Annotated in this window: 57 protein-coding genes and 4 tRNA genes (2 of these 61 cut by a window edge); 23 read left to right on the plus strand and 38 right to left on the minus strand. The window is 72.1% G+C overall.

From position 1 onward, the window contains the following. From yajC to J3P36_RS02700, 12 genes are all read right to left on the minus strand, one after another. A protein-coding gene (gene yajC, locus J3P36_RS02650; protein ID WP_210505707.1) for a preprotein translocase subunit YajC crosses the window boundary here: on the minus strand, window positions 1-404 show its 5' portion. It extends 7 nt beyond the left edge of the window; the window shows 404 of its 411 coding nt (coding positions 1-404); the start codon lies at window positions 402-404; its stop codon lies beyond the left edge, outside the window. Between the two features lie 98 nt (window positions 405-502). After that, a complete protein-coding gene (gene ruvB, locus J3P36_RS02655) occupies window positions 503-1,537 on the minus strand; it encodes a Holliday junction branch migration DNA helicase RuvB (protein ID WP_210505708.1) in 1,035 nt (344 codons plus the stop codon). Continuing rightward, window positions 1,534-2,142: a Holliday junction branch migration protein RuvA gene (gene ruvA, locus J3P36_RS02660; protein ID WP_210505709.1), complete on the minus strand. Its 609-nt coding sequence runs from the start codon at window positions 2,140-2,142 to the stop codon at window positions 1,534-1,536. Before ruvA ends, ruvB begins: the two co-directional genes overlap by 4 nt. A gap of 277 nt (window positions 2,143-2,419) precedes the next feature. Continuing rightward, the gene (gene ruvC, locus J3P36_RS02665; protein WP_210506561.1) at window positions 2,420-2,971 is read right to left on the minus strand and encodes a crossover junction endodeoxyribonuclease RuvC; all 552 of its coding nucleotides are present in this window, start codon (window positions 2,969-2,971) and stop codon (window positions 2,420-2,422) included. Between the two features lie 12 nt (window positions 2,972-2,983). Beyond that, window positions 2,984-3,742, minus strand: a complete 759-nt coding sequence (locus tag J3P36_RS02670; RefSeq protein ID WP_210505710.1) for a YebC/PmpR family DNA-binding transcriptional regulator — start codon at window positions 3,740-3,742, stop codon at window positions 2,984-2,986. Window positions 3,743-3,894: 152 nt separating this feature from the next. Continuing rightward, the gene (locus tag J3P36_RS16710; RefSeq protein WP_307806921.1) at window positions 3,895-4,191 is read right to left on the minus strand and encodes a hypothetical protein; all 297 of its coding nucleotides are present in this window, start codon (window positions 4,189-4,191) and stop codon (window positions 3,895-3,897) included. A gap of 54 nt (window positions 4,192-4,245) precedes the next feature. After that, complete coding sequence (locus tag J3P36_RS16715) at window positions 4,246-4,611, minus strand: AAA family ATPase (protein WP_307806984.1); 366 nt, start codon at window positions 4,609-4,611, stop codon at window positions 4,246-4,248. A 132-nt stretch (window positions 4,612-4,743) separates the two neighbouring features. Further along, window positions 4,744-5,331: a pyridoxal 5'-phosphate synthase glutaminase subunit PdxT gene (pdxT, locus tag J3P36_RS02680; RefSeq protein ID WP_210506562.1), complete on the minus strand. Its 588-nt coding sequence runs from the start codon at window positions 5,329-5,331 to the stop codon at window positions 4,744-4,746. Continuing rightward, complete coding sequence (pdxS, locus tag J3P36_RS02685) at window positions 5,325-6,236, minus strand: pyridoxal 5'-phosphate synthase lyase subunit PdxS (protein WP_210505711.1); 912 nt, start codon at window positions 6,234-6,236, stop codon at window positions 5,325-5,327. The genes pdxT and pdxS overlap by 7 nt, the downstream gene beginning before the upstream one ends. A gap of 76 nt (window positions 6,237-6,312) precedes the next feature. Next, complete coding sequence (locus J3P36_RS02690) at window positions 6,313-6,882, minus strand: HIT domain-containing protein (RefSeq protein ID WP_210505712.1); 570 nt, start codon at window positions 6,880-6,882, stop codon at window positions 6,313-6,315. Further along, complete coding sequence (gene thrS / locus J3P36_RS02695) at window positions 6,879-8,807, minus strand: threonine--tRNA ligase (protein WP_210506564.1); 1,929 nt, start codon at window positions 8,805-8,807, stop codon at window positions 6,879-6,881. Before thrS ends, J3P36_RS02690 begins: the two co-directional genes overlap by 4 nt. A gap of 219 nt (window positions 8,808-9,026) precedes the next feature. Next, window positions 9,027-9,281, minus strand: coding sequence for a hypothetical protein (locus J3P36_RS02700; RefSeq protein ID WP_210505713.1), 255 nt, complete (start codon window positions 9,279-9,281; stop codon window positions 9,027-9,029). Window positions 9,282-9,419: 138 nt separating this feature from the next. Here J3P36_RS02700 and J3P36_RS02705 point away from each other — a divergent pair, with 138 nt between their 5' ends. Further along, window positions 9,420-10,196: an ABC transporter ATP-binding protein gene (locus J3P36_RS02705; protein WP_210505714.1), complete on the plus strand. Its 777-nt coding sequence runs from the start codon at window positions 9,420-9,422 to the stop codon at window positions 10,194-10,196. Then, window positions 10,193-11,569 (plus strand): ABC transporter permease, encoded by a 1,377-nt coding sequence (locus tag J3P36_RS02710; RefSeq protein ID WP_210505715.1) that lies wholly within the window; start codon window positions 10,193-10,195, stop codon window positions 11,567-11,569. The genes J3P36_RS02705 and J3P36_RS02710 overlap by 4 nt, the downstream gene beginning before the upstream one ends. 65 nt (window positions 11,570-11,634) lie before the next feature. On the opposite strand, the gene J3P36_RS02715 is transcribed toward J3P36_RS02710, so the two are convergent. Then, entirely contained in the window at window positions 11,635-11,949 is a 315-nt protein-coding gene (locus J3P36_RS02715; protein WP_210505716.1) for a TM2 domain-containing protein, read from the minus strand. A 273-nt stretch (window positions 11,950-12,222) separates the two neighbouring features. Further along, window positions 12,223-12,528, minus strand: coding sequence for a hypothetical protein (locus J3P36_RS02720; RefSeq protein WP_210505717.1), 306 nt, complete (start codon window positions 12,526-12,528; stop codon window positions 12,223-12,225). Window positions 12,529-12,787: 259 nt separating this feature from the next. Between J3P36_RS02720 and J3P36_RS02725 the strand changes: the two genes are divergently transcribed. Continuing rightward, the gene (locus tag J3P36_RS02725) at window positions 12,788-13,042 is read left to right on the plus strand and encodes a DUF6458 family protein (protein ID WP_210505718.1); all 255 of its coding nucleotides are present in this window, start codon (window positions 12,788-12,790) and stop codon (window positions 13,040-13,042) included. 89 nt (window positions 13,043-13,131) lie between these two features. On the opposite strand, the gene J3P36_RS02730 is transcribed toward J3P36_RS02725, so the two are convergent. The 3 genes from J3P36_RS02730 to J3P36_RS02740 form a co-directional block, all read right to left on the minus strand. After that, window positions 13,132-13,482, minus strand: coding sequence for a hypothetical protein (locus J3P36_RS02730; RefSeq protein ID WP_210505719.1), 351 nt, complete (start codon window positions 13,480-13,482; stop codon window positions 13,132-13,134). A gap of 50 nt (window positions 13,483-13,532) precedes the next feature. Further along, window positions 13,533-13,679: a hypothetical protein gene (locus J3P36_RS02735; protein ID WP_210505720.1), complete on the minus strand. Its 147-nt coding sequence runs from the start codon at window positions 13,677-13,679 to the stop codon at window positions 13,533-13,535. A 110-nt stretch (window positions 13,680-13,789) separates the two neighbouring features. Then, window positions 13,790-15,595, minus strand: coding sequence for a bifunctional UDP-sugar hydrolase/5'-nucleotidase (locus J3P36_RS02740; RefSeq protein ID WP_210505721.1), 1,806 nt, complete (start codon window positions 15,593-15,595; stop codon window positions 13,790-13,792). A gap of 172 nt (window positions 15,596-15,767) precedes the next feature. Between J3P36_RS02740 and J3P36_RS02745 the strand changes: the two genes are divergently transcribed. Continuing rightward, window positions 15,768-18,404 (plus strand): ExeM/NucH family extracellular endonuclease, encoded by a 2,637-nt coding sequence (locus J3P36_RS02745; RefSeq protein ID WP_210505722.1) that lies wholly within the window; start codon window positions 15,768-15,770, stop codon window positions 18,402-18,404. Between the two features lie 39 nt (window positions 18,405-18,443). Here the strand turns inward: J3P36_RS02745 and J3P36_RS02750 are convergent, their stop codons facing one another. After that, window positions 18,444-19,343, minus strand: a complete 900-nt coding sequence (locus tag J3P36_RS02750; RefSeq protein WP_246854118.1) for a PfkB family carbohydrate kinase — start codon at window positions 19,341-19,343, stop codon at window positions 18,444-18,446. Window positions 19,344-19,486: 143 nt separating this feature from the next. Between J3P36_RS02750 and J3P36_RS02755 the strand changes: the two genes are divergently transcribed. After that, a complete protein-coding gene (locus J3P36_RS02755) occupies window positions 19,487-20,059 on the plus strand; it encodes a hypothetical protein (RefSeq protein WP_210505723.1) in 573 nt (190 codons plus the stop codon). 36 nt (window positions 20,060-20,095) lie between these two features. On the opposite strand, the gene J3P36_RS02760 is transcribed toward J3P36_RS02755, so the two are convergent. Beyond that, the gene (locus J3P36_RS02760) at window positions 20,096-20,446 is read right to left on the minus strand and encodes a MazG-like family protein (protein ID WP_210505724.1); all 351 of its coding nucleotides are present in this window, start codon (window positions 20,444-20,446) and stop codon (window positions 20,096-20,098) included. Window positions 20,447-20,575: 129 nt separating this feature from the next. Here J3P36_RS02760 and J3P36_RS02765 point away from each other — a divergent pair, with 129 nt between their 5' ends. Next, window positions 20,576-21,382: a DUF4097 family beta strand repeat-containing protein gene (locus J3P36_RS02765; protein ID WP_210505725.1), complete on the plus strand. Its 807-nt coding sequence runs from the start codon at window positions 20,576-20,578 to the stop codon at window positions 21,380-21,382. A gap of 7 nt (window positions 21,383-21,389) precedes the next feature. Here J3P36_RS02765 and J3P36_RS02770 read toward each other — a convergent pair whose 3' ends face one another. After that, complete coding sequence (locus tag J3P36_RS02770; RefSeq protein WP_307806922.1) at window positions 21,390-23,045, minus strand: AarF/ABC1/UbiB kinase family protein; 1,656 nt, start codon at window positions 23,043-23,045, stop codon at window positions 21,390-21,392. Window positions 23,046-23,214: 169 nt separating this feature from the next. Between J3P36_RS02770 and J3P36_RS02775 the strand changes: the two genes are divergently transcribed. Together J3P36_RS02775 and J3P36_RS02780 are read left to right on the plus strand one after the other, a co-directional pair. Then, window positions 23,215-23,730, plus strand: a complete 516-nt coding sequence (locus J3P36_RS02775; protein WP_210505727.1) for an Hsp20/alpha crystallin family protein — start codon at window positions 23,215-23,217, stop codon at window positions 23,728-23,730. Window positions 23,731-23,822: 92 nt separating this feature from the next. Continuing rightward, window positions 23,823-25,244, plus strand: a complete 1,422-nt coding sequence (locus J3P36_RS02780) for a hypothetical protein (RefSeq protein WP_210505728.1) — start codon at window positions 23,823-23,825, stop codon at window positions 25,242-25,244. A 6-nt stretch (window positions 25,245-25,250) separates the two neighbouring features. Here the strand turns inward: J3P36_RS02780 and J3P36_RS02785 are convergent, their stop codons facing one another. Beyond that, window positions 25,251-26,168: a CPBP family intramembrane glutamic endopeptidase gene (locus tag J3P36_RS02785; RefSeq protein ID WP_210505729.1), complete on the minus strand. Its 918-nt coding sequence runs from the start codon at window positions 26,166-26,168 to the stop codon at window positions 25,251-25,253. 107 nt (window positions 26,169-26,275) lie between these two features. On the opposite strand from J3P36_RS02785, the gene J3P36_RS02790 reads away from it, so the two are divergent. Next, window positions 26,276-26,479: a DUF1653 domain-containing protein gene (locus J3P36_RS02790; RefSeq protein ID WP_210505730.1), complete on the plus strand. Its 204-nt coding sequence runs from the start codon at window positions 26,276-26,278 to the stop codon at window positions 26,477-26,479. Window positions 26,480-26,502: 23 nt separating this feature from the next. Here J3P36_RS02790 and J3P36_RS02795 read toward each other — a convergent pair whose 3' ends face one another. Next, complete coding sequence (locus J3P36_RS02795) at window positions 26,503-27,483, minus strand: hypothetical protein (protein ID WP_210505731.1); 981 nt, start codon at window positions 27,481-27,483, stop codon at window positions 26,503-26,505. 145 nt (window positions 27,484-27,628) lie between these two features. Between J3P36_RS02795 and J3P36_RS02800 the strand changes: the two genes are divergently transcribed. Both J3P36_RS02800 and J3P36_RS02805 read left to right on the plus strand, forming a co-directional pair. Next, entirely contained in the window at window positions 27,629-28,771 is a 1,143-nt protein-coding gene (locus tag J3P36_RS02800) for a hypothetical protein (protein WP_307806923.1), read from the plus strand. Between the two features lie 42 nt (window positions 28,772-28,813). Then, window positions 28,814-29,236: a pyridoxamine 5'-phosphate oxidase family protein gene (locus J3P36_RS02805; RefSeq protein WP_210505732.1), complete on the plus strand. Its 423-nt coding sequence runs from the start codon at window positions 28,814-28,816 to the stop codon at window positions 29,234-29,236. Between the two features lie 68 nt (window positions 29,237-29,304). Here the strand turns inward: J3P36_RS02805 and J3P36_RS02810 are convergent, their stop codons facing one another. Beyond that, window positions 29,305-29,724, minus strand: coding sequence for an ester cyclase (locus J3P36_RS02810; RefSeq protein ID WP_210505733.1), 420 nt, complete (start codon window positions 29,722-29,724; stop codon window positions 29,305-29,307). Between the two features lie 199 nt (window positions 29,725-29,923). On the opposite strand from J3P36_RS02810, the gene J3P36_RS02815 reads away from it, so the two are divergent. Further along, the gene (locus tag J3P36_RS02815; protein ID WP_210505734.1) at window positions 29,924-30,556 is read left to right on the plus strand and encodes a hypothetical protein; all 633 of its coding nucleotides are present in this window, start codon (window positions 29,924-29,926) and stop codon (window positions 30,554-30,556) included. Window positions 30,557-30,593: 37 nt separating this feature from the next. Here the strand turns inward: J3P36_RS02815 and J3P36_RS02820 are convergent, their stop codons facing one another. The 4 genes from J3P36_RS02820 to J3P36_RS02835 form a co-directional block, all read right to left on the minus strand. Further along, a complete protein-coding gene (locus tag J3P36_RS02820; RefSeq protein ID WP_210505735.1) occupies window positions 30,594-30,899 on the minus strand; it encodes an antibiotic biosynthesis monooxygenase in 306 nt (101 codons plus the stop codon). A gap of 244 nt (window positions 30,900-31,143) precedes the next feature. After that, window positions 31,144-31,218, minus strand: a tRNA-Val gene (locus tag J3P36_RS02825). Window positions 31,219-31,244: 26 nt separating this feature from the next. Further along, window positions 31,245-31,315 (minus strand) — tRNA-Cys (locus J3P36_RS02830). 29 nt (window positions 31,316-31,344) lie between these two features. Beyond that, window positions 31,345-31,416 (minus strand) — tRNA-Gly (locus tag J3P36_RS02835). A gap of 151 nt (window positions 31,417-31,567) precedes the next feature. Here J3P36_RS02835 and J3P36_RS02840 point away from each other — a divergent pair. Continuing rightward, a tRNA-Val gene (locus J3P36_RS02840) sits at window positions 31,568-31,643 on the plus strand. A gap of 59 nt (window positions 31,644-31,702) precedes the next feature. On the opposite strand, the gene J3P36_RS02845 is transcribed toward J3P36_RS02840, so the two are convergent. Beyond that, window positions 31,703-31,861 (minus strand): hypothetical protein, encoded by a 159-nt coding sequence (locus tag J3P36_RS02845; protein WP_210505736.1) that lies wholly within the window; start codon window positions 31,859-31,861, stop codon window positions 31,703-31,705. Between the two features lie 285 nt (window positions 31,862-32,146). Between J3P36_RS02845 and J3P36_RS02850 the strand changes: the two genes are divergently transcribed. Further along, complete coding sequence (locus J3P36_RS02850) at window positions 32,147-32,467, plus strand: hypothetical protein (protein ID WP_210505737.1); 321 nt, start codon at window positions 32,147-32,149, stop codon at window positions 32,465-32,467. 732 nt (window positions 32,468-33,199) lie between these two features. On the opposite strand, the gene J3P36_RS02855 is transcribed toward J3P36_RS02850, so the two are convergent. The 5 genes from J3P36_RS02855 to zapE all read right to left on the minus strand — a co-directional run bounded on the left by J3P36_RS02855 (window position 33,200) and on the right by zapE (window position 38,426). After that, on the minus strand, window positions 33,200-34,321 hold the full coding sequence (locus J3P36_RS02855; RefSeq protein WP_210505738.1) for an AI-2E family transporter: 1,122 nt from the start codon (window positions 34,319-34,321) through the stop codon (window positions 33,200-33,202). 114 nt (window positions 34,322-34,435) lie between these two features. Continuing rightward, window positions 34,436-34,627: a hypothetical protein gene (locus J3P36_RS02860; RefSeq protein WP_210505739.1), complete on the minus strand. Its 192-nt coding sequence runs from the start codon at window positions 34,625-34,627 to the stop codon at window positions 34,436-34,438. A 46-nt stretch (window positions 34,628-34,673) separates the two neighbouring features. After that, window positions 34,674-35,876 (minus strand): hypothetical protein, encoded by a 1,203-nt coding sequence (locus J3P36_RS02865; RefSeq protein ID WP_210505740.1) that lies wholly within the window; start codon window positions 35,874-35,876, stop codon window positions 34,674-34,676. A gap of 110 nt (window positions 35,877-35,986) precedes the next feature. Next, on the minus strand, window positions 35,987-37,273 hold the full coding sequence (locus tag J3P36_RS02870) for an ammonium transporter (RefSeq protein ID WP_210505741.1): 1,287 nt from the start codon (window positions 37,271-37,273) through the stop codon (window positions 35,987-35,989). Window positions 37,274-37,469: 196 nt separating this feature from the next. Beyond that, the gene (gene zapE / locus J3P36_RS02875; RefSeq protein ID WP_210505742.1) at window positions 37,470-38,426 is read right to left on the minus strand and encodes a cell division protein ZapE; all 957 of its coding nucleotides are present in this window, start codon (window positions 38,424-38,426) and stop codon (window positions 37,470-37,472) included. Window positions 38,427-38,652: 226 nt separating this feature from the next. Between zapE and J3P36_RS02880 the strand changes: the two genes are divergently transcribed. The 3 genes from J3P36_RS02880 to J3P36_RS02890 are packed head-to-tail and all read left to right on the plus strand — an operon-like array spanning window position 38,653 to window position 40,746. Next, the gene (locus J3P36_RS02880) at window positions 38,653-39,543 is read left to right on the plus strand and encodes a sulfurtransferase (RefSeq protein WP_210505743.1); all 891 of its coding nucleotides are present in this window, start codon (window positions 38,653-38,655) and stop codon (window positions 39,541-39,543) included. A gap of 47 nt (window positions 39,544-39,590) precedes the next feature. Further along, a complete protein-coding gene (locus tag J3P36_RS02885) occupies window positions 39,591-40,022 on the plus strand; it encodes a SufE family protein (RefSeq protein ID WP_210505744.1) in 432 nt (143 codons plus the stop codon). Window positions 40,023-40,032: 10 nt separating this feature from the next. Beyond that, window positions 40,033-40,746 carry a dihydrofolate reductase family protein gene (locus J3P36_RS02890; protein WP_307806924.1) on the plus strand — a complete coding sequence of 238 codons (714 nt, stop codon included), beginning with the start codon at window positions 40,033-40,035 and terminating at the stop codon, window positions 40,744-40,746. On the opposite strand, the gene J3P36_RS16720 is transcribed toward J3P36_RS02890, so the two are convergent. Continuing rightward, window positions 40,731-41,945, minus strand: a complete 1,215-nt coding sequence (locus J3P36_RS16720; protein WP_210505746.1) for an alpha/beta hydrolase — start codon at window positions 41,943-41,945, stop codon at window positions 40,731-40,733. The two genes, J3P36_RS02890 and J3P36_RS16720, sit on opposite strands and share 16 nt — an antisense overlap. A 127-nt stretch (window positions 41,946-42,072) precedes the next feature. Between J3P36_RS16720 and J3P36_RS02900 the strand changes: the two genes are divergently transcribed. The 6 genes from J3P36_RS02900 (at window position 42,073) to J3P36_RS02925 (ending at window position 49,838) form a co-directional block, all read left to right on the plus strand. Continuing rightward, entirely contained in the window at window positions 42,073-42,666 is a 594-nt protein-coding gene (locus J3P36_RS02900) for a DUF3000 domain-containing protein (protein WP_210505747.1), read from the plus strand. Window positions 42,667-42,784: 118 nt separating this feature from the next. After that, window positions 42,785-43,939: an HRDC domain-containing protein gene (locus tag J3P36_RS02905; protein ID WP_282595101.1), complete on the plus strand. Its 1,155-nt coding sequence runs from the start codon at window positions 42,785-42,787 to the stop codon at window positions 43,937-43,939. A 170-nt stretch (window positions 43,940-44,109) separates the two neighbouring features. After that, window positions 44,110-45,369 carry a thiolase family protein gene (locus J3P36_RS02910; protein WP_210505748.1) on the plus strand — a complete coding sequence of 420 codons (1,260 nt, stop codon included), beginning with the start codon at window positions 44,110-44,112 and terminating at the stop codon, window positions 45,367-45,369. Next, on the plus strand, window positions 45,366-47,606 hold the full coding sequence (locus J3P36_RS02915) for a 3-hydroxyacyl-CoA dehydrogenase NAD-binding domain-containing protein (RefSeq protein ID WP_210505749.1): 2,241 nt from the start codon (window positions 45,366-45,368) through the stop codon (window positions 47,604-47,606). The genes J3P36_RS02910 and J3P36_RS02915 overlap by 4 nt, the downstream gene beginning before the upstream one ends. 255 nt (window positions 47,607-47,861) lie before the next feature. Then, window positions 47,862-49,229 carry an NADP-specific glutamate dehydrogenase gene (gdhA, locus tag J3P36_RS02920; protein WP_210506572.1) on the plus strand — a complete coding sequence of 456 codons (1,368 nt, stop codon included), beginning with the start codon at window positions 47,862-47,864 and terminating at the stop codon, window positions 49,227-49,229. 69 nt (window positions 49,230-49,298) lie between these two features. Continuing rightward, a complete protein-coding gene (locus tag J3P36_RS02925; protein ID WP_210505750.1) occupies window positions 49,299-49,838 on the plus strand; it encodes a dihydrofolate reductase family protein in 540 nt (179 codons plus the stop codon). A gap of 95 nt (window positions 49,839-49,933) precedes the next feature. Here the strand turns inward: J3P36_RS02925 and J3P36_RS02930 are convergent, their stop codons facing one another. The 4 genes from J3P36_RS02930 to J3P36_RS02945 form a co-directional block, all read right to left on the minus strand. Continuing rightward, a complete protein-coding gene (locus J3P36_RS02930; RefSeq protein WP_210505751.1) occupies window positions 49,934-50,905 on the minus strand; it encodes an aldo/keto reductase in 972 nt (323 codons plus the stop codon). Continuing rightward, window positions 50,902-51,279, minus strand: coding sequence for a MerR family transcriptional regulator (locus J3P36_RS02935; RefSeq protein WP_210505752.1), 378 nt, complete (start codon window positions 51,277-51,279; stop codon window positions 50,902-50,904). The genes J3P36_RS02930 and J3P36_RS02935 overlap by 4 nt, the downstream gene beginning before the upstream one ends. Window positions 51,280-51,350: 71 nt before the next feature. Then, the gene (dxs, locus tag J3P36_RS02940; protein WP_210505753.1) at window positions 51,351-53,315 is read right to left on the minus strand and encodes a 1-deoxy-D-xylulose-5-phosphate synthase; all 1,965 of its coding nucleotides are present in this window, start codon (window positions 53,313-53,315) and stop codon (window positions 51,351-51,353) included. 64 nt (window positions 53,316-53,379) lie between these two features. Further along, a protein-coding gene (locus J3P36_RS02945) for an aconitate hydratase (protein ID WP_210505754.1) crosses the window boundary here: on the minus strand, window positions 53,380-54,946 show its 3' portion. It continues 1,286 nt past the right edge of the window; only the last 1,567 of its 2,853 coding nucleotides appear in the window; its start codon lies beyond the right edge, outside the window; it ends in the stop codon at window positions 53,380-53,382.

Genomic DNA, 54,946 nt, shown 5'->3' on the forward strand with positions numbered 1-54,946 from the left:
TCGATGTTCTTGCGGGCGCGCGGGGCGGCGTTCGTGTCGCCGGCCTCGTCCGCGAGCCGCTCGCCGTAGGTCGGCGCGGCGGGCTGGCCGGGGTCGACCTCGCCCTCCTCGACGGCCTCGGCCTCGTCGTCGGAGACGACCTCGCCGCCGTCGATGATCTTCGCGATCGTCTGGCGGTGCACGGTGAGCACGACGCCGGGGCTCGTCTCGAGCTGGACCTGGTTCTCCTCATCGTCGATCGAGACGATGGTGCCGAAGAGGCCGAAGTTGGTCATCACCCGGGCGCCCGGACGGGTCTTGTCCGCCATCTCGGCGAGGTCGCGCTGCCGCTTGCGGCTGTTGCGGAACATGAAGAAGATCAGCAGTGCGAGCACTGCGAGCATGATGAGGGTGATCGGATCCATCAGGAGGCCTTCCAGGAAGAGTCCGCGTCAGTGTAATGACGGGGACTGGGAGCGCGGTGGCAGAGCAGCAGAGGGCCGCACGCAGCGCCGGTCCTCGATCATAGCCCGTCGCCGAACAGCGCCGCCGGAACCGACGCCTGCGGGCGCGCCATGCCGAAGTGCTGCCAGGCGGCCGCGGTCGCCACGCGTCCGCGCGGCGTGCGGGTGATCAGGCCGGTGCGGACAAGGAACGGCTCGACGACCGACTCGATCGTCTCCGCCTCCTCGCCGACCGAGACCGCGAGGGTGTTGAGGCCCACCGGTCCCCCGTCGAAGCGGGTCAGTATGCCCTGCATGACGGCCCGGTCGAGCCGGTCGAGGCCCAGCGGGTCCACGTCGTACAGCTCGAGGGCTGCGTTCACCGCATCACGACCGGCGGCGGTGCGGTGCACGAGCGCGTAGTCGCGGACCCGGCGCAGCAGCCGGTTCGCGATGCGGGGGGTGCCGCGGCTGCGCGCCGCGATCTCGCGCAGGGCGACGGGATCGATCTCGAGCTCGAGCAGTCCGGCGGCTCGGGCGAGCACGCTCTCGAGCTCGTCGGTCTCGTAGAACTCGAGGTGCGCCGTGAACCCGAAGCGGTCGCGCAGCGGGTTCGGCAGCAGGCCGGAGCGGGTGGTGGCGCCGACGAGCGTGAAGGGGGCGAGGTCGAGCGGGATGCTCGTGGCGCCCGCCCCCTTGCCCACCATGATGTCGATGCGGAAGTCCTCCATCGCGAGGTACAGCATCTCCTCGGCGGAGCGGGCCATCCGGTGGATCTCGTCGATGAAGAGGACCTCGCCCGGGACGAGCGCCGACAGCACGGCGGCGAGGTCGCCCGCGTGCTGGATGGCGGGACCGCTCGACATCCGCAGCGGCCGCCCGCTCTCGTGGGCGACGATCATCGCGAGCGTCGTCTTGCCGAGACCGGGAGGGCCGGCGAGGAGGATGTGGTCGGGCGTCCGGTTCTGGAGGTTCGCCGCCTGCAGCAGCAGCTGGAGCTGCCCGCGCACCTTGGTCTGCCCGACGAACTCGCCGAGCGACTTGGGGCGGAGTGCGCCCTCGAAGGCGAGCTCCGCCTCCGACTCGGACTCGGGCCGGATGACGTCGTCGCTCACGAGTGCGAGCCGCTCAGCTGGCGGGGCCCGAGCAGGGCGAGGGCCGAGCGCAGGAGGACGGCGGTGCTCCGCTCCCCCGGCGCGTCCCGCAGCACGTCGTCCACGGTCTGCTGCGCGAGCCGCTCGGGCCAGCCGAGGCCGACGAGGGCCACGACGACCTCGTTGCCGGGGGCGGTCGTCGGCGCCACCGCGGCCACGGCGCGGGGCGCGACCAGCTTGCCGGCGAGGGACACGACGATCAGCTTCGCGGTCTTCGGACCGATGCCCGACACCTTCCGGAACGCGGAGTCGTCCTCCGAGGACACCGCCACCGCGACCTGGTCGGGTGTCATCGCCGCGAGGACGCCGATCGCCGACTTGGGGCCGACGCCCGTGACGCCGCGGAGCAGGTCGAAGACGCGCAGCGCGTCGAGGTCCGCGAAGCCGAACAGGGACAGGTCGTCCTCGCGCACGACGAGCGCCGTGTGCAGGAGCACCTCCTGGCCGGTGCGCAGACTGAGCGCGTGCTGGGGCGTGACGGTGACGGAGTAGCCGATGCCGCCGACCTCGACGACGACGGAGGCTCCCGACAGGGCGAGGACGGTCCCGCGCAGGGAGGAGATCATGCCGTCAGGCTAGGCATCGCTCCCCGCCCCGCCCGGTCACTGGGGCGGCGAGTCGAAGAAGTGTTCGACCGCGGTGGCCTCCGTCCGGTCGGAACATACTCCGACCTGCGCCGGTCGCGAGATCTTCCTACTCGCGCGGATCAGGAGATTTCACGAGGATCAGGCTGACCGGCGGATATTGCACGCCGTTCAGGACGACACGCCATCTCACAGGGCGGATGTCCTGATCCGCGCAGAGGTGGCCTCCTTCTCCTGATCCGCGGAAGGAGCAGAAGCCTCAGCGGCGGCGGGAGGCCTTCTCCGCCTCGGCCCACGCGCGCTGGGCCGGGGTGAGGCCGCCGAGCGCGGCGGAGGGGGCCGCGGCGGGCTGGCGCCAGGCGTGGCAGATGGCCAGCGCGAGGGCGTCGGACGCGTCGGCGGGGGTCGGCGGGGAGTCGAGTCCCAGCACGCGGGCGACCATGGTGGCCACCTGCTTCTTGTCCGCCGAGCCGTAGCCGGTGACCGCCGCCTTCACCTCGGACGGGGTGTGCAGGCCCACCGACAGCCCGCGCTGCGCGGCGACGAGCATCGCGACCCCGGAGGCCTGGGCGGTGCCCATCACGGTGCGGACGTTGTGCTGAGCGAACACGCGCTCCAGCGCGACCGCCGCCGGCCGGTGCTCGTCGAGCAGGGCGGCGATGCCCTGCCCGATGCGGAGGACGCGCTCCTCGAGCGCCATCTCGGGCGGCGTGCGCACGACGCTGACGTGCACGAGAACCGCCCGCCGGTCCGGCGAGACGTCGACGACGCCGACACCGCAGCGGGTGAGGCCGGGGTCGACGCCGAGCACCCGCACGGCGGGTCAGTCGTTCTCGAGCTCGGCGAGCACCTCGGCGGACACGTCGACGTTCGTAAAGACGTTCTGCACGTCGTCGAGGTCCTCGAGCGCGTCGATGAGCTTGAACACCTTGCGCGCCGTGTCGGCCTCGGCCTCGACCTGCACGCCGGGCACGAACTCCGCCTCGGCCGACTCGTAGTCGATGCCCGCGTCCTGCAGCGCGGTGCGGGCCGCGACGAGGTCGCTCGGCTCGGTCACGATCTCGAAGCTGTCGCCCTCGTCGTTGACGTCCTCGACGCCGGCCTCGAGCACGGCGACCAGGATGTCGTCCTCGGTGAGGCCGTCCGTCTTCTCGACGCGGATGACGCCCTTGCGGCTGAAGTTGTAGGCGACGCTGCCCGGGTCGGCCATGGTGCCGCCGTTGCGGCTCATCGCGGTGCGGACCTCGGCGGCGGCGCGGTTGCGGTTGTCGGTGAGGCACTCGATGAGGAGCGCGACGCCGTTCGGGCCGTAGCCCTCGTACATGATCGTCTGGTAGTCGATCGACTCACCGGTGAGCCCCGCGCCGCGCTTGATGGCGCGGTCGATGTTGTCGTTCGGGACGGAGGTCTTCTTCGCCTTCTGCACGGCGTCGACGAGCGTCGGGTTGCCGGAGAGGTCGGCGCCGCCGATCTTCGCGGCGACCTCGATGTTCTTGATCAGCTTCGCGAACGACTTCGCGCGCCGGGCGTCGATGACCGCCTTCTTGTGCTTGGTGGTCGCCCACTTGGAATGCCCTGACATGCGGATCCGCCTCCTCGAAGTGCCCATCCAGTGTAGAGCGCCCTAGGCCCGCCTCCGTCGGCGCGGGCGAAACGTCGTCGCAGCGGGCGATACAACACCCGCGGGGAGGACGTTTCCGGCGCGGCGAGCCGGATCGCGTGCCGGCGGCGGCCTCAGCCGCGGAGGTGGCGGAGGTAGCGCTCGGGAGCGTCGAGGAAGGAGCGCCAGCTGCGGACGAGGTCCAGGTCCTCCCAGGCGCAGCGGCGGTACCCGTCTGCGGTCAACTCGAGGATGACCGCACCGTCGATCGCGGCGAGCACCGGCGAGTGGGTCGACAGCACGACCTGGGATCCGCCCGCTGCGACAAGGTCGTTGAGCGCGACGAGCAGGGCGAGGCTGCTCGAGAAGGAGAGGGCGGCCTCGGGCTCGTCGAGCAGCCACAGGCCGCGGTCTCGGAAGCGGGTGTTCACGAGTTCGAGGAAAGACTCCCCGTGCGAGAGCGAGTGCAGCCCGGAGTCGCCGCCCTAGACTCCGTCGAGGTAGGTGTACAGCCCGTGCATGGTCTCGGCGCGGAGGAAGAAGCCCCGCCTGCTCGCCCCGGCACCGCGGACCAGCTGCAGAGACTCATGGAGGGGCGACTCCGAGGCCCGGGTGGTGTGCCGCGCGGCGGTCGATCCGCCCTCGCCGGACAGTCCGAACGCCATGGCGATCGCCTCGACGATCGTCGACTTGCCTGTGCCGTTCTCCCCGACGAGCACCGTGACAGGCCCCAGCTCGAGCCCCTCGTCGAGCAGCTGCCGCACGGCGGGCACGGTCGCCGGCCAGGAGCCCCGGTCGAGCGGCGCCAGCCGGTGCTCCTCGACGCGGCGCACCGGCAGCGCGGACGACATCACGCGCTCAGGCTAGCGAGGGGACGCCTCCTCCCGAGTTCTGCCCGGCGGGCGTCCGACGGGCCGGTTCGGCGGTTCCGGGCCTCCTAGGCGGCCCAGAAGTGCCGAACCGGCCCGGAACCCGCGGCGGCGTCAGCCCAGCTTGGACAGGAAGTAGCGGTGGAAGCGGTCGTCGCCCGTGACCTCGGGGTGGAACGAGGTGCCGAGCAGGTTGCCCTGCTCGACCGCGACGACCCGGCCGTCCTCGAGCTCGGCGAGAGCGCGCGCCTTGGCGCCGATCTCCTCGACGATGGGCGCGCGGATGAACACCGCGTGCACCGGGTCCTCCCCCAGCTCCGGGATGTCGAGGTCCGTCTCGAACGAGTCCAGCTGGGTGCCGAAGGCGTTCCGGCGGACGACCACGTCGAGGCCGCCGAAGCTCTGCTGGCCCTCGATCCGGTCGCGGACCGTGTCGGCGAGCATGATGAGGCCCGCGCACGTGCCGTAGACGGGCATGCCTTCCGCGATCGCGGCCTTCACCGGCTCGGCGACGCCGAACGCTCGCGACAGCTTGTCCATCACCGTGGACTCGCCGCCCGGGATCACGAGACCGTCGATGTCCTGCAGCTCCTCGGCGCGCCGGACGGGGCGCGCCTCGGCGCCGAGGCCGCGGAGCACCGCGAGGTGCTCACGGAAGTCGCCCTGCAGGGCGAGGACACCGACGCGCGGCGCCGTCACCAGCCCCGGGTCGCGAGGCGGTGCGGGGCGGGCACGTCGGCGACGTTGATGCCGACCATGGCCTCACCGAGTCCACGCGACGCGTCCGCGATGGCCGCCGGGTCGTCGTAGAAGGTGGTGGCGCGCACGATGGCGGCCGCCCGCTTCGCCGGGTCGCCCGACTTGAAGATGCCGGAGCCGACGAAGACGCCGTCCGCGCCGAGCTGCATCATGAGGGCCGCGTCCGCGGGGGTCGCGACACCGCCGGCCGTGAACAGCACGACGGGCAGCTTGCCGGTGCGGGCGACCTCGACGACGAGGTCGTACGGCGCCTGCAGCTCCTTTGCGGCGACGTAGAGCTCGTCGGGGCTCTTCGCGCCGAGCGCCGCGATCTCGCTGCGGATGGTGCGGATGTGCTTGGTCGCCTCGGAGACGTCACCCGTGCCGGCCTCGCCCTTGGAGCGGATCATGGCCGCGCCCTCGGTGATGCGGCGGAGGGCCTCGCCGAGGTTCGTGGCACCGCAGACGAAGGGGACCGTGAAGTCCCACTTGTCGATGTGGTTCACGTAGTCGGCGGGCGAGAGCACCTCGGACTCGTCGATGTAGTCCACCTTGAGCGCCTGCAGCACCTGCGCCTCGACGAAGTGGCCGATGCGGGCCTTCGCCATGACGGGGATCGAGACGGAGTCGATGATCTGCTCGATGAGGTCGGGGTCGCTCATGCGCGCGACGCCGCCCTGTGCGCGGATGTCGGCCGGGACGCGCTCGAGCGCCATGACGGCGACCGCTCCCGCGTCCTCCGCGATCTTCGCCTGCTCGGCGGTGACCACGTCCATGATCACACCGCCCTTGAGCATCTCGGCGAGGCCCCGCTTGACCCTGCTGGTGCCGAAGGAGCCGTTGCCCTGGTTCTGCGTGCTGTCCGTCACGTCCGTGTCGCCAATCCTCGAAAGTCTGCGCGCCGTCCGCGCGCGAAAGCCGGGGCGTGCGGCGCCCGGCGAACCCCTATTCTACGCGTGGCCAGGCGGCCGCGAGGCTGTTCCGGACTTCGCCCAGCAGCTGCGGCAGCGCCTTGGTCTTGGCGATGATCGGGAAGAAGTTCGCGTCGGTCGCCCAGCGCGGCACGACGTGCTGGTGCAGGTGGGCGGCGATGCCGGCGCCCGCGATCCGTCCCTGGTTCATGCCTATGTTGAAGCCGTCGGTGCCCGCCACCTCGCGGAGGGTGCGCATCGCCGTCTGGGTGAGCCGGGCGATCTCGTCGATCTCCTCAGCGGTCGCCTCGTCGTAGAGCGGCACGTGCCGGTAGGGGCACACGAGCAGGTGGCCGGAGTTGTACGGGAAGAGGTTGAGCAGCACATAGGCGTGGTCGCCCCGCGCGACGATGAGCGCCTCCTCGTCGGTCCTCGTGGGCGCGATGCAGAACGGGCAGTCGTCCGGCTGGCCGCCGGTCTCGATGTAGACCATCCGGTGCGGCGTCCACAGCCGCTGGTACTCGTCGGGGACGCCGACGAAATCGCGGGACGACTCGACGCCCTCCCCGGCGAACTCGCCGGGCGAGTAGGGGCCGTCCGTCATGCCAGGTCGTCCGCGGTCAGCACCTGGCGCCGGTCGGCGATCGAGGCGGTGATCAGCGCGATCGCCTCGTCCACCGGGACCCCGTTGCGCTGGGTGCCGTCGCGGAACCGGAAGCTGACCGCGCCCGCCGCCCGGTCCTCCTCGCCCACGATGAGCTGGAAGGGCACCTTCGCCTTGGTGTGCGTGCGGATCTTCTTCTGCATGCGGTCGTCGCTCGCGTCGAGCTCGGCGCGCACGCGCGCGCCCCGCAGCCGGTCGATGACGCCGCCGAGGTACTCGGCGTACTCCTCCGCGACCGGGATGCCCACCACCTGCACGGGCGCCAGCCACACCGGGTAGGCGCCCGCGTAGTGCTCCAGCAGCACGCCGAAGAACCGCTCGATGGAGCCGAACAGCGCGCGGTGGATCATGACCGGCCGCTGCCGGGAGCCGTCCGACGAGGTGTACTCGAGACCGAAGCGCTCGGGCAGGTTGAAGTCGAGCTGGACGGTCGACATCTGCCAGGTCCGGCCGATGGCGTCCCGCGCCTGGACGGAGATCTTCGGGCCGTAGAAGGCGGCGCCGCCCGGGTCGGGCACGAGCTCGAGGCCCGACTCGGCCGCGACCTCCGCGAGGGTGGCGGTCGCCTGCTCCCAGATGTCGTCGTCGCCGACGTACTTCTCCGGGTCCTTGGTGGACAGCTCGAGGTAGAAGTCGCTCAGGCCGTAGTCGCGGAGCAGGCTCAGCACGAAGTTCAGCGTGCGGGTCAGCTCCTCCTTCATCCGCTCCTGCGTGGTGAAGATGTGCGCGTCGTCCTGGGTCATGCCGCGCACGCGGGTGAGGCCGTGCACGACGCCGGACTTCTCGTAGCGGTAGACGGACCCGAACTCGAACATCCGCAGCGGCAGGTCGCGGTAGGACCGGGCCTGCGACCGGTAGATGAGGATGTGGAACGGGCAGTTCATCGGCTTGAGGTAGTAGTCGGCGCCCTGCCGGGTGACCTGGCCGTCCTCGTCCTGCAGCTCGTCGAGGTGCATGGGCGGGAACATGCCGTCCGAGTACCAGTCGAGGTGGCCCGACACCTCGAAGAGGGTGGACTTCGTGATGTGCGGGGTGTTGACGAAGGAGTAGCCCTCCTCCTCGTGCCGGCGGCGCGAGTAGTCCTCCATCTCGCGGCGGATGATGCCGCCCTTCGGATGGAAGACGGGCAGGCCGGAGCCGATCTCCTCCGGGAAGGAGAAGAGGTCGAGCTCGGCGCCGAGCCTGCGGTGGTCGCGGCGCTGCGCCTCCTCGAGCCGGGTCTGATACGCGCGCAGCTCGTCCTTCGTGGGCCACGCGGTGCCGTAGATGCGCTGCAGCTGCGGGTTCTTCTCGGATCCGCGCCAGTAGGCGGCCGCGATCCGGGTCAGGGCCCAGCCGTTGGAGAGCATTCGGGTGCTCGGCACGTGGGGGCCGCGGCAGAGGTCCTGCCAGATGATGTCGCCGCTCTTCGGGTCGACGTTCTCGTACACGGTGAGCTCGGCGCCGCCCACCTCGACGGACTCGCCGTCCTCCGAGTCGTTGCCGACGGTGCCCTTGATCCCGATCAGCTCCAGCTTGAACGGCTCCGCGGCGAACAGCTCGCGCGCCTCGTCGTCGCTGACGACACGCCGGCGGAAGCGCTGGCCGGAGCGTTGGATCCGCTCCATCTCCTTGGTGATCGCCTTGAGGTCGTCCGGGGTGAACGGCTCCCCGACGCCGAAGTCGTAGTAGAACCCGTCGGTCACGGGCGGGCCGATGCCGAGCTTCGCCTCCGGGTTGATCGACTGCACGGCCTGCGCGAGCACGTGCGCCGTGGAGTGGCGGAGGATCGCGAGGCCCTCGGCGGAGTCGATGGTCACCGGCTCCGGTCGAACGCCGTCCGGCACCTCGCGGGCGAGGTCCCAGAGCGCGTCGTCCACCCGCATCGCGACGACCGTCTTGTCGGGGAAGAGGTCGAAGCCGGTGGTCCCTCCCCCGGCGCTGTCGGTGGATGCGGCGGCGGGCGAGAGGGGTTCGGTCACGGCGTTCTTCCTGAGGGGGTCGAGGACTCCCCCACTGTACCGCCGGTGCCGATCCGGCCCCGCCGGGGTCAGCCGTGCGCGAGCGCGGCCGTGGCGCGTGCGTCCCCGCCGGAGGTCCGCGGGTCAGGCGTGCCGAGCGCTGTCGTGGATCTTCTGCGCGAGCTCGCTGATCGCCTCCGTCGAGAGGAGACCCGGCGTCCGGGTCGCCGAGGTCACCGCCTCGGAGAGCACCGCCTCGATCTCGTCCAGCGGGCGGCCCTTGTGGCTCGCCGAGATGTTGCCCACAGCCTCCGCCACCGCACCCTGCAGGTCGTCCCGGCCCTGGTCGGTCAGCTCGCGCGCCGCGCGGCCGCTCAGTCCTGCTCGCTCTGCTTCCATGCCCCGACGCTAGGCCGCCCGCGACTCGACCGCCAGCCCTCGGTGGCCGGAAGGAGGATCGGCGATCATCCGCGCGATGTACCGGATTCGCTCCTCCGCCCGATCCCCGGCATGCCGGCGATCCCTAGCGTCGAAGCCATGCACAGCACACCTTCCGGCGCCTCGTCCGCCGGCTCCCCCGTCGTCGCGCGCGTCGAGGCCCTCGCCAAGGCCTACGGGTCGGGGACCGGCCGTGTCACCGCCCTCGCCGACGTCTCCATCGGCATCCGCCGCGGGCAGTTCACCGCCATCATGGGCCCCAGCGGGTCCGGCAAGTCCACGCTCATGCACATCATGGCCGGGCTCGACTCCCCGACGAGCGGCCGAGCGTGGCTCGGTGACACCGAGATCAGCGCCCTCGGCGACACGGAGCTCACGGTCCTGCGCCGCCGTCGCGTCGGCTTCGTGTTCCAGGCCTTCAACCTCGTGCCCACGCTCGACGTCTCGGGCAACATCCTGCTGCCGTTCGAGCTGGACGGCCGGCGTCCCTCAAGTGAGGAGCAGGCCTGGATCGACCGGCTCGTCGACTCGCTGGGCCTGCGCGACCGGCTGCGCCACCGCCCGCACCAGCTCTCCGGCGGCCAGCAGCAGAGGGTGGCGATCGCCCGTGCGCTCGCGACCCGGCCGGATCTCGTCTTCGCCGATGAGCCGACCGGCAACCTCGACTCCCGGACCGGCCGCGAGGTGCTGGCCCTGCTCTCCGCCGCCAGCCAGGACTACGGGCAGAGCATCGCGATGGTGACCCACGACCCGGTGGCGGCGAGCTACGCGGACCGGATCCTGTTCCTCGCCGACGGCCGACTGGTCGAGGACCGGGGCCGGGCGAGCGCCGAGCAGATCTCCGCCTTCATGCTCGCCATGGAGCGTGCCGCGTGAGTCGGCTGAAGGACCACGCGCCGAGCGTGCTGGTCGCGGGGATCAGCGCCGCCTTCGGCGTCGCGCTGCTGCGGGTCACCGCGGTGATCGGCACCGCCGCCGCGGCCGACAGCGCGACCAGCGGGGAGACGGCGGGCCTGGTGCTCGGCGTCGTCGCGGCCGTGTTCATCGTCATCGCGATGTACGTCGCCGCCATCGTGACGGCCAACACGTTCTCGACGATCCTCGCGGGACGCACCCGCACCATCGCCCTGCGGCGCCTGCTCGGCTCGACGGCGTCCGCGGAGCGGCGGGCGGTCGCCGGCGAAGGTCTCGTCGTCGGGGTCGTCGGATCGCTGCTCGGGCTCGCCGTCGGGACCGCCGTCGCGGCGGGGCTCACCGCGCTCGCCGTCGCCCTCGGGCACCTTCCGGACCTCGACTACGGCGTCGTCGACGGCAGCGCCGCACTGCCGGTGATCGCGGTCGCGCTGACCACGTGGCTGGCGTCCTGGGTCGGCTCGCGGCGGGTGCTCGACGTCACGCCGATGCAGGCGCTCGGCGGCGCCCAGGAGCGGACAGGAGCGGAGGCGGCCGGGCGAGGCCGGCGGGCCACGGCGCTCGTGCTCGTGCTCGTGGGCCTCGGCCTCGTGGGGCTCGGGGTCGTCCTCGGGCTCATCAGTCCACTCGGGGTGCTCGTCGGACTGATCGGCGGGATCCTCTCCTTCACCGGCCTGGTGACGGGCTCCGCCTGGGTCATGCCGCCCGCCCTCCGGCTCGTCGGGCGCCTGTTCGGCGGGTCGGCGGCGGCGCGCCTGGCGGCGGAGAACGCCCTCCGCTACCCGGAGCGCAGCTCCCGCACCACCATCGGGCTCGTCATCGGGGTGACGCTCATCACGATGTTCGCGGTCGGCACCGAGAGCCTCGCGCAGATCATCCGGGCGATCGACGGCGGAAGCGGCGACCTCGACGCGATGCTCACGACGACGGTGACGGTGCTCTCGGTCCTGCTGGGATTCAGCGCGCTGATCGCGGCGATCGGGATGGTGAACAACCTGTTCCTGAGCGTCCTGCAGCGCACGCGCGAACTGGGACTGCTGCGTGCGCTCGGGTTCACAGCGGCGCAGATCCGCCGGATGATCCTCGCCGAGAGCGCTCAGCTGACGCTGGCCGCGCTTCTCGTCGGCGTCGCACTCGGCACGTTCTACGGCTGGGCGGGGGCGCAGGCGCTGCTCGGCTCGGTCAACGGAGCACCCGGCCTCGTGCTGCCCGGTATGCCGTGGCCGGTGCTCACGGCGCTCGCCGCCGGGAGCGCGCTGCTCACCTGGGTGGCCTCACTCGCCCCCTCGCGGCGCGCGACCCGCGTGAGTCCGATCGCCGCGCTCGCGGTGTCGTAGCCCGGATACGGAAAGAGCCGGCCGGAGAAGACTCCGGCCGGCTCGAGTCGTTTTCGAGGCGGAACTCAGCGCACGCGCGCGGAGTGCACGCCGACGCTGTGCCAGCGGTTGATCTGCTTGACCTGCCAGTGCATGGTCACGAGATCCCACAGGGCGCCGAGGCCGAAGACCCCGAAGGTGAGCAGCCACACGGTGCCCTTGACCGGCTTGCCGAGGTAGAAGTGCGGGATTCCGAACACGCCCACGAGCCCGAAGAGCATGAGGGCGTAGGCCCGGCCCGTCGAGACGGGCGGGAGGAAGGTGTCGAACGGGTGGTCCTGCTGGTTGGGATGGAACTTCAGCGGCGCGGGGGCATACGGCAGCGCGAGCGTCTGGGGCATCGGGTCTCCTTCTGACAGCTCAGCCAGCGTAACCGCCGATGATCAGGCGATCCCGTTCCAGGCCTCTCCGGAGGTCCCCCATATGGCGGACTCGACTTCGCGTTGACCCTCGACACGCGCGACTCGCAACACGAAGCGGCTCCTGACCAGGGACGTTATCGAACCGAGATCAGGCTCGAGGGCCAACCTCAACCTTCAACCTCAAGTTGAAGCGAATTGCGAAACGGAGGCGTAAGTCCCTTTCCAAGGGACCGTCGATGCGCTTCGGCGGCGCTACGGGGCGGGCGCCGCCGGGGGCTCGGGAACCATCTGCAGGCCTCCGGTGCTGTTCGCCGACATCATGAGCGCCTCGACCCAGGCGCGGTTGATGACCGGCGCACGGCTGCCGTCGAACTTGAACTGCAGCGGGATCGCGGGATGCACCCAGATCGTGCTGCGGCCGCCGTCGTTCTCGTGCGTCCACGACAGCGTGAACTTCTCGTCGCGGCGGAGCTTGGCGACGACTGCGAGCTTGAGGTGGGCGAGCAGGCGGTCTTCGACGTCGATGGAGGCGTCATGACCGTAGATGAGTTTTCCCATGAGATGTTCCCGAGGAAGAAGGACGTGGACCGAGGCCGAAAGGCGGAGCCCATGCTAGCGCGGCGCTCCCCCGCCTCAGGGACGGCGCGCGCTCCCGGAGGCAGGCGCGCTCGGGCACCGAGACACGGAAGAGAGGAATATATTCCCTATTGTCAGTGCCATTCAAGGCTTATCGTCCGGATAATCGCCGGGAATATCATCGAGGCCGATCCGGAGCGGTTTTCCGGTTCAGCGGGGAACCGCAGAAAGGAAAGCACGAATGAGCCTCGGAACCGGAATCGTCCTTTTCGTCATCGGCGCGATTCTGACATTCGCCACCGATATCCAGCTCGATTGGATCAACCTCGACGTGGTCGGCTACATCCTCATGATCGCCGGCATCGTCGGCATCATCCTGGGGCTGGTGGTGCTCCTGCGGCGCCGCGAGTCGGTCTCGACGACGAGGTCCGCAGTCGACCCCGTCAGCGGGGAGCGGATCACCCGCAGCACCTCGGACCGGGATCCCCTGGTCTGACCGCTCGAGAGGAAAGGCCCCGCCCGCACCCGCGGAGCGGGGCCTTTTCCCCGTTTCCCCGGAAAGCCGCCCTGACGGAATAGGAGTCGTCAGCGGGGGCAGACGAGCACCTGGGCGAGCTCCTCTCGCCGCGCGTCCCGATCGCGCGCGACGACGATGTCGGATCTCGGATAGGCGGTCCGCAGCGCGTTGAGCTCGGCGCCCCCGTTCCCGATCAGCTGCGCCCTGACCAGCTCGCACTCCGGCATCCCGTTCTCGATGACGTCGAGGATGCCGAGGAGCGTCACCCCCGGCCGGGCGAGCGACGGGATGTCGACGGTCGGAAGCGGCACGGCAGCCGGCCTGCCGGGCACGATCCCGCCGAGTACGACGAGGGAGCCGAACAGGGCGGCGGCGAGGATCGGCGAGTGGTCGGCCGGATGCGTGGAGCCACGCAGCATGCTGGGAAGCTAGCGTCGACGCCGCCTCCGGTGGAGGGCCTTCGGTCCCGTCAGACCGACATCCGCGTCATGCCACAGCAGGGGCAGACGAGGTAGTAGAGCGACTCCCCCAGCACGTCGAGCTCGAACGGGATCGCGCAGCGGGGGCACTGCACCCACACCGCGCCGATCGTGTCGTCGTGCTCGTCCTCGCGCACGCGACCAGTGTGGTGCCCGGAGCCCGTTCCGGCTAGTGCCGTTCCGCCCCGAACGGCAACGGGCGCCCGTCCCGGAGGACGAGCGCCCGCTCGCGGTGTTCGGGGAAGGATCAGCCGATCGCGGCGATCCGGCCCTCTCCGGCGGCCGGGTAGTCGGCAGCGCGCACCACGCCGCCGAGGTCGTCGACGAGGTAGGACTCGAACGCCTGCTGGTAGGTCACCGGCAGGACGGTGAACTCGACGCCCTTGAACGGGTAGCCGTCGCTGCCGCGCAGCAGGAAGTCGATCGTCGCAACCGAGATCGTGTCGAGTGCGCCGGTCGCCACCCCACCCGAGACGAGGACCGTCCCATCGTCGAGCACGAGGTCGACGATGCGGGAGCCGGCGGGCCGCGCCGGGTCGTAGCTGACCCGGTAGCCGGCCGCCTGCGCGAACGAGCCCGCAGGCTGCAGCACGCCGCCCGTGACGGCCGCGCTGAGACCGTGCTCGACGCCCGCGATGAACGTCTCGACCGGCATGGCGGGCGCGACGCCGACGAAGTTCGCGAACGGGAGCACCGTGTAGGTGTCGAGCGCGGTGATCGGGCCGACGGGGAGCACGCTGGCGTTGCGGATGCCACCGCCGTTCTGGAGAGCCACCACCGGGGCGGTCACCCCGGCTGCCGCGGCCTCACGCTGCCCGGCCGCGAGGAGGGCGTCCGTGGCGAGGTTCCCGAGGTTGGTCTCGCGGCTGCGCACGTCGTTGCGGATGCCGTTGAGCGGCACCTCGGACGTCGCGATCACCTGCCGGGCGAGGGAGTCCACGTAGGCCTGGACCGGCTGGACGACCTCGGCGTTCACCGCGGCGTCGGGCTCGACGGCGTCCGCGCCCTGCGCGACGACCGGCACCGGGCGGGACTGCGCGTCGTCGACGGAGAGGAGCTCGCCCTTGTCGTCGAAGTTGACGACGAGCCGTCCGACGTAGGTGTAGAGCGCGTTCGTCGTGACGACCGGAACCACGTCGCCGTCGGCGTCGGTCGGCGTCAGCGGGTAGGCGCCGTACGGCGTGACGCCGTTGGCGACGAGCGGGTCGCCCGCGCTCGCGAGCAGCTCGTGCCCCCCGCCGCCCACGATGACGTCGACCCCGCTCAGCTGCGCGGCGAGCGCCACCTCGTTGTCGATGTCCTGCAGGTGCGAGACGAGGATCACCTTGTCGACGCCCGCGTCGGCGTAGGCGGCGGCCTGGGCGTTCGCGATGGCGGCGAGGTCGGGGTCGACGGTCACCCCGCGCGAGCTCGTGAGGAGCGGCAGCTCCGGGGTGGTGAGGCCGATGATCCCGACCTTCTCGCCCTTGATCTTCTCGACGTGCGTCGTGACGATCGTGCCGTCCTCGACCTGGGCGAGCAGCCCGGGCTCGGACTCGAAGCCGAGGTTGCCGGACACGAAGGTGGTCGCGTCCCCGAGGTCGCTCAGGTAGTCGGCGAGGAAGTCCGGCGTCTGGTCGAAGTCGTGGTTGCCGAAGATCGACACGTCGAAGCCGGCCGCCGCGAACGCCGCGGCGTCGTAGGAGACCGACGAGTCGGAGTCGTCGCTGGCCGCGAGCTGCGGCCCGGGGAGGAAGTTGTCGCCGGCGGAGATGGTGATCACGCCGCGCTTGCCGGCCTGTCCGGCGCCCGGCTTGCCGGTCGTCGCCGCGGTCCGCTGCTGCTGCAGCAGCTCGACGAAGCGGTCGACGCCGCCGTAGGTCGAGCCGTCGGTCCCGGTGACCGGCAGGAGGGACGACTCGAGGTCGTTCGCGTGCAGGATCGTCAGGGTGAAGTCGGGCTTGGGCTCGCTCTTCTTGGGGGCCGCGGTGGCCGCGGCGGGCACCGAGCAGGCGACGAGGGCGGCCGTCGCGGTGACGGCGAGCGCGCCTCTGCGCAGGGAACTGGGGGACATGGATCTCCTCGGGAGGGGTCGGACGACGGCCACTTTCGCAACCGCGGGTTTCGGGGAGGTAACCAACCGGCGACGATCCTCCGACGCGGCGCGAGAGTAGAACGACCAGTCTGCATCGCCCGCTTAGGGTACGGAAGGTCCACACGCCAACCTCCCGGAAGGACTTCCTCCCGTGCTTCTCTCTCCGCCGAAGGCGCGCCTGCCGCGCTGCGGCCTCGCCGCCGGGGTGACCGCCTCGCTCGCGCTCGCCGCACTCCCGGCGCTCCCGGCCGCGGCCGCCGAACCCGCCACGCCGTTCCTCTCCGAACTGCACTACGACAACGCCGGGAGCGACTCCGGCGAGTTCGTCGAGGTGCAGCTTCCCGCCGGCACGAGCTCCGCCGGCCTCTCGGTCGTGCTCTACAACGGCAACGGCGGCGCGCCCTACCGGACTCAGTCCCTGCCCGCGCTCTCCGCGCCTGCGGACGGCGCGGCCGTCGTGGTGGTGGACGTTCCGGCCACTCCCGGCATCCAGAACGGCTCCCCCGACGGCGTGGCGCTCGTGGCCGCGGACGGCACTGTGCTCGAGTTCCTCTCCTACGAGGGAGTGCTGACGGCCGTCGGCGGTCCCGCCAACGGCCTGACGAGCGCGGACATCGGCGTGAGCGAGACGGGCACCGAGCCGGTGGGCCTCTCGCTCTCCCGCATCCTCGACACCACGACCGGTGCACTGGCCTGGCACGGCCCGGCCGCCTCGACGAAGGGGGCGGTCAACGCCGCCGCCGTCGCCGAGCCCGAGCCCGAGCCGGTCGCCGTGTGCGAGCTGCAGCCGACGCACGAGATCGGGGCCGTGCAGGGCACCGGCGCCGCCACGCCGCTCGCGGGGCGGCAGGTGACGCTCCGCGGCACGGTCGTCGCCGACCTGCCCGGCTACTCCGGGTTCTACCTGCAGGACACGGACGGCGACGGCGATCCCGTCACCTCCGACGGCGTCTTCGTCTACAGCGAGGTCGCGGTCGACCTCGGCGACACCGTCGCGGTGACGGGTCAGGCGCAGGAGTACAGCGGCCAGACGCAGATCAACTCGCGTTCCGACGTCGCGGTCTGCGCGGAGGGGAGCAGCACGTCGCTGCCCGCCCCGGCGGCGCTCGACCTGCCAGCCGATGACAGCGCGCGCGAGCGGCTCGAGGGCATGCTCGTCGCGCCCGCCGGCGCCCTCACCGTCAGCGAGGTCTACAACCTGACGAGCTACGGCGAGCTGACGCTGTCGGCGGGCGGTCTGCTGGTGCAGCCGACCGAGCTGGCGCGCCCCGGCACCGCCGAGGCGGAGGCGGTCGCGGCGTCGAACCTGCTGCGCCGGATCGTCCTCGACGACGGCGTCAGCGCCCGCGTGACGAACACGACCCGGCCCTACCTCTCCCCCGCGACGCCGGTCCGCGTCGGCGACGAGCTCGGGTTCACCGAGCCGGTCGTCCTCGGCTACGGCTTCGGCGACTGGCGCCTCCAGCCTGCGGACGGCACCGCCGCAGGGGTCTTCGCGGCGCAGAACACCCGGACCGCCACTCCGGAGAGCGTCGGCGGGGACGTGCAGGTGGGCGCGTTCAACGTGCTCAACTACTTCGTCACGCTGACCGGGCCCGACGCCCGCGGCGCGACGACCCCTGCGGAGTTCGAGGAGCAGGCGGGCAAGATCGTGCCCGCCATCGACGCCCTCGGCGCCGACGTCGTCACGCTCATGGAGATCGAGGACACCGACTCGTCCGGCTACTCCCCCGGCGACGCCGACGCAGCGCTCGCGGATCTCGTCGACCGGCTCGACGCCTACGCCGGCGCGGACGTCTGGAGCTACGTCCCGCTGCCCGACGAGCTCTACGAGGTCGACCGCGACGTGATCCGCAGCGCGATCATCTACCGGCACGATGCGGTTGTGCCGGTCGGCGACCCGGTGGGCCTCGTCGACGAGACGGTGTGGGCGAACGCCCGCGAGCCGATCGCGCAGAGCTTCACGAAGGACGGGGACCTGTTCACCGTCGTCGCCAACCACTTCAAGTCGAAGGGGTCCGCGCCGGCATCCGGCGAGAACGCCGACGCGGGCGACGGCCAGGGCGCCTGGAACGCCGACCGGGTCCGCCAGGCCCTCTCCCTCGCCGCGTTCACCGAGAACCTCCGGGAGTCGACGGGCGATGAGGACGTCCTGCTGCTCGGCGACTTCAACGCGTACACGCAGGAGGACCCGATCGAGGCGCTGCGCGAGGCGGGCTTCGTCGACCTCGGCGAGCTGCTCGACCCGGAGCGGTACAGCTACGTGTTCGACGACCTGTCCGGGTCGCTCGACCACGCGCTGGCCACCGGCGAGCTGGCCGAGAAGGTCACGGACCTCGTGCACTGGAACATCAACGCGGTCGAGTCGTTCGCGTACCAGTACACGGGCGACCCGGCGCTGTACGCGGCGAACCCCTACCGGTCGAGCGACCACGACCCGCTCGTGCTCGGCATCGACCTCGCCGAGCGCTGCGACGGGCTCGCCCCGACGATCGTCGGCACCGCCGGGGACGACGTGCTCCGCGGCACGAACGGCCGCGACGTCATCGTCGGCCTCGGCGGCGACGACGTCATCACGGGCGGTAACGGCGACGACGTGATCTGCGGCGGCGCCGGGAACGACCGGCTCGACGGCGCCAACGGCGTCGATGCCCTGCTGGGCGGCTCCGGTGACGATGTGCTGAGCGGCGGGAACGGCGCCGACCGCCTCGTCGGCGGCGCCGGCACGGACGTGCTCGACCAGGGCAGCGGCAAGGGCGCTGCCGAGCAGGAGGGCAGCGACTCCTGACGCACGAGCCGGGGCGGACCAGCGGTCCGCCCCGGCTCCTCACCCCGTTCGGCCGCCGAGTCCGGACAGGTCGGGCCGACCGCCGAGCCTGCCGACGGTGGACGTCGCCGCGGCCTTTCCGAGCGCGCCCGCCTCTTCCGGCCCCGCACCCTCGTCGAGGGCGGCGATGAGTCCCGCCACGAAAGCGTCCCCGGCGCCCGTCGGATCCACCACCTCGGCCGCCGAATGAGGGAAGAATCGGGAGCCGCCGCGCCACGCGACCAGGTCGCCGCGCCCGGGGACCGCGAGCGCGACGAGGTCCGGCCCTCGAGCGAGCAGCCGTCCAGCCGCCGCCTCGGCCACCTCGACCGACGTCAGCGCCGTGCCGGCCCACATCTCCGCCTCCGCCGAGTCGGCGCGCAGCACGTCGGCTCGGGCCAGCAGCTCCTCGGCCTCGCTCCCCTCCGCTCCGCCGTCGAGCACGACGCGGGCGTCCGGCGGCGCGAGCCGGACGGCAGCGAGCAGAGTGGCGAGCGGCTGCTGCAGCTGGAGGGAGAGCGTCGACGCTGATCCGATCGCCCCGGCCGCCCGGTCGAGGTCGGCGGCCACGATGAGGGCCTCGTCCGGCACATCCTCGAGCAGCCGCCGCGAGCCGCCCGCGCCCACGATGTCGACCATCAGGGCCGTGCGTCCCCGCAGCGTCACCCCCTCGACGTCCAAGCCGCTGGCGCGCCCGTCCGTGAGCACCATGCGCCCGGCATCGTCGTCCCCGACCACGCCGACGAGCACGACGTCCCGGCCGAGCTGGCTCAGGCCGACCGCCTGGTTGGCGCCCTTGCCGCCGAGCCGCTCGATCCGCTCGAGCACGGGCGCGCTCGCGCCGTCCGCCGGCAGGCAGTCCACCCGGAGCACGAGATCCCGTGCCACCTGTCCCACGACCACGATCCGACCGATCCCCATCCCGCAGGGCTATCACACGAGGGTGAGGTTGGCGCGAGAGGGGTAGGCGAGGACGACGGGCCGCGCCAGGGACCTTGGCCCCTAGGGCCCTCGACGAGGCCGGCGGGAGGGTGGGCCCACCCGAAGCCGCAAGGAGCAGAACCGTGCTGAAGATCCTCATCGTCTACGAATCCATGTTCGGATCGACCCGTTCCGTCGCGGAAGCCGTCGAACGAGGTGCGAGATCCGTCGTCGGCAACCGCGTCGCGGTGGCGCTCCGCCGCGTCGGCGACGTGCAGCCGGAGGAGGTCTCGGACGTCGACGTGCTCGTCGTCGGAGCCCCCACGCACGCCCACTCCCTGAGCCGGCCGGAGTCGAGGGCGGAGGCCGCCAAGTGGGCGCGCGATCCGGCCCGGCAGCTGACCCTCGAGCCGGACGCACGCGAGGAGGGCATCCGGGAGTTCCTCGCGACCCTGCACCCGACGGATGCCGCGTTCGTGGCCTTCGACACCCGCGTCGACGCCCCCGAGCTGTTCACCGGATCGGCGGCGAGGGCCATCCGGAAGCGCCTGCTCAAGAAGGGGCTCGAACCCCTGCTGCCGTCGGAGTCCTTCCTCGTGACCACGGAGGGACGCCTCGTCGACGGCGAGGATACGCGCGCCGAGCACCTGGGCCGCGCGCTCGTCGAGGAGGCGCGGCAGACCTTCCCCGCGACCGGGGCGATGGCGGGCGCCTGAGCCGCACCGCACCCGCCCGCGACGGCCCGCCGCTCGTCAGCCGTGTGCTGCGCGAGCGCGCTGCGCAACCTCGCCCAGCTTCCGCTCGAGGCGCGCGAACGCGTCCCCGCGGTGGCCGGTGAGATGCTCGACGGCGCCGAGCGCCGTGATGGCGACATCGAGCAGCTCCTCGATCACCTCGTCGCGCCCGTGTGTGACGCCCTTGCGCGGGTTCTGTCCCGTCATGCCGACGAGCGCCGCGACGGCCTCCCCGTGCTCCTCCGCGATCTTCGCGACCCGCCCCCACAGCTGGGCCTCCGGGTCGCGGTGCGCGTTGCCCGCGTCGATCCACTCGGACAGGGCGACGAGGTTCTGCTGAGCGGTGGGGCGTTCGGCCGGAGGGGTCATCCGGCCATGGTTCCAGGTGTCGCCACCGCGCGCGCCAGGGGGACCTTGTCCCCTCCCTCCGGTTCCCGGCCGACGGTGTGATCGAGCGGACGCGGCGCCGCGTCGAAGGACGACAGGATCGAGGACGCCGTGGTCACCACCCCCACCGACCAAGGCCCGCGGCGCACCCTGCCACTGCCGGTGAAGCTCCTCCTCTTCGCCGGCCTGCCGATCCTCTTCGTCGCGATGATCGTCGCCGCGGTCGCCGCAGCGGTGCCGCTGCTGTCGGGCACCAGCGTCGACCTCGACTACCGCGCGCCGGCCGCCCCGGCCGTGCGAGTCAGCGTGCCGGACGCCCGGCTCGACTTCGTTCCCGCCGACGGGGACGAGGTCCTCGTTCGGGTGACCGGACGGCACACCGGGCCGGCGCCGGAGCTCCGAGTCGCCACCGTCGGCGACGAGACGCTGATCGAAGGCGGCTGCCCGCGGCAGTGGTTCACCATCTGCACGCTCCGGGTGAGGGTCGCGCTGCCGGCCGACGCCGACCTCAGCGTCACCGGGACCAACGGGGCCATCTCGGTCGAGGGTCACACGGGCGAGCTGGACCTCGGGACGACCAACGGCCGGATCGAGTTGGACGGCGTCTCCGGCCCGGTCACGGCGGTCACCACCAACGGGGACGTCCGGCTCGCCGACGGCGCGAGCGAGCGGGTGTCCGCACGCACCACGAACGGCGGTGTCGAACTGCACTTCGCCGCAGCGCCGCTGGTCGTCGAGGCGCGGAGCACCAACGGCGGGATCGGCATCCGGCTGCCCGATGACGGGGAGTCCTACTTCCTCGACGCCCAGACCACGAACGGCGGCGTCGGCGGGGACGTGGAGAGCGACCGCCGCGCCGACCGGACCGTCACGGCCCGGACGACGAACGGCGGGATCACGATCGACTGGGCCGACTGAGCCCGGGTCAGCGGCGGCGCCGGTGCCGGCCGGTCCAGGCCAGGTAGGTGCTCATCGTCGCGAGCACGCCCATGCCCGCGCCCACCAGGGGCGCCTGCCAGGAGCCCCATCGGGTGGGGTTGGCGGCCATGATCTGACCGATCCCGCGCAGGAGCGCGCTCGCGATCACCGCGACGACGAGGCGCTGGCCGACCCTCTCCATGCGGCTGACCAGAGGATCGAGCTCGGAGGCGCGCAGGTGCACGTCCACGCCGCCGGCCTCGAGGATCTCGCTCACCCGGCGCAGCTGCTCCGGCAGCTCGCCGACGAGGGCGATGACGTCGGCGCGGGAGTCGGTGATGCGGTTCAGCAGTGCGCGCGTCGAGAGCCGCTGTGCGGCGAGCCGCCGCGCGTACGGGCCGAGCACGGTGCCGAGCTCGAAGTCCGGGTCGAGGCGGGTGCCGATGCCCTCGACGGTGGTCACCATCTTGACGAGCAGGGTGATCTCTCGCGGCAGGCGGAGGCGGTGCCGCCGGAGCACCGAGAGGACCGCGAAGCTGAGCCGGCCGACCTGGACCTCGCCGAGCGACCGTCCGCGGTACAGGTCGATCACGGGCACGAGGTCCGCGGCGAGCGCCGTCGGGTCGGGACTGCGCCGCGAGGTGCCGAGGCGGAGCAGGGCGCCGGCGAGGCGGCGCGGATCCTTCTGCACGAGGGCGAGCAGCACCCGCGCGAGGCGGTCGCGCAGCTCGTCGTCGAGCTCGCCGACCATGCCGAAGTCGATGAGGCCGATCCGCCCGTCCGCCTCGATGAAGAGGTTGCCCGGATGGGGGTCGGCGTGGAAGAAGCCGTCCTCGAACACCATGCGCGCGGCGAGGTCGGCGGCCCGCTCCGCGACGCGGCGCGGCGGCAGCCCGGCCGCCTCGAGGCCGGCGAGGTCGTTGACGCTGATGCCACGGATCCGCTCGAGCGTCAGCACCTCCTTGGTGCTCGTCTCCCAGTACACCTTGGGGATGTGCAGGCTCCGGTCCGACGCGAAGTCGGCGGCGAAGCGCTCCGCGTTGCGGCCCTCCCGCTCGTAGTCGAGCTCGGCCCGCAGGCTCGACGCGAACTCCCCGGCGATGCCCTTGAGGTCGTAGTCGGCCGCGGCGCCCCACACCCGGTCGGCCCGCGCCGCCAGCGTCTGGATGATCTGGAGGTCCTCTTCGACCTTCTCGAGCACGCCGGGACGGCGGATCTTCACGATCACCTCGGTCCCGTCCAGCAGCCGCGCGGCGTGGGCCTGCCCGATCGAGGCGCTCGCGAGGGGCGTGGCGTCGAACTCGGCGAACACCTCGGCCGCCGGGCGACCCAGCTCTCGCTCGAGGACCTCCTGAACGACGTAGTCCGGCACTCCGGGCGCCGCGTCCTGCAGCTTCCTCAGCTCGTCCATGTAGGCGGGAGGCAGCAGCTCGGGGCGGGTGGAGAGGATCTGGCCCAGCTTGATGAAGGTGGGCCCGAGCTCCTCGAGCGCCAGCCGGAGGTGCTCGGGGTCCGTGTAGGGCCGTTCCCCCGCCCGCTGGCCCTCCCAGCGGGTCAGTCGCGGGAAGCGCTGGTCGAGACCGGAGACGGCGAGCAGGAAGCCGAGGCTGTGCCGGGCGAGGACCTGGGCGATCTGCCGGTACCGGTCACCGTGCCGGGCCACGCTCTGAGCCTTCCCGCATGTCCTCATCCTGCCAGGAGGACGCCCTCCCGCGACGGGCCCTGGGGAAGAGATCGCTCGCCTCCCCTTCCCGTGACGAAGGTCCTACCCTCGGGAAGCGGCAGGCGCATACGTTCCTACCGCCGCATGGCCCCGACGAAGGAGAGACGCGATGGCGCGGAATCTGGCGAAGCTGAACCCGTTCGACGAGCTGATGGGGGTGGGACGGCAGTTCTTCGAGGACGGCATCATGGGCTCGGTCCGCGCCCTCAAGCTGCCGACCACTGACGTCTACACCGAGGACGACAAGCGCCTCGTGGTCGAGGCGCATCTCGGCGACTTCGAGGAGCAGGACATCTCGGTCGACCTCGACAAGAACGTCCTCGTCATCCAGGCGGAGCGGCGCGAGCGCGAGGAGGACAAGTCCAAGAAGTACGTCGTCCGGGAGAGCAGCACCAGCTTCTACCGGCGGGTCGCGCTGCCCGAGCAGGCCGACGAGGCCGCGATCGAGGCGCGCTTCGAGAACGGCATCCTCAAGGTGACGGTCCCGTTCCGCGACTCGCCCTCCCCGAAGCGGATCCCCATCGGCGGCGTCGGCTCCGCTCAGGGCGCCGGAACCGGATCAGGAGCGACCGGGGAGGCGGGCGGAGCCGACAGCGCGAGCGCCGCACCGGCGGAGCGCGACTAGGCGGACAGCCGGCGGCCGGCGCCGCCCGCCGCAACCGGCAGGGGTCCACGGCCTCCCACCTGCCGCCGATCGGCCGCGCCTAGGATCGGGCCGTGGAGCTGCTGCTGGGCATAGTGGGAGCGGGGGTCCTGCTCGTCGGACTGGGGGTCGCCGGCGCGGTCGCGCTCCGCTCACGCGGTCGGAGAGCCCCCGTCCGAGCTGCGGCGCCCGCGCAGAGCAGGGGCGTCCCCGCGACGCCGGACGCGGCCGGCGAGCTGGAGCGCGCCGCCGGCTCCGCGCTCGTCCGCACCGACGAGCGGATCCGCCTCGCCGAGGACGAGCTCGGGTTCGCGATCGCCGAACTGGGTGAGTCGGCTGCCGCAGACCTCCGGACCGCGCTGAAGCGGGCGAAGCAGCGGCTGAGCGACGCCTTCCACCTCAACCAGCTGCTCAGCGACGCCGTCCCCGACACGGAGACGCAGCGCGCCGAATGGAACGAACGCATCGTGTCGCTCTGCCGCTCCGCGGACTCGGCCCTCCAGGAGCAGCACCGGGCGCTGACCGAGCGACGCGACACGATGCGCCGCGTCCCCGCCGAGATCGAGCGGGTGCGCGGCGAGCTCGCGCGGGTGCGCGGGCTGCTCCCCGGCGCGGCCGCGACGCTCCCCCGCCTCGCCGCAACCTACTCCGAACAGGCCCTCGCCCCGATCGCCGCCAATCCCGAGCAGGCCGAGCAGCTGATCAGGTTCGCCGACCGCAGCCTGGAGCTGGCGGAGTCCCGATCGGCGACCAGGCCCGGCGAGGCGGACGCCGCGGTGCGCGCCGCGGCGGAGACCGCGCAGCGGGCGGAGGCGCTCATCGCCGCGGTCGAGCGGTTCGAGGTCGAGGCGCTGCAGGCCGAGTCGACTCTCGCCGCGATGGTCGCCGAGTCGCATGCCGAGCTCGCCGAGGCCCGTCGCCTGCCGGAGGCGGAGCGCCGAGGCCGGATCGGCGCCGCCATCGCGGCGCTCGAGCAGGCCCTCGCCGCCCTGCCGCCCGCGGGCGAGCGCCGGGATCCGGTCGGTTCGCTCACCGCCATCCGCGGGGCGAACGAAGCGCTCGACGACGCGGTCGCCGAGCGGGTGGAGCGCGCCGAGCGCCGGAACCGTCTGCGCACCCAGTTCGTCACCGCGATCGACGACGCCGAGCGGCAGATCGCGACCGCCCGCCAGCTCATCACCGACTACCGCGCACCGGTCGGCCCGGATGCCCGCACCCGCCTCGCCGAGGCGGAGCGGGAGCTCGCGACGATGACGGACGAGCGCGAGCCGGAGCCCGCGCTCGCCCGCGCCCGGCGGGCGGCCTCCCTCGCCGCGGAGGCGGCGGCGCTCGCCCGCGCGGACCTCGAGGCCGGCTACGCCGGCTGGGGCTCCCCGTCCCGCGGCCGGAGCACGGCAGCGCCGCAGGTGCTCGGCGGCGTCCTCGGCGGCCTCGCCATCGGGGGCCTCCTCGACGACATCGGCGACCTGGGCGGTCTCGGCGACCTCTTCGACTGAGGCCGGTCAGGCCGGGGAGGACGCTCCCGGAACGCGGCGCGCATGCTGTGCGGGGCGGGCGCCGAGCTCGGGCCCGTACCGCTTCAGCAGGACGAGCGCGATCGCCCACGGCAGCACCCCGTAGGCGACCTGCGCCGGGTAGCTGCCCGACGAGAGCACGAGGTAGGACTGCACCCAGTTCCCGAACCCGTGCAGCACGAGAATCCAGAACAGGCTCTCGCCCGTCCCGTTGAAGATCCACGTGATCACGAGCGTCCAGCCGACCGCGCCGAACGTGAGGCCGAGGACGGTGGCGATCGCCATCGGCACGGTGAGCTGTCCGAGCAGCAGCGGCGGCAGCAGGTTCGACGGGAGATGCCACAGCCCCCACGCGAGGCCGAGGATCCAGCTCGCGCGCTCGGCCGTGTGGCGGCGCTGCAGCACCGGCAGTGCGTAGCCGCGCCAGCCGATCTCCTCCGCGACGGCCGTGAAGACGAGCAGGTGCAGCAGGAACGGGAGGGCGAGCGCGAACGGCACGAGCGGCGCGTAGTCGAACGGCGCGAACCCGCTCGCGACGTAGCCGAGAAGCAGGGCGGCGACCGACAGGGCGACCGGGATCAGGAGCACGGCGACCACGAAGCGCGGAGGGACGCGCACCCTCGCGAGGCGGCGCCCGAGGTCGCGGAAGCCCTCCCGCCCCTGGGCGAGCGCGATCACGATGAGCCCGGCCACGGTCGGGCCGAACGAGAACGAGAACAGCAGGAAGATCCCGAGGAAGGCGGGATCCGCCCTCCCGAGGAACGCGTCCGTGAAGTGGACCACGTTGGCCTCGTTAGTGAGGCGCTCGCCCCGGCGATCCGCGTACACGTAGGCGGGGATCTGGATCGACCACGTGATGGCGTAGGCGAGGACGAAGAACAGCGGGATCTGGACGCGCCGGATCATGCGCGCATGGTGTCGCCCGCATCCCTCGCCCGGGTAGGGACGTTGGCCCCCCTCCGGCGGGCGGCCCTTCTCGGGCACCGGAGCGTGCCGTCGCCTAGCGTGGACGCATGCAGCCGGGCACCTACCGCCACTACAAGGGGAACCTCTACGAGGTGCTGGGCGTCGCCCGCCACTCGGAGACGGAGGAGCAGCTGGTCGTCTACCGCGCTCTCTACGGCGAGGGCGGGCTGTGGGTACGGCCGCTCGCCATGTTCCAGGAGCCGGTCCCGGTGGACGGCGGCCTGGTGCCGAGGTTCGCTCCGCTCGACTGACGCGGCCCGGGCAGCCCGCGTCCTCAGGCGGCGGAACCGCCTCCCCGGCGGGCACGCAGCCGGTCGAGCGCCACGGCGCCGAGCGCGCCCACCGCCAGCGCGAGCAGGAGCGGCGGGAGCACCAGCTCCGGCATGCCCGACGCCATCAGGAAGACCCCTGCCGCGTAGTCGAGCATCTCGGCGGGATACGGCGCGAGCACCCGGGTTCCCGCGGCGGCGCTCACCGCAGTGATCGCGGCCGACCCCAGCCAGAGCAGCAGCAGGGCGGAGGCCGCGGCGAGGACCCGCCCGACCGAGCGGAATCCGCACCACGCGATGGCGGCGCCGACGAGGAGCGCCGGCACCCAGCGAGTTCCGGCGAGCAGCCATGCGGAGGCCGGGCTCTGCAGCGATCCGAACGGCGCGACGAGCGAGTTCGCCCAGATGCCGGCGGCAAGTGCCGCCGTCGCGAACGCGACCGTCGCGCCGGGCCGCGCCGATCGTCCGGCCAGCAGCAGCACGACGACTCCGATCGCGATCGAGAGGATGACCACGGCGACCAGGGCGGCGAGGTAGAGGACCGCTCGGGTGCTCTGCTCCTGTCCATCGGCCACGACGAGCGCCGACTGCGTGCCGGCGCCGCCCTGCACGAGCAGAACGCCGACCGCGATCGCCGCGAGGTCGCCGCGACCGCGCCGGGCCGCGGTGGCGCGCGCGACGAGGCCGGCGATCGCGGCACCGGTCATGAGGAGCCCGGCCAGCAGGGTGACGGCGTACTGGCTGAAGGGCAGCAGCGCGATCGGCATCTCGTCCGGCAGCGCCGCCATCGCCCAGAGGTTCTGGAGGGGCAGCCGCATCCCGGATCCGATCCACGGCAGCAGCCCGAGGATCGCCGCCCCGGCTCCGATCCCGAAGGACGCGAGGAGCCCGAGCCGCCTCGCCGGCCGGTCCTCCGCGGACGCCTCGCGCTCCACCGCCGCCGCTGGCGTGCCCGGTGCTGCGGATCCGTAGCCTGCGTCGTCCACCCGCGTCCCCTCCCCCGAATCGGCTCATCCTGGCAGACGGGCGAGCTCCGGGGGTCCACCCCGGAGGGCCCGCGTTTCGCAGGGGACCCCGGAAGTCCGGGAGGATTGCGGTCGGGCATCCCGCCCGCCGGGAAGGACGATCAGCGTGACAGTGGACTCCGAGCGGGCCGACTCGACTTTCGCCGCCGATGGCGACGGCGGCAGCGAGACAGTGCTCGGCCTGATCGCCGCCCCCGGGAAGCCGGCGCAGCTGGTCGCCGCCCTGCGGGACGAGCTCCGCGCCGCCCTCGAGGCGCGCGTCCCCGGCGTCGCGTGGCGGATCGAGGTCGTCGAGGACTCGCTCGTCGATCCCCAGGCGAGCGGGACGGAGCTCGTCGGTCGCGCCCGCGAGGAGCTGCTCGACCGCGATTGGGACATCGCGGTGTGCCTCACCGACCTGCCGCTCCGGATCGCCCGCCGGCCCGTCCTGGCGCACGCGAGCCCGGTGCACGGCGTCGGCGTCATCAGCGTGCCCGCACTCGGTGCGGTCGCCGTGCATCGGAAGGCGCAGGACCGCGTCCTCCGGCTCGTCGACGCCCTGCTGGGTGAGTCCGAGGAGGTGGGCTCCTCGGCCGGACCGGGGCGCCAGCGCCGGATGGCCCAGCGGGCGCGGGACCTCGCGCGGGACACGGAGGACGGGGACGCCTCCGGTCTCGTGCTGACGAGTCGGGTACTCACCGGGGACCTGCGGCTGCTCGCGGGCATGGTGCGCGCGAACCGGCCGTGGCGGCTGGCGGCGCGGCTGTCCCGCGCCCTCACGGGCGCGGTCGCCACCGGCGTGCTGGCGCTCGTCACCTCGGACATCTGGCGGCTCGGCGCCTCACTCGACGGGGCCCGCCTGACGCTCGTCGCGCTCGCCGCGGTCGGGGCGATCAGCGCCACGCTGATCGTGGGTGCCGGGCTGTGGGAGCGGGCCCGCCACCGGGGCGTGCGCCACCAGGTCGTCCTCTTCAACCTCGCGACGACGATCACCGTCGCGATCGGGGTGCTCACGCTCTACGCCGCACTGCTCGTGCTCGCTCTGCTCGCCGCGTTCCTGCTGGTCACCCCGGAGGTGCTCGGCGACGTGCTGGAGCGCCCGGTCGGGACCGGCGACTACGTGCGGCTGGCCTGGCTCGCCGCCTCTCTCGCGACCCTCGGCGGCGCACTCGGCGCGGGGCTGGAGTCCGACGAGGCGGTGCACGAGGCGGCGTACACCCACCGCGCCGGCGACCGAAGCGGCTCGGGTCCGGACGTCGCGGACGACTGAGCCGCCCTTCCGGCGACGACGTGCGCGGAGCATGATGAGCCGATGAGCGACGCAGCGGGAACGACCGGGTCGACGGGTGTCATGGAGCTGTCCGCGGACGACTGCTGGGACTTCCTGCGCAGCCAGCAGGTCGGCAGGCTCGCCGTGAGCGTCGGCGGAGTCCCCGACATCTTCCCGGTGAACTACGCCGTCGCCGACCTGACGATCCTCTTCCGAACGGCATCGGGCACGAAGCTGATGGAGCTGGCCGCCAACCGGTCCGTGGCCTTCGAGGCGGACCGCTGGAATGTCGCGGAGGGGGTCAGCGTGGTCATCCGAGGGCGGGCGCACGTGCTGGAAGGAGCGGAGGCGGAGGACCTCTCCTACGTCGACCTCGCGACGTGGGCGCCCGGTGAGAAGCCGACGCTGGTCCAGATCCGGCCGGCCGCCGTGAGCGGGCGGCGCCTCACGCTCAAAAAGCGGTAGGGGCGCCTCGGCTCGTTCGCCGGCTGGTCCGAGCCCTGCCCGGTCGAGGCGGCGGCGTCCCCGGCTCCCTAGCCGTCGAGCCCGAGCTGCCGGGTGAAGTCCTCGCTGTCGAAGTAGAAGTGGTGGCGCGTGATGACGCCGCCCTCGACCACCGCGATGTCGCAGCTGCGCACCCGGACCGAGCGACCGGTCGGCGGTATCGAGTCGCCGGACGGCGTTCGGAGGGGCCCGGTGTGCACGCCGGTCAGGTAGCCCTCGTCGATCGCGACGTTCCCGTCCTCGTACTGCGCCGACGACTCGTACCCGCCGTCCGGGAACGCCTCGCCCCACACCGAGAGCCAGCGGACGACGGCGTCTCGGCCGCGGAGCTCGCCGGAATCCGGCGTCACCGCCACCGCGTCCTCGGCGTAGCAGGCGCGGACCGCCTCCAGGTCGTTCGCCTCGAGTGCGGCAGTGGCGCGGTCCGCCACCTCACGTGCGATCCCCATGGTCACCCTCCTTCGTCCCAGGCAGCGCGCCGCCCTGAGGCAGCCGGTCCAGTGAAGCGCCGCCGTCGCAGCGGCGACACGGGCTTCGGTCCCGCAGGAGGGCAGCGGCGACGACGGGGCGGGCGTGTCAGCCCCGAGGACGCCCGGTTCCGCTCTCGGCTTCGCCCCATCAGGACCGAAAGGCGGCCATCATCGGTGCATGGGTCCCCGCGTACGTTCCGCCTCGTCGCTGACGGGGATCAGCGCCGTCCTCGGCGGATCGCTCTGGGTGGGGCACACCATCCTCCTCGCCGTGCGTCCTCTGGGGTGTGTCGGTCAGGCCTGCTTCGAGGGGGCTCGACGTCACCGCGAGAGCGAGGACATCGCCGGGCTGCTCCTCGTCTCTGTTCTGCTGCTCGCGGTGAGCGTGGCGGCTGCCCTCCGCGAGGATGGCCGCCTCGGACGATTCCGGCTGGCCTCGCTGGTGCTGCTCGTGCTCGGGGCCGCGCTGCTCGCTCTCGGTATCGCCGTGAACCGCGGCTCGTCGGACGGCGCGACGCTCTGGTGGCTCCACGACTCGGACACCCTCGGGCGCATAGTGCCGGTGCTCGGAACGCTGATGGCCGGAATCGCGATGCTCCGCGACGGCACACCGCGCTGGCTGCCGGCACTGTTCCTCCTGGCGGCGGCAGCCTCGTTCGGCGTCAACATCCAGGACGAGCGCGCACTGCTGGGCCTGCCCGTCGGTGTCGCGTGGGCGGCTCTCGGCGCGCACGTGCTCCTGGTCGGCAGGCCCTCCGCTGCCGCGCCGCCGAAGCTGCCGACCGGCGCCGGACCGGTCTCTCGTCGCTGATCCTCGGCTCCCGGCGCGCGCTCTTCCGGTGGCCTGTTCAGCCGACCTCGTCGCCCATCTTCACCTGGTCGGCGAACATCACGTCCGGCCGCCCTACTGCGAGGGTGCCGAGGATGCGCTGCACCTCCGGGTTGTTCATCCATGCCTGAAACTGCTCGGCGCTCTCCCACTCGTCGACGACGATCAGCTCGCCGTCCGAGGCGTACGTACGATGCCGAAGCACGCCTTCCGGCTGACCCGCCCGTTGCAGAGCTGCGAGCATCTCCGGGTCGTCGGCGTACCGCTGCGCGAGCTCCTCCGGGTCCCCCTCCACACGGGCCCTCATGATCACCAGCGTCGTCATCGTCGCCCCTCTCATCGCCGGACTGCCGGTCGGCACTCCGGCAGCCAAAGTAGACCTGGCGGACGACAGAGCGACCGGGGCATAGGTCCCGGGACGCTCACATCGGCGCACCCGGGCCGCGGCGCCCCGGCGCCGTTCGACGCCCTCCCCGGAGTCGCCCTACGGAGTTCGACGTGCCGGTCGGACAGGATCCGCCGAGGCGCACATACAAGAAGAACCCCCTGGGGAAGCCAGGGGGTTCTCGTGGTGGGCGATACTGGGATCGAACCAGTGACCTCTTCCGTGTCAGGGAAGCGCGCTACCGCTGCGCCAATCGCCCGCGTTCGCGGAGATGCTCCGCGGCCGAGGTGGAGACGGGATTCGAACCCGCGTATACGGCTTTGCAGGCCGCTGCCTCGCCTCTCGGCCACTCCACCGTACGTGGATCTCGAAGATGTCCCACTCGAGCGGATGACGAGATTCGAACTCGCGACCCTCACCTTGGCAAGGTGATGCGCTACCACTGCGCCACATCCGCATTTCAGTGCCGCTCTCGCGGCCGCCTCAACGACTCTAACCGATTGGATACCCGGTCGCCAAACCGAGCGCGGAGTGTGACGACTCTCACCCGTTCGCGACGCGAACGTGGCGCGGAGCGGTGCCCGAGGTGTGGCAAGATTGACGGGCGCGGGCGATTGGCGCAGTTGGTAGCGCGCTTCCTTCACACGGAAGAGGTCATCGGTTCGAGTCCGGTATCGCCCACCAGAACCCCCGGTCTTCCGGGGGTTTTCCTGTTCCCGGGCTGGACAGCGAGACGCGCCGGATCAGGCGTGACGCCGCCCGACGCCGTGCATCGCCTTGCCGGCGAGGAAGGCGACGAACGACACGGTGCCCGCGAGCACGACCGCGCCGATGCACAGCGCGGTGGCCGTGACACCGGCCCAGAGGAGGTCGGGCAGGGCTTCGAACAGTGGGTCGCTCATGGCGGCCCCTCCTCTCCGACGGGTGGTTCGGACGGCTGGGTAGACAGAGAGTTCCACCCGCGTGGTCCAGGGGCCATCCCTTGCAGGTAACGGATCGGCGTCGATTGCGCGAACAGGCTTTGCCGGACGTCGGCGACAGTCCGGAAACCGATTCCCCGAGGGACCTTGGTCCCAAGCCGCTGTCAGGGGGCGCCTGCAATGCTGGAGGACAGGGGGCGACTTCGCGGGCTCGCGAACTCGTGGGGCGTCTCCTGGTTTCGACCCCGACGAGACAGGACTTCAACGATGCAGCCCGCTCCCACGCCCATCCCGTTCCGCCGCCCGCTCGCTCGCGGGCACCTCACGGCGGTGCCCCTCTCCGACACCGAGTGGCGCGTCAGCGACGACCGCCTCGCGGCCGACGACGGCCGCTCCGTGATCGGGTTCGTGACCCGCACCCACGGGGTCTACGAGGTCGTCGAGTTCGGCGACCCCGTCCGGTTCTTCCTGGAGGCGACGCTCGAGGCGGCGCTGCGCCACCTCGCCGAGACGATGCCGACGGACCAGGAGGCCGTGGTGACCGAGCTGGCCTCCCGCCGGCCGCGCCCGATCCCCCACGCCGTCTAGGTGCCAGGCCGGTAGGTCGGTTCCGCCGTCAAGCTGCCGAGCGACGAGAGGCGCCAGCAGGCACGGCGCCCCCTCAGTCCCGGCGAGACCTGGGCCGACACGGCACGTCCTCAGCTGAAGGCGCTCCCCCGCCTTCAGCAGGCACTCAAGGGCCTCAGCAGGCAGAACAGCGCCGTTTATGCCTGCTGAACAGGGTCTGTTCCTGCTGGAGGCAGCGAGAGGCAGTACAACCGCGCCGTCGAGGCGGCCCAGCCAGGACGTCGGTTCCGCCGTCAAGCTGCCGAGCGACGAGAGGCGTCGGCAGACACGGCGAAGCCCTCACCAGGCACGGCGAGACGCCAGCAGGCACGGCGAAGCCCTCAACAGGCACGGCGAGACGCCAGCAGGCCGGCCCGCCATCAGCCGAAGGCGCTCCCCTGCCTTCAGCAGGCACTCAACGCCTTCAGCAGGCAGAACAGGGTCGGCTATGCCTGCTGACCCCGGTTCGTTCCTGCTGAAGCTGGCAGGGCATGACGAGCCCTCAGCAGGCCGCGCCTTCCTGGGTCCAGGAGACCCTCAAAGCCTCCAGCAGGCCCTCTTCCCCCGCCTTCGGCAGGCACCGACCGCCTCCAGCAGGCAGAACAGGGCCGCCTATGCCTGCTGAACCCGCTGTGTGCCTGCTGAACCCGGTGCGTTCCTGCTGAACCCCGTATGTTCCTGCTGAACCAACCTCGGGCGATCACCCCCACGCCGTCAGGCGCCCGCGCCCGCGTCCGTCCCCGCCGTCAGCGCATCGGGCTCGGGCTCGGCCTGCGGGTCGTCCCACACCTTCACGATCGCCCAGGTGACCGCCGCGATCGGGACGGCGAGCACCGCGCCGATCACGCCGCCGAGGATGGTGCCCGCGGTCAGGGCGAGCAGGATCACGAGCGGGTGCAGCTTGAGCGACTGCCCCATCACGAGCGGCTGCAGCAGGTCGCCCTCGAGCTGGTTGACGAGCACCACCACGCCGATGATGATCAGCGCGACCACCGGACCGTTCGCCACGAGCGCCACGAGCGCCGCGAGGACGCCGGCGAGCGTCGCGCCGACGATCGGGATGAACGCGGTCAGGAAGACGATGACGGTCAGCGGCAGCGCCAGGGGCACCTGCAGGATGAACAGGGCGGCGCCGATGCCGATGGCGTCGGCGAGGGCGACGATCGCGGTGCCGCGCACGTAGCCGCCGAGCACCCTCACGCCGGTTCGGCCGATCCGCTCGCCGCGGGCCTGCCGAACCCGGGACAGCGGCGTCAGCAGGAAGTGCCAGATCTTGTCGCCGTCCTTGAGGAAGAAGAACAGCACCACGATGAGCAGGAACACGCCCGTCAGGACCTCGGTGACCACCGAGACGCCGGCGAGGGCGCTCGAGCCGAACTCGGCGCTCGTCAGGTAGTCGACGACCGTCTGGCGGGCGCTCTCGATCTGCTGCTCGTCGATCGGCAGGTTGAGGTCCTGCAGGAAGCCCTGGAGCTGGCCGAAGCCCTCCGACGCCGACTCCACGAGGGTCCCCCACTGGCGCTGGATCGCCCAGCCGACGAGGGTGAGCAGCCCGCCGAGGATCAGCAGCGTGCCGACCAGCGTCAGCGCCGCGGCGAGCGAGTTCGACATCCGGCGGCGCAGCAGGGCGACGACCGGGGCGAACGCCGCGGCGAGGATCACCGCGATGAGGACCGGGATGACGACGACCTTCAGCTGGAGGAACCCCCAGATGACCGTCGAGGTCAGGATCAGGATGAGGAGGATCTGCGCGCTGCGCAGGCCGAGGCGACCGATGCGGTCGGTCAGCATGGGCAGCAGCCGAGCCGGTTCGGGGTCCTTGCGGATGGCAGACATGCGCCAACGCTAGGGGCTCGGCACGCGGAGGCGCCTCCCCGGCTGCGGGGCTTGCACCGGAGCCGCCGACCTGCAACCGAGACGCTCTCCGCACCCCGGCGGGCGCCGGGAGGGTCAGTCGGGTGAGCCCGGCCGCACTGCGGCGGTGTCCGCCACGTCGATGCGGGTCACGCCGTCGGCGGTCTCGGTCGCCTCGATGCGCGGGGCCGCCGACTGGTCCGCGTCGGAGCCCTGCCGGTCCGGCTTGTCGCCGGGTGCGGTCGTCAGCTGCTCGCGCCGCTTCCGCTCGAACTCGTCGTCCGTCATGCGCACAGCCTCCTCCGCCGCCGGATCGGCCGGCCTCTTCCCGAGACTATCCGGCGCTCGGCAGGGGCACGTCCTGCTGCCGGCTCCGGAAGCCGAGCGTGCGATCAAGCAGCAGCCCGAGCAGCGCGGCGACGACGAACGCGTGCAGGAGGACGGTCCCGGCACCGATGCCCTGCGCGATCAGCTGGGCGAAGCGTCCGGAGTACGCCAGGCCGGTGTCGTTCGCCAGCACGCCGAGGTAGAGCAGCCCGGCGACGCCGCCCCCGAGGTGGGCGATCACGGCCGGCATGGCCGCCGACGGGGACCGCCGGGCGGCGAGACGCGTGAGGCCCGCGCACGCGGCCGCGGTCAGCACGCCGAGGGCGACGGCCGCGAGCGGGGTGATGGATGGTCCGGCGGACGCCGAAGCCGCCAGGCCGGCGGCCAGCCCACCGGCGGCCGCCGAGGTCGTGCTGCGGCCGTGGCCGAGCCACGCGATGACCGCGCCGGTGAGGGCGCCCGCCCCGGCCGCCGCACTGGCGTTGAGCAGCGCGAGAGCGGCGAACCCGTCCGCAGCGCCCTCCGCCCCCACGGTGGCGATGAGCGCGCCGAGGGTGACGAGGACCGCCCCGGCGAGGATCACCGCGTCCGACGTGCGCTCCCGCGGCGCGGCCGCGGGCCGCACGACGAGGAGCAGCGCGAGCGCCGCCGCTCCCCCGGCGACATGCAGGGCGCCGCCCGCGAAGTCGAGCATCGCGGCCCCGGCCACGTCCTGCAGGCCCGCGACCAGCCAGCCGCCCGCGACGCCGTCGGCGGTGTAGCGGATGTCGAAGATCCAGCCGAGCTGCGGGAAGACGACGAGCAGCCCGAAGGCGGTCGTGAACAGCAGCCAGGAGGCGCGGCGCGCCGGCCCTGCGCCGATCGCCGCGATGGCGGCGGGAACGAGCGCCAGGGCCCCCGCGAGCGCGATGCGCCCCAGGGCGGAGGCGGAGCCGGTGCCGGCGAGCAGGTCGGCGACGTCGCTGCCGAGCGCCAGGCGGCCGGGGTCGAGCGCGAAGACGCCGTCGACGCCGATGCCGCCGCCCGCCCCGAAGGTGATCGCGGCGCCGACGAGCACCCACAGGACGGAGAGGACCGCGGCTGCGGCGAGCAGCAGGCGGCCGAGCTCCACGGCGCGGGTGCCGGCGCCCCAGAGGAGCACCAGGCCGACGGGGAGCAGCGGCACCTGCACGGCCGCGACCAGCACGACCGAACTGTCCAGCCCGCTCATGCTCCCCCTTCAGTGCGCCGCCCGACAGTCTTCCCCATGGGGGTGCTTCCCGCGAAAACGCCGGGAGGCGGCGCCGCGAACGGCACCGCCTCCCGGTGGATCGGTGGGAACTAGATCCGGCTGGACGCCGCGACCGGCTCGCCGAAGGAGTAGCCCTCCTCGCCGTGCACCACGGTGTCGATGCCGGCGATCTCGTCCTCGTTCTTCACGCGGAAGCCCATCGTCTTCTCGATGGCGAGGCCGATGACGAAGGCCAGCACGAAGGAGTAGACGAGCACCGCGACGGCCGACACGGCCTGCGCGATCAGCTGCGACGGGTTGCCGCCCGACTGGAGCAGGCCCGTGTTGTTCGCGAAGAAGCCCAGGAAGAGGGTGCCGATGAGGCCGCCGACGAGGTGGATGCCCACCACGTCGAGCGAGTCGTCGAAGCCGAGCTTGAACTTCAGGTCGACGGCGACGGCGCACACCGCGCCGGCGATGATGCCGAGCAGGATCGCGAACATCGGGGTGACGGACGCGCAGGCCGGGGTGATCGCGACGAGGCCGGCGACGGCTCCCGACGCGGCGCCCACCGACGTGGCCTTGCCGTTGCGGATCTTCTCGACGACCAGCCAGGCGAGCAGGGCCGCGGCGGGCGCTGCGATCGTGTTGACGAAGGCGATCGCCGCGGTGCCGTCGGCGGCGAGCTCGGAGCCCGCGTTGAAGCCGAACCAGCCGAACCAGAGCAGACCGGCGCCGAGCAGGACGAACGGCGGGTTGTGCGGGACGTGCGCGCCCTTCTGGAAGACGACGCGGCGGCCGAGGACCAGGGCGAGGGCGAGGGCCGCAGCACCGGCGTTGATGTGCACCGCGGTGCCACCGGCGAAGTCGATGACGCCCGTGCCGAGCCACTCCTGCAGGCCGAAGGTGGTCCAGCCCCCGTAGGCGAAGGAGCCGTCGTCGGCGAGGCCGAAGTTGAACACCCAGCTGGCGACCGGGAAGTAGACGACGGTCGCCCAGATGCCGGCGAAGACCATCCACGCGCCGAACTTGGCGCGGTCGGCGATGGCGCCGGAGACGAGCGCGACGGTGAGGATGGCGAAGGTGGCCTGGAACGCGACGAAGGCGAGCGGCGGGAACGCCGCGTCCTCCGGCGTCTCGAGCAGGCTCTCGAGGCCGATCGCCGTGAAGTCGATCGACCACGGCGCGACGAGACCCTCAGCGCCGGGGAAGGCGATCGCGTAGCCGTAGACGACCCAGAGGACGCCGATCAGGCCGAGCGCGCCGAAGCTCAGCATCATCATGCTGATCACGGACTTGGCCTTGACGAGGCCGCCGTAGAAGAACGCCAGTCCGGGAGTCATCAGCAGCACGAGCGCCGCCGCGATGAGCAGGAAGGCGGTGTTGCCTTGGTCCATGGGGATACCTCTCTTGTGTAACGAAGCGCAGAGACCCTCCGCCACTCCCCGCATGCGAGCGGGTACGGCGTGCCTCGGGTACCGCCCATGGTGGCGGCCCGACGTTTCGAACCGGGGCACCCCCTGTTTCGCGCCCGTTACGCGGTAGGGGCCGATGTAAACAGTGTGTTTCGCGGCGGAGAGGGCGCCGCGGGACTCAGGAGGTGAGCGCGATGAGGCGGGACATCGCCCGCAGGTACTTCTTGCGGTAGCCGCCCGCGAGCATGTCGTCGCCGAACACCTCGTCGAGCGGGGTGCCGCTCGCGACGACGCGGACCTGCGCGTCGTAGAGGCGGTCGACGAGCGCGACGAAGCGGAGGGCGTCCGTCTGCGAGGCCAGCGGCGCGACGTCCTCGAGGCCGACCGCGGACAGGTCGTCGATGAGCTTCACGTACCGCGACGGATGCACCTTGGCGAGGTGCGCGATGACGTCCGGGAAGGCGTCGAGCGTCCACTCCCCCGACCCGGCCAGCTCGGCCGCGCGCGCGGCGACCTGCCCGGCGGGCACCGCGGTCGCATGCCCCTCGATGTGCCGTCGGCGGTAGTCGAGGCCGTCGATCCGCATCACGTCGAAGTTCGCGGCCATCGAGTGGATCTCGCGGAGGAAGTCGGCGGCGGCGAAGCGCCCCTCGCCGAGGGCGTTCGGCGGCGTGTTCGACGTGGCGGCGATCCGGCTGCCGGATGCCACCAGCTCGCCGAGGAGCCGGGTCATGACCATCGTGTCGCCCGGGTCGTCGAGCTCGAACTCGTCGATCGCGATGAGACTCGCGCCGCTCAGGAGCTCGACGGTCTCGCGGTAGCCGAGCGCCCCGACGAGGGCGGTGTACTCGATGAAGGTGCCGAAGTACCGGGGTGCCGGGGCGAGATGCCAGAGCGCTGCGAGGAGGTGGGTCTTGCCGACGCCGAAGCCGCCGTCGAGGTAGACGCCCGGCTTGCCCGCGGGTGCCCGCTTGGCGCGGCGGAACCAGCCCCCGCCGGTCGGCGCCGACCACCCGCTCGCGAACCCGCGCATCGCCTCGAGCGCCTCCGCCTGGGACGGGTAGTCGGGGTCGGGCCGGTAGTTGTCGAGCGTCGAGTCCTCGAACTGCCGCGGCGGCAGAAGGTAGGAGGCCATCTCCGTGCCGGACACGCGGGGCGCGCGGGCGACGAGGCTCCCTGGGTTCACAGCAACGGTCACGGCCCGTCCCGGTCGTCGGCGGATGGCGGAGTGTGTCGAAGTCTTACCCGCCCGACGACGGCTCCCGGCCCCTGGCGTAGATTCGACTGTGCCCTCCGCCGTGGCGGACGGGCGAGTTCAGCCTAGACCCGCGCTTCCGCGGGCCCGCAGCAGAGAGGTGCTCATGCCCGTCGCCGCCGACCCGGCCCCCCAGTTCCGCGACTACGCGCACCCCGAACGACTCGTCAGCACGGACTGGCTCGCCGAGAACCTGGGCACCCCCGGCCTCGTCGTCGTCGAGTCCGACGAGGACGTGCTGCTGTACGAGACGGGCCACATCCCCGGCGCGGTCAAGATCGACTGGCACACCGAGCTCAACGACCCCGTGACGCGCGACTACGTCGACGGCGCCGGCTTCGCCGCGCTCGCCTCGTCGAAGGGCATCTCCCGCGACTCCACCGTCGTCATCTACGGCGACAAGAGCAACTGGTGGGCCGCGTACGCGCTGTGGGTGTTCACGCTCTTCGGCCACGAGGACGTCCGCCTGCTCGACGGCGGCCGCGCCAAGTGGGTCGCGGAGGGTCGCCCGATGACGACGGACGAGCCGGAGGTCCAGCCGGCCGACTATCCCGTCGTCGAGCGCGACGACAGCCGCGTCCGCGCCTTCCGCGACGACGTGCTGGCGAACCTCGGCAAGCCGCTCATCGACGTCCGCAGCCCGGAGGAGTACTCGGGCCAGCGCACCACCGCCCCCGCCTACCCGGACGAGGGCGCCCTGCGCGCCGGCCACATCCCCACCGCGCGGAACGTGCCGTGGGCGCGAGCGGCCGCGGACGACGGCACCTTCAAGGCGAAGGCCGAGCTCGAGGCGATCTACAAGCAGGAGGCGGGGCTCGCCGAGGGCGAGGCGGTCATCGCCTACTGCCGGATCGGCGAGCGGTCGAGCCACACGTGGTTCGTGCTGCAGCACCTGCTCGGCTTCGAGGACGTCAAGAACTACGACGGCTCCTGGACCGAGTGGGGCTCGCTCGTGCGCGTCCCGATCGTCAAGGGATCGGAGCCCGGCTCCCTCTGATCCCGGCTCCGATCCGGGGGTCTGCGCGGCCCGGCGATAATGGACGGGTGTCCGCCCTGCCGAATCCCCTGACCGAGATCCGGGACGAGTTCCTCGCCCTCGACCTCAAGGAGCGGCTCCAGCTGCTTCTGGAGTTCTCCAACGAGCTGCCGGAGTTGCCGGAGCGCCTGCAGGGACGGGACGACCTCTTCGAGCGCGTGATCGAGTGCCAGGCGCCCGTCTTCCTCGACGTCGAGGTCGAGCCGGGCGCCGTGCAGCTGCACGCGACGGCGCCGCGGGAGGCGCCCACCACGCGCGGCTTCGCGTCGATCCTCGTGCAGGGGCTCTCGGGGCTCACCCCCGCCGAGGTCCTCGCCGTGCCCGCCGACTTCCCGCAGATGCTCGGCCTCGACGCCGCCGTGTCGCCGCTGCGGCTGCGCGGGATGAGCGGCATGCTCGCGCGGACCAAGCGCCAGGTCGCCGAGAAGACGGCGGCCTGACGTGCCGGCCGTGACGCTGCTGCGCCCCGGCCCTCCCGAGACGCGCGACGTCGAGGCGCCCGACACCCGCGACTGGCTCGCGGACCTCTACGCCCCGTCGTCCCCGTTCCTCGTGCGGCTCAACTTCGTCGCCTCGATCAACGGCTCGGCCGTCGGCGCCGACGGGACGTCCGAGTCGCTGACGAGCCGCACGGACCGGCGCATCCTCGGCGTCATCCGCCAGCACGCGGATGTCGTGCTCGTCGGCGCCCGGACCGTGCGGCGTGAGGGGTACGTCGCGCCGAAGCACGCCAGGCTCGCCGTGGTGACCCGGTCCGGCGACCTCAGCGGGCACCGCCTCGGCGACTCGTTCCTCCGGCCCATCATCGTCTGCCCGCGCTCCGCGCTGCCCCGGGTCGAGCAGCAGATGCGCAGCGCGACCGTGGAGATCCTGCCGCTCGAGTCGGAGGCGCTCGACCCCGCGGAGGTGCTCGCGGGCCTGCGCGACCGGGGGCTGCCGGGCGTCGTGTGCGAGGGCGGCCCGACCCTCGCGGCCGGCCTGCTCGACGCCGGGCTCGTCGACGAGCTCTGCCTCACCACCAGCCCGCAGCTGCGGGCACCCGGCCTCCCCCTGTTCCCGCGGCTCGCGGGCACCCCGGCCGCGACGCTGCGGCATCTCCTCGCCGACGACGACGGATACCTCTACGCCCGGTGGGCGATCGGGAAGGGTCAGGCGGCCGGCTGAGCGTCCTCGCCGCGGTCGTCCGCCGAGCGCACGCCACCGGCCGCGCGCTCGCGGAGCCAGCGGGCGATGGCACCCTCCCACTTCCCGGCGTCGAGGTTCCACAGCTTGGTGTGCCGGGCGATCTCGAAGCCCACGAACTCGACCAGGTCCGGCCGCGCGGCGGCGAGCTCCCGTGAGCCGTTCGACGGGACGAACCCGTCGTCGTCGCTGTGCAGCACGAGCACCGGCACGTCGAGCTCGGCGGCGCGCGCCACGAAGTCGAGGCGGGCCAGGTCGATGGGCTCCGCCTGCCCGGTGAGCGGCTTCGCCCACTTCGAGCTGATGAGCGTCAGCACACCGGACTTGACCGGACCGGGCAGGGACATCGCCTCACCCTGGTACATCAGCGTCTCCACCCAGCTGATCACCGGCGACTCGAGCACGACGCCGGTGACGACCGAGCTGAGCCGGGACCGGGTTGCGGCCTGCAGCACCGTGGCCCCGCCCATCGACCAGCCCATCAGCACGATGTCCTCCGCGCCGCGGTCGAGCGCGAACAGGATCGCCGCCTCGACGTCGAGCCACTCGCGGTCGCCGAGGGCGTAGCGGCGGTCCTCGCTCGGCGGCGCCTCTCCGTCGTTGCGGTAGGAGATGAGGAGCGAGTTGTAGCCGGCGCGGCGGAAGACGGGCACCGCGCGCAGGGTCTCCTGCCGGAGCGTCGCGCGGCCATGGACCTGGATCACCCAGCGGGTGCTCGGCTGCTCCGCCGGCACCAGCCAGGCCGGTGCGGCACCTAGGGAGGTCTGCACCCGCACGTCCTCGTACGGCACGCCGAGCTCTTTCGGGCTCAGGTAGAACCAGCCGCTGAACCGCCCGTGGCGGGCGACCGCGAGGTCTCCGAAGTCGACCCCGAGCACCTTCCGCGTCACCGTGCCGACGCCGCGGTCGACGATCTGGCCCAGCCGGGCGTGCCCCTTGCCCTGGTCGAACCAGAAGCTGTACTCGCCGGGCAGCAGGGAGTCGGCGTTGGCGCTGAGGACGACCGTCGCGCCGTCCTCGGCGAGCGAGAGCACGCGGGTGTCCTGCACCCGCTTCTTCGGCGGGATCACGACGGTGCGCGCAACGCGCGTCGTCACGGCCCCCGCGAAGAGCGCCCCGGCGGTCGCGACGCTGCCCAGGGCCACCGCCACGCCCAGGAGCGCGCGTGACCTGCGTCCCACCGACTCGCCTCCGATCGTCGGCGTTCACGGTATCAAATCGGGGCGGCGCCCCCCGCTCCGGCCCCCGTCCCGACCCACCGGGCGGGAACCGGCTCCAACCCGCGGAACGGGGCCTAGTCTTCATCGCGTGGCCGCACCCCGAGACACCGCTCCGCCCGCCGAGTTCAGCGCGGCGCTCGAGTCGATCGAGCGTGCGGCCGTGCGCAGCGTCGTGGTCATCGAGTCCATCCCGGCGCCCACCGGGCTCGCCCCGTGGGCGGTCGCGCTGGCCGCGGACGTGAACCCGACGCCGCACGGCGTCGACCTCGACCTCGGCACGGGGCGGCTCGTGCTCCTCTACGATCCCGAGGAGCCGGAGGCGTGGGGCGGCCGCTTCCGCATCGTCTGCTTCGCGCAGGCACCGCTCGAGTCCGACATCGGTGTCGACCCGTTCCTCGCCGACGTGACCTGGTCGTGGCTCATCGACGCCCTCGACGCGCGCGGCGCCCGGTACACCGCCGCGTCAGGCACGGCGACCAAGATCATCTCCACCGGCTTCGGCGAGCTGGCCGCGCAGGGCGACGGCGCGAAGATCGAGCTGCGCGCATCCTGGACCCCCCTCGAAGCGGACGTCTCCGCACATGTGGAAGGGTGGAGCGAGTTGGTCTGCATGCTGGCGGGACTTCCGCCCGGGGCCGAGGGAGTGACGATGCTATCTGCGCGACGAGCTGGACGTGGCTGATCCCACCGCGGGATCGCCGAACGACACGACCGGGCGCTCCCCCGCCGACGCTCCGCCGCCGCTTCCCCGGGCGGCCGTCCTCGCTCCCGTCGAGGTCACCGACACTCGCGAGGACTACCTGCGCGCCGTCTCGATGATCTCCCGCGGCACAGGGCCGGTCGCCGTCGACGCCGAGCGGGCGAGCGGCTTCCGCTACTCGCAGCGCGCCTACCTGATCCAGGTGCACCGCCGCGGCGCCGGCACGTTCCTGTTCGACCCGCCCGCGATCGGCGACTTCCGCGAGCTGGAGGCCGCCATTCGGGGCGAGGAGTGGATCCTGCACGCCGCGAGCCAGGACCTGCCCTGCCTGCGCGAGGTCGGCCTCGACCCGGAGCGCATCTTCGACACCGAGCTCGCCGCGCGCCTGCTCGGCTTCAACCGGGTGGGCCTCGCGTACGTGGTCGAGGAGCTCCTCGGCCTGCACCTCGCCAAGGAGCACTCGGCTGCCGACTGGTCCACACGGCCACTGCCGCAGTCCTGGCTCGTCTACGCGGCGCTCGACGTCGAGCTGCTCGTCGACCTGCGGGACAAGATCGCGGCGCTGCTCGACGAGTCGGGCAAGGCCGGCATCGCGCGCCAGGAGTTCCAGGCCGTCCTCGACCGCGAGACCACGGTCCGGGCCGAGCCATGGCGCCGCCTGTCAGGCGTGCACACGGTGAAGGGGCTGCGCGGCCTCGCCGTCGCCCGCGAGCTGTGGCGCGCCCGCGACGACCTCGCCCGCAAGCTCGACGTCTCTCCCGGCAGGCTCATCCCGGACGCGTCGCTCGTCGCGGCCGCCCGCGCCCTGCCGAAGACCAAGCGCGACCTGGCCGCGATGAAGGACTTCTCCGGCCGCGCGAGCCGGACCGAGATCGACCGCTGGTGGGCCGCCATCGAGCTGGGCCTCAGCACCGACGACCTGCCCCAGCTGCGCGGCACCGGCGAGGCGATGCCGCCTCCGCGCGCCTGGGCCGACCGCAACCCGGACGCCGACCGCCGCCTCAAGGCCGCCCGCGAGGTCGTCACCGGCATCGCCGAGCGGATGGCCCTTCCGGTCGAGAACCTCATCACCCCGGACACGCTCCGCCGTGTCGCGTGGACGCCGCCGGAGCCCCTCGACGAGGCCGCCCTCGGTGACGCCCTCGCCGCGCTCGGCGCGCGTCCGTGGCAGGTCGAGGCGATCGCCGGACCCGTCGCGGAGGCCTTTGTCGCGGCCCGCCAATCGCCCGAGCCGACGGAGAGCGCCGCTTCGTAGGAAGGGTCAAAGGATTTGGGCCCGCCGTCCCGATCCCTAGGCTTCTACGTGCCCGTTCCGGCACCGCGTGCCCGGTACAGCCGCAACTTCGCGCCGCAACGGGCACCCGGGCCGGTCGGAAGACCGGTCGGTCCAGAGGACTGGGCAGCCAACAGAACGAAGGAGTCAGCGTGGCCGAGGGAACCGAGGTCGTATTCGTCGACGGGGTGAGGACTCCGTTCGGTCGTGCCGGTGAGAAGGGCATGTACTGGAACACCCGCGCCGACGACCTGATCGTGAAGGCGATGATCGCGCTGCTCGAGCGCAACCCGTCGCTGCCGAAGGACCGGGTGGACGACGTCGCCATCGCGGCCACGACTCAGCAGGGCGACCAGGGTCTCACCCTGGGCCGCACGTCCGCGATCCTCGCCGGCCTGCCTCAGACGGTGCCCGGCTACGCCATCGACCGGATGTGCGCGGGCGCGATGACGAGCGTCACGACCGCAGCGGGCGCGATCGCCTTCGGCGCCTACGACGTCGCCATCGCCGGCGGCGTGGAGCACATGGGCCGCCACCCGATGGGCGCGGGCGTCGACCCCAACCCGCGCTTCGTGGCCGAGAAGCTCGTCGACGAGGACGCCCTCAACATGGGCAAGACGGCGGAGCGCATCCACGACCGCTTCCCGCACCTCACCAAGGAGCGCGCGGACCGGTACGCGATGAACAGCCAGCAGAAGCTGGCCGCCGCCTACGCCGCGGGCAAGATCCAGAAGGACCTGGTGCCGGTCGCCATCCGCAGCGAGCAGGGCTGGGGTCTCGCCGCGCAGGACGAGGGCATGCGCCCCGAGACGACCATGGAGGGGCTCGCCACCCTCAAGACGCCGTTCCGGCCCCACGGCCGCGTCACGGCGGGCAACTCGTCGCCGCTCACCGACGGCGCCACCGTCGCGCTGCTCGCGAGCAAGGCCGCCGCGAAGCAGTACGGCCTCGCCCCGAAGATGAAGCTCGTCAGCTTCGCGTACGCGGGTGTCGAGCCGGAGATCATGGGCCTCGGCCCGATCCCCTCCACCGAGAAGGCCCTGGCGAAGGCCGGGCTCGGCATCGATGACATCGGCCTGTTCGAGCTCAATGAGGCGTTCGCCGTCCAGGTGCTCGCCCTGCTCGACCACTTCGGGATCGACGACGAGGACCCGCGGGTCAACCGCTGGGGCGGCGCCGTCGCCGTCGGCCACCCGCTCGCCGCTTCCGGCGTGCGCATCATGTCGCAGCTCGCCCGCCACTTCGAGGACCACCCGGAGGTCCGCTACGGCGTCACCGCGCTCTGCATCGGGCTCGGCCAGGGCGGCACCGTCATCTGGGAGAACCCGAACTGGAACGGGAAGAAGTGGGACAGCGGGAAGCTCGGCAAGGAAGCCAAGGAGCTCGCCAAGAAGCGGAAGGCCGGCAAGTGACGGACTACTCGACGATCGACTTCAGCGACCTCGCGGCCCTGGCCGAGGACGAGGTGGTGACGCACGCGTACGTGCGGGACATCCGCCTCGCGAGCGGACGCGTCCTCGCCCTCGTCACGCTCGACAACGGCCGTGACCACACCCGCCCGAACACGCTCGGACCGGCGACCATGCTGGAGCTCGGGCGCATCTTCGACGAGCTGACCGAGCGCGCGTCCCGGAGTGAGATCTCCGCCGTGGCGGTCACCGGCAAGCCGTTCATCCTCGCCGCGGGCGCCGACCTCAGCAAGGTGAGCGAGATCCCGTCGCGGGAGGTCGCGAAGAAGATGGCGCAGCTCGGGCACCACGTGCTCGGCAAGCAGGCCACACTTGGCGTGCCGTCCTTCGTCTTCGTGAACGGTCTCGCCCTCGGCGGCGGGCTCGAGATCGCCCTCAACGCGGACTACCGCACCATCGACGCGTCCGCGCCGGCGATCGCGCTGCCCGAGGTGTTCCTCGGCATCATCCCCGGCTGGGGCGGCGCCTACCTGCTGCCGAACCTCATCGGCATCGAGAACGCCCTCAAGGTCGTGATCGAGAACCCGCTCAAGCAGAACCGGATGCTGAAGGCGAAGGACGCGTTCGAGCTCGGCATCGCCGACGCCCTCTTCCCCTCCGCGACGTTCCTCGAGAAATCGCTCCGCTGGGCCGACGGCGTGCTCGGCGGCACGGTGACCGTGAAGCGCCCGAACAAGCCGGGCAGGCTCGAGCGGCTCGCCAAGTGGGACGTCGCGATCGGCATCGCCCGCAAGAGCCTCGAGAGCAAGATCGGCACCGTGCCCAGGGCGCCCTACGTGGCGCTCGACCTGCTCAAGGGCGCGAAGAGCGCGAGCAGGGAGCAGGCGTTCGAGGCCGAGGACGAGGCGCTCGCCGACCTCATCGCGGGCGACCAGTTCCAGGCCAGCATCTACGCGTTCAACCTCGTGCAGAAGCGCGCCAAGCGCCCCGCCGGCGCACCGGACAAGGCGCTCGCCCGCCCCGTCACCAAGGTCGGCGTGCTCGGCGCCGGCCTCATGGCGAGCCAGTTCGCGCTGCTCTTCCTCCGTCGCCTGCAGGTGCCCGTGGTCATCACCGACCTCGACCAGGCGCGGGTCGACAAGGGCCTCGCCTACATCCGCGGGGAGATCGACACGCTGCTCGGCAAGAACCGCATCGACCAGGACGAGGCCAACCGGCTGAACGCGCTGCTCACCGGCACCACCGACCGAGCCGACTTCGCCGGCTGCGACTGGGTGATCGAGGCCGTGTTCGAGGAGCTCGGGGTGAAGCAGGAAGTGTTCGCCGACATCGAGCGGTACGTCTCCCCCGAGGCCGTGCTCGCCACCAACACCTCGTCCCTCTCGGTCGAGCGGATCGGCGAGAAGCTCCAGCACCCGGAGCGGGTCGTCGGCTTCCACTTCTTCAACCCCGTCGCGGTCATGCCGCTCGTCGAGGTGGTGCGGGCTCCGAGGACTGACGACGAGACCCTCAGCACCGCGATGGTCACCGCCGCGAAGCTCAAGAAGAACGCGGTCATCACCCGGGACACCCCCGGCTTCGTCGTCAACCGCATCCTCGCGAAGGTCCTCGGCGAGGCGATGCACGCCGTCGACACCGGCACCCCGTTCGAGACCGTGGACGCGGCGATCAAGCCGTTCGGCCTCCCGATGACGCCGTTCGTGCTGCTCGAGCTCGTCGGCCTCAAGGTGGGCGCGCACGTGCTCGACACGCACCACGCGGCCTTCCCCGAGCGCTTCTTCCGCAGCGAGAGCCTGCACCAGCTCGCCGAGCTGGGGCGGATCTACGAGAAGGACGGCAAGGGCCGCATCAAGGGCGTCGACAAGCAGGCGCTGAAGATCGTCGCCGCACAGCACCGCGGCCAGGGTCGCGCGATGACCGCCGAGGAGCTGCAGCTGCGCATCGAGGACGGCCTCGCCGACGAGGTGCACCGCATGCTCGAGGACCACGTGGTCTCCGCCCCCGAGGACATCGACCTCTGCCTCATCCTCGGCGCAGGCTACCCGTTCCACATGGGCGGGCTCACCCCGTATCTCGACCGTTCGGGCGCCTCCGAGCGCGTCTTCGGCAGCACCTTCCACACCCCGCCGCTGCGCGGGGTGGCGGAGCGCGCGGCCGTGAGCACGGCTCCTCCGAGCACGGGGTCGCAGAGCGCTGAGCCGGAGAGCGCCGAGCCGGCGAGCACGCCCGTCGCAGGCTGACCCTTTCACGTTCCGCCGAATCGGCCCGCCCTCGTCAGGCGGGCCGGTTCGGCGTTTCCGGGCCTCCTAGGTGGCCCGCTTGCGCCGAACCGGCCCGTCGGGCGCTCCCGGCCGGCGGGCCGTCCGGTCGGGGCGGCCGTGCCCTCTCGGCTACCGTGGAAGGCGAGGGCCGGCCGCGCACGGGATCGGGTCCTCGTTCCCCCGAGCGCGACCGCGCGCCCCACCGAGAGAAGCACCACCGTGAGCACCACCCTCCTGACGCCCTCGACGCAGAGCTCCCGGCTCGCCGACATCTTCGCGGAGGTCCTGCGGCGGAACCCCGGCGAGGCGGAGTTCCACCAGGCCGCCCGGGAGGTCTTCGACTCGCTGGAGCGCGTGCTCGAGCGGCACCCGCAGTACGCCGACGCGTCGGTGCTCGAGCGGATCTGCGAGCCGGAGCGGCAGATCATCTTCCGCGTGCCCTGGGTGGACGACGCCGGGCGGGTCCAGATCAACCGCGGGTTCCGCGTCGAGTTCAACTCCGCCCTCGGCCCGTACAAGGGCGGCCTGCGCTTCCACCCCTCCGTCTACCTCGGCACCATCAAGTTCCTCGGCTTCGAGCAGGTCTTCAAGAACGCCCTGACCGGCATGCCGATCGGGGGCGGCAAAGGCGGGAGCGACTTCGACCCGAAGGGCCGGTCCGACGGCGAGGTCATGCGCTTCTGCCAGTCGTTCATGACGGAGCTCTACCGCCACATCGGCGAGTACACCGACGTCCCCGCCGGCGACATCGGCGTCGGGGGCCGCGAGATCGGCTACCTCTTCGGCCAGTACAAGCGCATCACCAACCGGTACGAGTCCGGCGTCCTCACCGGCAAGGGCGTCGGCTGGGGCGGCGCGCTCGTCCGCACCGAGGCCACCGGCTACGGTGCCGTGTTCTTCGCCGAGGAGATGCTGAAGACCCGCGGCGAGAGCTTCGAGGGCAAGCGGGTCCTCGTCTCCGGCTCCGGGAACGTCGCCCTCTACGCGATCCAGAAGGTCCAGCAGCTGGGCGGCACCGTCGTCGCCTGCTCCGACTCGAACGGCGTCGCCTACGACGAGGCGGGCCTCGACTTCGAGCTGCTGCGCCGCGTCAAGGAGGACGACCGCGGCCGGCTCGCCGACTACGTCGAGCAGCGCGGCGGATCCGCCGAGTACCGGGCTGGGGCGAAGATCTGGAGCGCGGCCGAGGCGGGGCGCGTCGACGTCGCGCTCCCCTGCGCGACGCAGAACGAGCTGGACGGGGACGACGCCCGCGCGCTCGTGGCGGCGGGCGTGCTCGCGGTCGCCGAAGGCGCGAACATGCCGTCGACGCCCGACGCCGTCCGCGTCCTCACCGAGGCGGGCGTGCTGTTCGGTCCGGGCAAGGCGGCGAATGCGGGCGGGGTCGCGACGAGCGCCCTCGAGATGCAGCAGAACGCGTCCCGCGACTCGTGGAGCTTCCCGCACACCGAGGAGCGGCTCCGCGAGATCATGCAGGGCATCCACGAGAATTGCGCGCGCACCGCCGAGGAGTACGGGGAGCCGGGCGACTACGTGCTCGGCGCGAACATCTCCGGCTTCACGCGGGTCGCCGACGCGATGCTCGCCCTCGGCGTGATCTGACCGGGACCCGCTCTCGCGCCGGGGCGCAAGCCCGGGGACGGTGTCGGCGCCGCCTTGTAGCGTGGCCGCATGCCGGTCCAGTACTACGTCGCCTCGTCCATCGACGGCTTCATCGCCGACTCCGACAACAAGATCGACTGGCTGCTCCAGTTCGGCATGGAGCCGTACCAGGAGCACTACGACGCCTTCATCAAGGACGTCGGCGCCGTCGTGATGGGTGCGAAGACCTACGAGTTCCTGCTCGACGCGGGCGAGGAGGCCTGGGACTTCGAGGTCCCCGCCTGGGTCGTCACGAACCGCGAGCTGCCGGCGATCGGCGGCCAGGACATCCGCTTCGCCTCCGGTGACGTCGGCCAGATCGTGCAGGACGCCCGCGAGGCGGCCGGCGATCGCAACGTCTGGATCGTCGGCGGCGGCTCGATCGCAGCGCAGGCCGCCGACCTCGAGCTCATCGACGAATTCCTCGTGACCGTCATGCCGATCTTCCTCGGCTCCGGCGCCCCCCTCCTGCCGATCTCGAAGGCGACGCGGCCGCTCGCAGTGCTGCGCAGCACCCCGTTCGAGTCGGGTGCGATCGAGCTCGTGTACTCGTACCACGCCGCCGGCTGACCTCGTCGGCGCCCCTCGCCGCGGTGGAAACGTCCTCGCCGCGGGGGAAGCTACACCCGCGACGAGGACGTTGCACCCGCGCCGAGCGCGAAGGGTCAGCGGCCGATCGGCGTCATGTCCGCGTAGCGGTCGCCGAGCGGCGCCGCGATGGCGGACAGGTCGGCGAGCTGCTGCGGCGTGAGCCGGACGTCGGCGGCCGCGACGTTCTCCTCGAGCCGCTCGACGCGCTTGGTGCCGGGGATGGGGACGATGTCGTCGCCCTGCGCCAGCAGCCACGCGAGCGCCACCTGGGCGGGCGTCGCGCCTGCGTCCGCGGCAACCCGGTCCACCTGCTCGACGATGCCGATGTTGTGCTGCAGGTTCTCCCCCGCGAAGCGCGGGTTGCTGCGGCGGAAGTCGTCCTCGTCGAGGGCGTCGACCGACCGGATCGTGCCGGTCAGGAAGCCGCGGCCGAGCGGCGAGTAGGGCACGAAGCCGATGCCGAGCTCGCGGAGGAGCGGCAGGACCTCCGCCTCGGGGTCGCGGGTCCAGAGTGAGTACTCGGACTGGACGGCGGTGACCGGGTGCACGGCGTGGGCCCGCCGGATCGTCGCCGGTGCCGCCTCCGACAGCCCGATGTGCAGCACCTTGCCCTCCTGCGCGAGCTCGGCCAGGGCGCCCATGGTGTCCTCGATCGGCACCTCGGGGTCCGTCCGGTGCTGGTAGTAGAGGTCGACGTGGTCGGTGCGCAGCCGGCTGAGCGACCCCTCGATGGCCCGGCGCACGCGCTCGGGGCTGCCGTCGACGCCGCGTCCGCCCGGCTCCCGGTACACGCCGAACTTGGTCGCGACCTTCACCTCGTCGCGGCGGCCTTCGAGGGCGCGGCCGAGGAGCTCCTCGTTGACGTGCGGGCCGTAGAGCTCCGCGGTGTCGAACAGCGTCACTCCGAGGTCGATCGCGCGCCGGATGGTGCGGATGGACTCCGCGTCGTCGCCGCAGCCGGTGTAGAACGCGGACATGCCCATGCAGCCGAGGCCGAGGCGGCCGACCTCAAGGCCCGTGCCGAGAGTGGTGCGGGAAAGCGTCATGGCGTGTGCCCTTCGTAGAGAGTGATCTTGCGGTCGATGGCCGCGAGGCTGGCCGTCACGTCCTCGAGCTGGGCGAGCACCCGGCGCCGGTGGGCGACGAGCAGCTCCCGCCGCTCCGGCATGGTCGCGTCGCCGGCGCGGACGAGCTCCACGTAGCGGCGGACGTCGCGGATCGGCATCCCGGTGGAGCGCAGCTTCGTCAGGAACCCGACCCAGGCCACGTCGGCCTCGGTGTAGCGGCGATGGCTGCTCGACGCCCGGTCGACGGGCGCGAACATCAGCCCCTCCCGCTCGTAGTAGCGCAGCGTGTGGGTGCTGAGTCCGGTCGTCTCCGCCATCTGGGCGATGGTGAGCGACTCGGTGGTGACGGTCATGCGCTCACGCTAGGACTTCGAGCGCGCTCGAAGTCAAACGGGCCGCGCACCCGCAGCCGGGAGGACGCGGGTCAGCGGTCCTGGCGGCGCTCGGCGCGCTCCGCGGGCTCGCCGTCGAGCTCCGGGTGGTGCTCGGCGACCGGACGCGCGACCGGGATCTTGGTGCCGAGCACCTGGGCCACGAGGTCGCGCGCGATCTGCTGCGGGGTGAGGCCGGCCTGCTCGAGGATCTCGCCGCGGGACGCGTGCTCGAGGAACTCGTCCGGCAGCCCCAGCTCGGTGAGCGCGGTGTCGACGCCCGCCTCGCGCAGGTCCTGCCGCACCCGGGTGCCGATTCCACCGACGCGGATGCCGTCCTCGAGAGTGGCGACGATCCTGTGCTCGCGGGCGAGCTCGATGACGCTGCCCGGCACGGGGACGACCCACCGCGGGTCGACGACGGTGGCGCCGATCCCCTGGGCCTCAAGCCGCTCGGCGACCTGCAGGGCGAGCGAGGCGAGCGGGCCGACCGCCACGAGCAGGACGTCCGGCGTGCCGCCCTCGCGGAGCACGTCCACGCCGTCGGGCAGGCGGCGCAGGGCCGGGATCTCGGCCCCGACGGCCCCCTTCGGGAAGCGGAGGACGGTGGGCGCGTCCTGCACGGCGACGGCCTCGGCGAGCTCCTCCTGGAGGCGGGCGCCGTCGCGCGGGGCGGCGAGGCGGATGCCGGGCACGACCTGCAGGATGGCGAGGTCCCACATGCCGTGGTGGCTGGCGCCGTCCGGGCCGGTCACGCCCGCGCGGTCGAGCACGAAGGTGACGCCGGCCTTGTGCAGGGCGACGTCCATCAGCACCTGGTCGAAGGCGCGGTTCACGAAGGTGGCGTAGAGGGCGACGACCGGGTGCAGGCCGCCGAAGGCGAGGCCGGCGGCGCTCGTCACGGCGTGCTGCTCGGCGATGCCGACGTCGAGGACCCGGTCCGGGTGCCGCTCCGCGAGAGCGTGGAGTCCGGTGGGGCGCAGCATCGCGGCGGTGATGCCGACGATGCGCTGGTCCTCGTCAGCGAGGCGCACGAGCTCCTTGGAGAACACGCTCGTCCAGGACGGCGAGCCGGGGGCCTCGAGGGACTCCCCCGTCTCCGGGTCGATCTGGCCGACCGCGTGGAACTGGTCCGCCACGTCCTGCAGGGCGGGCTGGTAACCCCGCCCCTTCTGCGTGATGACGTGCACGATCACCGGCAGCTCGTAGTGCTTCGCCTGCTGGAACGCCTCTTCGAGGGCGCCGATGTCGTGGCCGTGCACCGGACCGATGTACTTGATGTCGAGGTTGGAGTAGAGCCCCTGGTTGCCCGCGACCTTGCTGAGGAACCCGTGGAGCGCCCCGCGGGTGCCGCGGTAGAAGGCCCGGCCCGGCTTGCCGAGCCGGTCGAAGAACGTCTTCGACGACAGGTAGAGGTCGCGGTAGGCCCGCCGGGTCCGCACCTCGTTGAGGAAGCGGGCGAGCCCGCCGATGGTCGGCGCATAGGAGCGGCCGTTGTCGTTGACGACGATGACGAGGCGGCGGTTGTTGTCGTCGCTGATGTTGTTCAGCGCCTCCCACGTCATGCCGCCGGTCAGCGCGCCGTCGCCGACGACGGCGACCACGTGCCGGTCGGTCTGGCCGGTGACGGTGAACGCCCGCGAGATGCCGTCCGCCCACGACAGCGAGCTCGACGCGTGCGAGCTCTCGACGATGTCGTGCTCCGACTCCGCCCGCTGCGGGTACCCCGCGAGGCCGCCGCGCTGCCGCAGCCGCGAGAAGTCCTGCCGCCCGGTGAGCAGCTTGTGCACGTAGGACTGGTGCCCGGTGTCGAAGACGATCGCGTCCTTCGGCGACTGGAACACGCGGTGCATCGCGATCGTCAGCTCGACGACGCCGAGATTCGGCCCGAGATGGCCGCCGGTCTTCGACACGTTGGCGACGAGGAACTGACGCACCTCGTCGGCCAGCCGGACGAGGTCCTCCCGGCTCAGCACGTCGAGATCACGCGGTCCGCGGATCGTCTCGAGAATCGCCATCAGTCGAGTCTAGGCATCCCGACCTGGGAGGCCGCGCGGGTTGCGCGGCCTCCCGGATCGGATGTCACGCGACGAGCGAACGGAGCACGTACTGCAGGATGCCGCCGTTGCGGTAGTAGTCCGCCTCACCGGGGGTGTCGATGCGGACGACGGCGTCGAACTCGACCGTCTGCTTGCCCTCGGGCGAGTCGGCGGTCGGCTCGGCGATGACGTGCACCGTCTTCGGCGTGGTCCCGGAGTTGAGCTCCTCCACGCCCGAGATCGAGATCGACTCGGTGCCGTCGAGGCCGAGGCTGGCCCACGTCTCGCCGGCGGGGAACTGCAGCGGCAGCACGCCCATCCCGATGAGGTTGGAGCGGTGGATTCGCTCGAAGCTCTCGGTGATCACCGCGCGGACGCCGAGCAGACGCGTGCCCTTCGCCGCCCAGTCGCGGGACGAGCCGGAGCCGTACTCCTTGCCGCCGAGGATGACGAGCGGCGTGCCCTGCTCCTGGTAGTGCATCGACGCGTCGTAGATGAACGACTGCGGGCCGCCCTCCTGCGTGAAGTCGCGGGTGTAGCCGCCCTCCACGCCGTCGAGCAACTGGTTCTTCAGGCGGATGTTCGCGAACGTGCCGCGGATCATGACCTCGTGATTGCCCCGGCGGGAGCCGTAGGAGTTGAAGTCCTTGCGGTCGACGCCGTGCTCCGTCAGGTACTTGCCGGCGGGGCTGTCCGCCTTGATCGAGCCGGCGGGGCTGATGTGGTCGGTCGTGACCGAGTCGCCGAGCTTCGCGAGGACGCGCGCGCCCTGGATGTCGGTCACCGGCGACGGCTGCAGCGTCATGCCCTCGAAGTACGGGGGCTTCCGCACGTAGGTGGACTCCTCGTCCCACTCGAACGTGGCGCCGCTCGGCGTCGGCAGGTTCTGCCAGCGCTCGTCGCCCTCGAAGACGGACGAGTACTGCTTGTCGAACATGCCGGTGTCGATGGAGGAGTCGATCGTCGCCTGGACCTCCGCCGCGTCCGGCCAGATGTCCTTGAGGAAGACCGGGTTGCCGTCCTTGTCGTTCCCGAGCGCATCGTTGTCGAAGTCGAAGTGCATCGAGCCGGCGAGTGCGTAGGCGACCACCAGCGGCGGGCTCGCGAGGTAGTTCATCTTCACGTCGGGGTTGATGCGGCCCTCGAAGTTGCGGTTGCCGGAGAGCACCGCGGTGACGGCGAGGTCGTTGTCCTGAACCGCCTGGGAGATCTCCTCCTCCAGCGGTCCGCTGTTGCCGATGCAGGTGGTGCAGCCGTAGCCGACCAGGTAGAAGCCGAGGTCCTCGAGCGGCTTCGTGAGTCCGGCCTTCTCGTAGTAGTCGGTGACGACCTTCGATCCGGGCGCGAGGGTGGTCTTCACCCACGGCTTCGCCTTGAGGCCCTTCTCGCTCGCCTTCTTCGCGAGGAGGCCTGCGGCGAGCATGACCGACGGGTTGGACGTGTTGGTGCACGACGTGATCGCGGCGATGGCGACCGCACCGTGGTCGATCGTGAACTCCTTGCCGGAGGCCGTCGCCACGCGAGTGGGCTTCGACGCGGTCGTGGGCGAGGGGCTCGAGTGCGCCGCCTGGAACTGGTGGTGGTGGCTGATCTCGCGCGGGGCGGGGTCG

Source organism: Naasia sp. SYSU D00057, from assembly GCF_017916505.1.
Lineage (GTDB): Bacteria > Actinomycetota > Actinomycetes > Actinomycetales > Microbacteriaceae > Naasia.

Bases quoted from the DNA above. Each gene is read 5' to 3' on its own strand.
- ruvA (WP_210505709.1), bottom strand. From the start codon at position 2,142: ATGATCTCCTCCCTGCGCGGGACCGTCCTCGCCCTGTCGGGAGCCTCC.
- J3P36_RS02670 (WP_210505710.1), bottom strand. From the start codon at position 3,742: ATGTCAGGGCATTCCAAGTGGGCGACCACCAAGCACAAGAAGGCGGTC.
- J3P36_RS16715 (WP_307806984.1), bottom strand. From the start codon at position 4,611: ATGTCGTCCGCGCTGCCGGTGCGCCGCGTCGAGGAGCACCGGCTGGCG.
- J3P36_RS02690 (WP_210505712.1), bottom strand. From the start codon at position 6,882: ATGACGGACGGCCCCTACTCGCCCGGCGAGTTCGCCGGGGAGGGCGTC.
- thrS (WP_210506564.1), bottom strand. From the start codon at position 8,807: ATGCGGGTGGACGACGCGCTCTGGGACCTCGCCCGCGAGGTGCCGGAC.
- J3P36_RS02700 (WP_210505713.1), bottom strand. From the start codon at position 9,281: ATGGAAGCAGAGCGAGCAGGACTGAGCGGCCGCGCGGCGCGCGAGCTG.
- J3P36_RS02705 (WP_210505714.1), top strand. From the start codon at position 9,420: ATGCACAGCACACCTTCCGGCGCCTCGTCCGCCGGCTCCCCCGTCGTC.
- J3P36_RS02715 (WP_210505716.1), bottom strand. From the start codon at position 11,949: ATGCCCCAGACGCTCGCGCTGCCGTATGCCCCCGCGCCGCTGAAGTTC.
- J3P36_RS02720 (WP_210505717.1), bottom strand. From the start codon at position 12,528: ATGGGAAAACTCATCTACGGTCATGACGCCTCCATCGACGTCGAAGAC.
- J3P36_RS02725 (WP_210505718.1), top strand. From the start codon at position 12,788: ATGAGCCTCGGAACCGGAATCGTCCTTTTCGTCATCGGCGCGATTCTG.
- J3P36_RS02730 (WP_210505719.1), bottom strand. From the start codon at position 13,482: ATGCTGCGTGGCTCCACGCATCCGGCCGACCACTCGCCGATCCTCGCC.
- J3P36_RS02740 (WP_210505721.1), bottom strand. From the start codon at position 15,595: ATGTCCCCCAGTTCCCTGCGCAGAGGCGCGCTCGCCGTCACCGCGACG.
- J3P36_RS02750 (WP_246854118.1), bottom strand. From the start codon at position 19,343: ATGGGGATCGGTCGGATCGTGGTCGTGGGACAGGTGGCACGGGATCTC.
- J3P36_RS02760 (WP_210505724.1), bottom strand. From the start codon at position 20,446: ATGACCCCTCCGGCCGAACGCCCCACCGCTCAGCAGAACCTCGTCGCC.
- J3P36_RS02775 (WP_210505727.1), top strand. From the start codon at position 23,215: ATGGCGCGGAATCTGGCGAAGCTGAACCCGTTCGACGAGCTGATGGGG.
- J3P36_RS02785 (WP_210505729.1), bottom strand. From the start codon at position 26,168: ATGATCCGGCGCGTCCAGATCCCGCTGTTCTTCGTCCTCGCCTACGCC.
- J3P36_RS02790 (WP_210505730.1), top strand. From the start codon at position 26,276: ATGCAGCCGGGCACCTACCGCCACTACAAGGGGAACCTCTACGAGGTG.
- J3P36_RS02805 (WP_210505732.1), top strand. From the start codon at position 28,814: ATGAGCGACGCAGCGGGAACGACCGGGTCGACGGGTGTCATGGAGCTG.
- J3P36_RS02810 (WP_210505733.1), bottom strand. From the start codon at position 29,724: ATGGGGATCGCACGTGAGGTGGCGGACCGCGCCACTGCCGCACTCGAG.
- J3P36_RS02815 (WP_210505734.1), top strand. From the start codon at position 29,924: ATGGGTCCCCGCGTACGTTCCGCCTCGTCGCTGACGGGGATCAGCGCC.
- J3P36_RS02820 (WP_210505735.1), bottom strand. From the start codon at position 30,899: ATGACGACGCTGGTGATCATGAGGGCCCGTGTGGAGGGGGACCCGGAG.
- J3P36_RS02845 (WP_210505736.1), bottom strand. From the start codon at position 31,861: ATGAGCGACCCACTGTTCGAAGCCCTGCCCGACCTCCTCTGGGCCGGT.
- J3P36_RS02850 (WP_210505737.1), top strand. From the start codon at position 32,147: ATGCAGCCCGCTCCCACGCCCATCCCGTTCCGCCGCCCGCTCGCTCGC.
- J3P36_RS02855 (WP_210505738.1), bottom strand. From the start codon at position 34,321: ATGTCTGCCATCCGCAAGGACCCCGAACCGGCTCGGCTGCTGCCCATG.
- J3P36_RS02860 (WP_210505739.1), bottom strand. From the start codon at position 34,627: ATGACGGACGACGAGTTCGAGCGGAAGCGGCGCGAGCAGCTGACGACC.
- J3P36_RS02865 (WP_210505740.1), bottom strand. From the start codon at position 35,876: ATGAGCGGGCTGGACAGTTCGGTCGTGCTGGTCGCGGCCGTGCAGGTG.
- J3P36_RS02870 (WP_210505741.1), bottom strand. From the start codon at position 37,273: ATGGACCAAGGCAACACCGCCTTCCTGCTCATCGCGGCGGCGCTCGTG.
- zapE (WP_210505742.1), bottom strand. From the start codon at position 38,426: ATGGCCTCCTACCTTCTGCCGCCGCGGCAGTTCGAGGACTCGACGCTC.
- J3P36_RS02880 (WP_210505743.1), top strand. From the start codon at position 38,653: ATGCCCGTCGCCGCCGACCCGGCCCCCCAGTTCCGCGACTACGCGCAC.
- J3P36_RS02925 (WP_210505750.1), top strand. From the start codon at position 49,299: ATGCCGGTCCAGTACTACGTCGCCTCGTCCATCGACGGCTTCATCGCC.
- J3P36_RS02930 (WP_210505751.1), bottom strand. From the start codon at position 50,905: ATGACGCTTTCCCGCACCACTCTCGGCACGGGCCTTGAGGTCGGCCGC.
- J3P36_RS02935 (WP_210505752.1), bottom strand. From the start codon at position 51,279: ATGACCGTCACCACCGAGTCGCTCACCATCGCCCAGATGGCGGAGACG.
- dxs (WP_210505753.1), bottom strand. From the start codon at position 53,315: ATGGCGATTCTCGAGACGATCCGCGGACCGCGTGATCTCGACGTGCTG.